This is a genomic window from Marivivens aquimaris (genome assembly GCF_015220045.1).
GTDB lineage: Bacteria > Pseudomonadota > Alphaproteobacteria > Rhodobacterales > Rhodobacteraceae > Marivivens > Marivivens aquimaris.
The window spans coordinates 3,149,262-3,204,338 of record NZ_JADBGB010000001.1; the positions used below are offsets into that span (position 1 = coordinate 3,149,262).

Consider the following 55,077-nt stretch of genomic DNA (forward strand, 5'->3'; position numbering starts at 1 on the left):
CGGTCTCTTCGGGGTCGGCTTCTACTTCGCGGCCCGCCGCAAATTGGCCGCCTGACCGATGTCGCAACCCCTTTTGGCCGCCGGTAGTGAGAAGAGTACGAGCGACAGCCTTTTGTCGCGCGGCTCGCTGGCTGCGCTCGACCCGCGTATGCGGATCGTGGTCGCAGCCGTCTACGCTATCGTCGTAGTGAGCCTTTCGGACTTCGCTGCGCTGGGCCTCGCTCTTGCGTTCGCGTTCTGCCTCCTGCCGCTGTCCGGTCTGCCGACCAAGCACACGCTGAAGCGTATGATCGGCATGGACAGCTTCATTATTTTCACGCTGCTGATCTTGCCGTTCTCAGTTCCCGGCACGCCGATCTTTACCGTCTGGGGCTTCGTCGCCAGCTACGAAGGTCTCTGGCAGGCCATCGAAATCGCGCTCACTGCGAACGCTGCGATCCTCGGGCTGATGTGCCTTGTCGGCTCAATGGAGCCTGTCGCCATGGGCCATGCCCTCCATGCGCTGCGCGTGCCTGAACGGCTCGTGCAGCTGATGATGTTCACCATCCGCTATATCGAGGTGCTGCGCGAAGAATACATGCGCCTACGCGCCGCGATGAAGGTGCGCGGCTTTCGTCCGGGCACGAACTGGCATACGTACCGTAGCTTCGGTTACCTCGTCGGTATCATGCTCGTCCGCGCGCTTGAGAGGTCCGAACGCATCCTCGGCGCCATGAAGTGCCGCGGTTTCACGGGTCGGTTCGTACTGCTCGAGCAATTCAAAATGAAAAAACGCGACTGGACATTTGTCGCACTGACAGGTTTGGCGATCCTCTCCCTCATCGCCGTGGAGCTGAGACATGCCATTGCTTGAACTGAGCGATATCAAGTTCGCCTATCCCGGCCACGACCCGATCCTGAACGGTGCGTCGCTGTCGCTTGAAGCCGGTGAGCGCCTGTCGATCCTTGGCCCGAACGGCGCGGGCAAATCGACGTTGCTAAAAATGATGGTGGGTTTGCTGAAGCCCGACGCGGGGCAGGTGTCAGTCTTTGGCCAAACGCGTGACCAAGAGGCCGATTTCCACGATGTCCGCCGCCGTGTCGGCTTCGTGTTTCAGGACCCCGACGACCAGCTCTTTAGTCCGACCGTGGCCGAAGACATTGCCTTCGGTCCGCTGAACCTCGGTAAATCGCGCGATGAGGCGCTTGCGCTTGTCGATGACATCCTCGCCAAGCTCGCGCTCACCCACCTACGTGACCGCATCACGCACCGTCTTTCGGGTGGTGAAAAGCGTCTGGTAACATTGGCAACCGTTCTTGTGATGGAGCCGGAAGTGCTGCTGCTCGACGAGCCGACAAACGCGCTTGATGAAGAAAACGAGGAGCGGCTGGTCGAAATCCTCTCCGGTCTCCCGCAGGCCATGCTGCTCATCAGCCACGACCCCAAATTCCGCGCGCGCGTCGCCCCGTCGGCCTATCGCCTCCGCGCTGGGGTGCTCGCCCGCGAGGACTAAAGCGACGGTTTGTAAAGCGCCAGTTTCGCGCCGAAACCGATAAACACCGCGCCTGTCACGCCCTTGAGCCAGCGCTGGAATGTCCCGTTTTGCGCAGCTTTTGTGAGACGGGACATTAGCAGCACCATCGCAGTGAACCAGACCGCGTTGATCATCGAATGGATGAACACCAGCGTGAAAGAGGCGAGGGGTGTCGTCTCTCCGATATGGATGAACTGAGGAAAGGCCGCGAGGTAGAACATCGACACTTTGGGGTTCAGCGCGTTCGTCAAAAGGCCCTCGATGTAGGCTTTGCGCAAGGTGCGTTTGCGCTCTGCGGGTTTGACCGAAGCGACGTTCACACCTTGCCATGCGGCGATCAGCGCCTTGATGCCGACCCAGCACAGATAAGCCGCGCCGATGTATTTCACGGCGGCAAATGCGGTGGCCGACTGCACCAGAACCATGGAAAGGCCGAAGATCGCCATCGCGCCATGGATGTAGAAACCCGTCACGAAACCGGCGACATTCGCAAATCCCGCCGCACGTCCCGAGGTCGGCACCGTCTTGGCGATCAGCACCCCGTTCGGGCCGGGTGACATGACCAGCAGGCTGGCAACGAATGCGAAAGTCACAACTTCAGACAGAGCCATTTTCCACTCCTGCAGGATAAGACATCTTTAGGGGTAAACTATGCTGCGCAGTAGGCCAATATGCTGGCCGCTCCCCGTGCCACCTTGAATTCCATCTGTTTTCTGTGCCCCATTGGCGCAACATCAGACATTACCGAGGAGGGGCGGCAATGACGCATATTCTGGCCATCGATCAGGGCACGACATCCACGCGAGCCATTGTTTTCGATAGCGCGATGAAGGCCGTTGCCTCGGCTCAGGAAGAATTCCAGCAGTATTTCCCCGATAGCGGTTGGGTCGAGCACGATCCCGCAGACCTCTGGGCTAGCACCGCCGCAACTTGCCGCTCTGCGATTGAAAAGTCCGGCGGGGCAGAGATCGCTGCCATCGGCATTACCAACCAGCGCGAAACGACGCTTGTCTGGGATCGCAAGACCGGCGCGCCAGTCTACAAAGCCATCGTCTGGCAGGACCGCCGCACGTCCGAAATGTGCAAGACGCTCAAGAGCGAAGTTTTCGAGGAGGTCATCACCGACCGGACCGGCCTTCTGCTCGACCCCTATTTCAGCGCGACCAAACTGGCTTGGATCCTCGACAATGTCGAAGGCGCCCGTGCCCGCGCCGAGGCTGGCCGGCTGGTTTTCGGCACCGTCGACACTTGGCTGGTGTGGAACCTCACCGGCGGCGCGGTGCATGTGACGGACGCGACGAATGCCGCGCGGACGATGCTCTACGACATTCGTAAGGGGCGTTGGTCCAAGACAATCTGTGACCGCCTGAACATCCCGATGTCGATGCTGCCCGAAGTGCGCGACTGCGCCGCCGATTTCGGTGAGACGCGTGCCGACCTCTTTGGCCGCCCAATTCCGATCCTCGGCATCGCTGGCGACCAACAGGCCGCGACCATCGGGCAGGCGTGCTTTGAACCCGGCATGATGAAGTCCACCTACGGCACCGGATGTTTCGCGCTGATCAACACGGGCGATACGCCCGTCCGTTCGCAAAACCGCCTGCTGACGACGATTGCTTACCAGCTGGACGGAAAGCCGACATACGCGCTCGAAGGGTCGATCTTTATCGCGGGCGCGGTGGTGCAATGGCTGCGCGACGGGCTGAAGATCATCCGCAACGCGTCCGAGACCCAACCGCTCGCAGAACGCGCCGACCCCATGCAGAATGTCGTCCTCGTTCCCGCGTTCACGGGCCTTGGCGCACCCTATTGGAACGCGGAATGTCGCGGCGCTGTCTTTGGCCTCACCCGCAATTCCGGCCCCGAGGAGTTCGCTCGCGCGGCCCTTGAGAGTGTCGGCTACCAGACCCGCGATCTGCTCGCCGCGATGCATGCCGATATCGGCGAGGTCAGCGATGCCATGCTCCGCGTTGATGGCGGGATGAGCGCCTCGGACTATGCGATGCAGTTCCTGTCGGACATCATCGGCGCGCAGGTGGACCGTCCCAAAGTGCTGGAAACCACGGCGCTGGGCGCGGCGTGGCTGGCGGGACAACGGGCGGGCATCTATCCGGGCCAAGCGGAATTCGCCGCGCATTGGGCGCTGGATCGCAGCTTCATGCCCGAAATGGACGAAGATACTCGTGCCGAGAAATACGGCGCATGGCAGCGGGCCGTTGATGCGACCCTGAGGTTCTGAGGCGATTCCAGAAACAGAAAAGGCGCCCGATGGGCGCCTTTCGGACGGTCGGGCGAGGCCCGGCTTGAATATCAGTGCGTCCAGACCTGACGGCGCGAAGTCGCGAAGTTTTCGCCGTAGCCGCCGGTGCGGATGTTGGCTTTGCGGCCATGGGGTTCCTGAACAACAACGTCGAGCTTCTTCTCGGCCGCGTATTCCAGAGCGGCTTCTTTGGTGTCGAAATACATCTTCACCTGGCTCTGGGTGTCGGTCGAGGAAGTCCAGCCCATCAGCGGGTCGACTTCACGTGCGGACGATGCGGCGTATTCCAGAATCCAGCGTTTGGTTTTGGCAGTGCCCGAAGACATGGCGGTCTTGGCCGGACGGTAGATTCGTGCGCGCATCGGAAGTCTCCTTCTAGGTGGGCCCCTTATCCCGAAAAACGGACGATTGTTCAAGCTAGGAACGCTGTTTGCGTGCCTGAACAAAGGCATATGTCCGAACGGCCCTTGAACAAGAACAAATAGCGCACATTATTAGGACGACAAAGGAGCCTCCCCGATGCACAACAACCGTCCCGACGATATGCCGATGATGCACCGCTCTCCGCAGCAGCGCGAGAAGCTGGAAGGCGGCAAGAAGTTCGTGATGAAGACAGACTTTGCGCCCGCCGGTGACCAGCCGACGGCGATCAAGGAACTGTCGGGCGGGGTGCTGGACGGCGACCGCGATCAGGTTCTTCTGGGTGCCACGGGTACGGGTAAGACGTTTACGATGGCCAAGGTTATCGAGGAAACGCAGCGCCCCGCGATTATCCTCGCGCCGAATAAGACGCTTGCGGCCCAGCTCTATGGCGAGTTCAAAGGGTTTTTCCCCGATAACTCGGTCGAATATTTCGTGTCGTACTACGACTACTACCAGCCCGAAGCCTACGTGCCGCGTAGCGATACCTACATCGAAAAGGAATCGCAGATTAACGAACAGATTGACCGGATGCGCCACTCGGCCACCCGTTCGCTGCTCGAACGTGATGACGTGATTATCGTGGCGTCTGTGTCGTGCATCTACGGTATCGGTTCGGTCGAAACCTATTCGGCCATGTCGCAGGATCTGCACGTCGGGAAAATTTACGATCAGCGTCAGGTGATGGCCGACCTCGTGGCGCAGCAGTACCGTCGCAATGATGCTGCCTTCCAGCGCGGCTGTTTCCGTGTGCGTGGCGATAGCTTGGAGATCTGGCCTGCCCACCTTGAGGACCGCGCGTGGCGACTTTCGTTCTTTGGCGAGGAGCTGGAGGCGATCAACGAATTCGACCCGCTGACGGGCGAGCGCACCGATAGTTTCGACAAAATCCGTATTTACGCGAACAGCCACTACGTCACGCCGCGCCCGACGATGAATCAGGCGATCAAAGGCATCAAGGAAGAGCTGCAGGTCCGTCTGAAGCAACTCGTGGACGAGGGCAAACTGCTCGAAGCGCAGCGTCTTGAGCAGCGCACGAACTTCGACCTTGAGATGCTGGAGGCGACCGGCGTCTGCAACGGCATCGAGAACTATTCGCGCTATCTGACGGGCCGCGCTCCGGGTGAGCCGCCGCCCACGCTGTTCGAATTCATCCCCGACAACGCCATTGTTTTCGCTGACGAATCCCACGTGTCTGTCCCGCAGATCGGCGCAATGTACAAAGGCGACTACCGTCGTAAATTCACGCTGGCCGAACACGGTTTCCGCCTGCCGTCGTGCATGGATAACCGCCCGCTCAAATTCGAGGAATGGGACGCCATGCGCCCGCAGTCGGTGTTCGTCTCCGCAACGCCCGCCCCGTGGGAGCTGGAGCAGACCGGCGGCGTGTTCACCGAACAGATCATCCGTCCGACGGGCCTCTTGGACCCCGTGGTGGAAATCCGCCCTGTCGATATGCAGGTCGACGATCTGCTCGACGAGGTTCGCAAGGTTTCGGCGGAAGGCTTCCGCACGCTCGTCACCACGCTGACTAAGCGGATGGCCGAGGACCTCACCGAATACATGCACGAGCAGGGCATCAAGGTCCGCTACATGCACTCCGATATCGACACGATCGAGCGGATTGAAATCCTGCGCGACCTTCGCCTTGGGGCATTCGACGTACTGATCGGCATCAACCTTCTGCGCGAGGGTCTCGATATTCCTGAATGTGGATTGGTCGCGATCCTCGACGCGGACAAAGAAGGCTTCCTGCGCTCCGAGACCTCGCTGGTGCAGACTATCGGCCGCGCGGCGCGTAACGCCGAAGGCCGCGTGATTATGTACGCCGACCGGATCACGGGTTCGATGGACCGTGCGCTCAAGGAAACCGAGCGCCGCCGCGCCCGCCAGATGGCCTATAACGAAGAGCACGGCATCACGCCTGCGACCGTCAAAAAGAACGTCGAGGACATCCTTGCCGGTCTTTATAACGGTGATACCGACCAAAGCCGCATCACCGCCAAGGTCGACAAGCCGATGCACGGTGCCAACCTCGAAGCGGTCCTTGACGGGCTGCGCGACCAGATGCGCAAGGCTGCCGAAAACCTCGAATTCGAGGAAGCTGCCCGCTTGCGGGACGAGGTCAAACGCCTTGAAGCTGTCGATCTGGTGATTTCCGATGATCCGCTGGCCCGTCAATCGGCCGTGGATTCGGCGGTAGAGGAGAGCCGCAAGGCCTCCGGTCGTTCATCCGCGGGCCGTGCAGGCCAGCGCGGTGGCAACAAACGAAGCCGCAAGTCCCGCTAAGGGGCGCGGCAACGCATTCACATTACAGCAGCGGCGATCACGCCTGCTTTGACAGCGGTCTTAGCGACTTTGCCGACGCAACCGCTCAGTCCAGTAAGCAGGGCAACGGCCAGTAACAGGCGTTTCATATCGGGCTCCAATTTTGATCGGGGCGTTCTACAAACAAAATAGCCCCCTGCACAGGGCAGGGGGCTAGAAAACTCTTAAACTTTACCGTGATTACTGCTGTTCGGTAACTTCGTCGGCAGCTTCATCAGCGGCTTCTGCAGTTGCGTCAGCAGCTTCTTCGGTTGCATCGGCTGCGTCTTCAGCTGCGTCGCCCAGTACCGGCTCGCCTTCAGCGTCTTCCGGCGGATTTACTTCGATGGTCGGGACTTCGACTTCAACAGTCTCGGTGCCGGTTTCAACCGAACCAACGGTTGCATCGAATTCAGGCATCTGGCCGCCTTCAACGGAAACTTCCGGCAGGACGGTTTCTTGGGTCTGGTCGACGTCGACCATATAGATGCCGACTGCGATAAGAAGAACGACTACGATTGCGCCTACAATGGCCCACACACTTTTCATGACTTAAACCTTTCGTGGTTCTATGCACTTGTTGCAGATCAAACTCACGACTTGGCGATTCCGTTCCGCGAAAAGTTGGAGCTTTTGTGAATAATTAGCGCATGACGTGAACAGCACACTGTGCATGACGGACGACTCGCGCTGCGGTCGAGCCCAGCAGATAGTCTCCAAGGCCCGGATGGTGCGATGCCATCACGATCAGATCGACGCCGTGTTCTTCCGCCCAGTCAAGGATCGAACGACCGGCGTGGCCGTCAATCACGTAGGCCTGACAGTTGGGCGTGCTGGCCGCGCGCGCGCCGAGCTCTTTGCGAATAGCTTCACGCGTTTCCGCCATCATGTCCATCGGCATGTAGGACAGCGCGTAGGACGGGATCTCTTCGATGACGTGGATCAGCGTGATCTGCGCATCGGGAGCCGCCAGACGTTTCGCGACTTCGACAGGATCAAAGCCGTCGTAGGCATGATCGAAGGCAATCGGGACGAGGATATGTTTGTACATGACCGAACTCCTTTGTTCTTGAAGCCAACATGCCATCGCGCAAAGTTGCGCGCTTTGATCCATGTCACCTTGGCGCGGGTGTGCTAAGTCGTAGCTCATGACAACTGCTCTGATCCTCGGCGCCGCGATGCGCCAAGACGGCCCGTCGCCCGCGCTGGCGAGGCGGGCCGAACACGCAGCAGGTCTGTATCTGGCGGGGCAGGTCGATCATCTCGTTGCCTGCGGTGGCTGTGTGACCTTTCCCCCGACCGAAGCCGAGGCGATCAGGACCATCCTGCTGGCGAAAGGCGTGCCGGACACCGCGATCACGCTTGAGGACAAGTCGGTCGATACCGTCCAGAACTTCCGGTTCGCCAAGCCGCTCGTCAGTGGTCCGGTTATCGTCGTGACCGACCGTCTGCATATGCCCCGCGCGATGCGCACCGCGCGGGCTGTGGGGATCAAAGCGCGCCCCGCGCCGGTGCCGCACCGCTTAAAGCCGCGGCTCGTCCTGCGCGAGGTCGGTGCGAATATCCTCTATCTATGGAAGCTCAGAGGAATCCGTTAAAGCGGGCGGTCCATCCGCACCCGCAGCCAGACCTTGCCCTTGCACGCCGTCGGCCAGTTCAGTTCCACCTTCGTGCCGTCGGAACCTTGTTCGGTCAGCGACCACGGCAGCGCTGTCACTGCATTGCCCTGCGCGTCCGTGACCTTACCCGACATCGTCACCCCTTCGACCACGCGGGCGCGGCCACCGAAGGGCAGGCTCGGCTTCGTCGCCACGGTCCACTTGTCCGACCGCGTGCCTTGGTCGTGCTCGATCATCGACGGGTTCACGATCTCTTCGTTCACGCCGTTGAAGGTGTTGCCGTAGAACAGGACATTGCGCATCCGCGTGTAGTCGAGGTCGGCAAAGGTCGTGTCCACTTTCTCTACACGGTCGATATTGCCGTTGAGTGACCGGAACGTGTTCCCCGTCACCGATAGCCCGTGAATATAGTGGCTCGGGCCGTAGGGCTTCACCACGATAAAGCTGAACCAGTCGCCGGTATCGTTGACGTGGAAGATGTTACCCGTAACCGTCAGCCCGCCGAACGAGTACTGCTGCCCGAGTGCGGGTGTCGCGTCGTGCTCGTTGGTCAGTTCGATGAAGTTGTTGTCGATGTAGTTGCCGGTAATGACCGACTTGGTGTTCGGCGTCGTGAAGATGATCCCGCCTTTGCGTACGCCGAGGTCTTCGCCGTCACCGTGGAACCAGTGGTTGCCCGTAATCAGGTTGCCCGCGCCGCCGAGGATGCAGAAATGCTTGAACCGCACCACGCGGGTATCGCGAATTTTGACGTCGTTGTGGTTGGCGTTGAACCCGATGGAGACGCGCTGCGACACGGGCAGGGACATCTCGTCCGACAGGAACTGGCAACGGTCGATGGTGAGGCCCTGACAACCACTTCCGATCGAGGTCAGACCACGGTCCTTGGGGCGGTTAATAAAGCAGTCACGCACATGGAAAATGCCGCCACCCTTGGCCAGCATGATGCACGACGCGCGGCCCATGCCGTTCATCTCGATATCGTCGAGGATAAAGTTCGTCAGCGCTTCGAAGCCCGAAAAGTCCAGCATGTACTGGAAGCGCTGGAAGGTGAATGTCTGCGTACCTTCGGCGTCATAGAGCGCCTTGTTCAGCGTCACGGTTTTCGCGGCCACGTTGACGTCACGCACGTAAATCTCGCGGCCCACGCCGTTGCCCGTCACCAGCGAGCCGACGCGGATATTCGCCGCATTGGTCACTTCGGTCAGTGTGCGGTCGTTCGACGCCGAGTAGGTGCCCTTTGAGGTCACGGTCTGCGTATCCCACTTCGGGCTATCGACGGCCTCCAGCTGGCCATTGCGGATCACGCGGCGGGTGGCAAAGCTGTTGCGGCTCCCCTCGGCGGCCTGCATGTCGACCGGCTCGGTCAGCTGCACACGGCGCCCGCCCATATCGAGAGACTCGTGGCCGGAGTTATTCAGCAGCGCCTGAAACGCCTTCTTGAACGCGATTTGCTCGTCCCCGAACGCATCGATATAGGTCGGCAGGTCAAAGTTCTTTTGCAGCACCAGACGGTGCCCCGCCGCCATCGACAGGGTGCCTTCAAACCGGATGTGGTTCTCGATCGTGACGTGATTGTTCAGGCGATAGGTGCCCGCAGGTACGAACACGGTGCGCCCGTCCGCTGCGGCATCGGCAGCCTCGAACGCCGCGCTATCGTCGGTCGTGCCATCGCCCACGGCGCCGTAGTCGCGCACATCGACCAGCCCAAGCATGTCGCGCAGAAAGACAGAGGTCACATCCTCGATCACCAGATCCTCGACGCGCACGATCCCGCCCGTCGGGCCGGTGAAGTCGAGGCCAAAGTGCCCGTAGATCACGTCCTTCCAGACCATATCCACGCCGCCACGCGGGCCGGTGCCGATGATGACCGACACCTCGACCACTTCGCCGTAGCTGGTCAGCGTGACCTCAGGCCCGACCTCTGTCAGGCCGCCCACATGGTTGCCGCCAGCGCCGCCCGCCCAAGCGGCCACGCGCACGGAAGGGAAGGGGCCGGAGAGTGCCTTTACCTTCGCCGACACGCGCAGATAGCACCCCGGAATGATCGGGGTCTCGCCCATGTAGCGCAGTTTCTGCGTGGAAGCCGTTTTCAGGATTTCCAGACAACCGGCAAAGTTCTGGTCCGACTGCACATAGACCCCGTTGCCGGAGCCCGCATAGGTGTCTGATCCCGGTGTGCCGTCGCCGCTCGACCAGACCGAAAGACCATCCGCAAACGCGGGCGGCATCAGTTGCAGCCCGTCAGTTATCGCCTTGTTCATGTTCACCCCTTCGTATCCCGTGGCCGGAGGTCATCCGGCGGTTCGGGAAACGGTGTAACAAGGCGCGGTAAATATCCGCTCAGCGCACCGTACGGTGCTCAGGCCATCCCTTGCGGCATGATGACGGGCTGCACCGCGTCGATGCGCCAGACGCCGTCCGTTTCGATCATGAAGTAGTCGAACACCATCACCGAGCCTTGGCCATCGCTGACCATGACACGCTGGACCCAATGTTCTGCATCCTGCCGCAGGTCGAGGTAGCGGACGTCCTCGTTGTTCCAGATCGTCTCGTAGCCGTATTCGACCATGTGGCCGAAGTTCTGCGGGGTCTGGAACATCTGTTGAAGACCGGGGCTGGCAAAGCCGAACGCCGTCGGGATGTCGCGCGCAATGAACGCGTCCATCTGCTGGTCGATGATGCCTTGAATGCCGTCGGTATCCTGCGCGGCCAGCGGGCTGGCAACGAGCGCGAGTAGGAGACTTGTCGTTCTGATCATGTCTGTATCCTCCGATACCAAAGGATACGCCGGAAATCCGGTTTTGGTTCAGGCACGGGCCCGAAAGTGGCGCTGCGGGCGATTTTCCGCCCGCAGCCGCTGTTTTATCAGGCCGAAACCAGTTTGCCTGCGAGGCCGTCCTCGATCAGGCGGATCGAGTTTTCGATGCCGTAGAGCGCAATGAAGCCGCCGAAGCGCGGGCCTTGGCTGTCGCCGAGAAGCACCTCGTAGAGCGCCTTGAACCATTCGCGCAGGTTCTCGAAGCCGTGCTCCTTGCCGACGGCAAATACCATCGACTGAAGCTCTTCGCCGTCCGCCGCGCTGTCCCATGCTTTGAGGCGGGCCAGCATGTCTTCCATCGCAGCACGTTCCTGATCGGTCGGCGCGCGGAAGGTTTTCGTCGGCTTAACGAAATCGTGGTAGTAACGGACGGCAAATCCGGCGGCTTGATCGAGGTCCGGATGGGTGTCCGCAGCGGCCTCGGGCGCATAGCGCTTGATGAAGCCCCACATGGTTTCCTTGTCTTCGGCACCCGAAACAGACGCGAGGTTCAGCAGCATGGCGAACGGCACGACCATCTTCGACTCCGGTACGTCGCCGTTGTGAATGTGGTAAACGGGGTTCGCGAGCTGGCCCTTTTCGTCTTGCGTCGGATAGGCCTTCAGCTGCTGGTGGTACTCGTCCACCATGCGCGGGATCACATCGAAATGCAGGCGCTTGGCGGTCTTCGGCTTGAGGAACATGAAGTACGACAGCGACTCGGTCGAGGCGTAGGTCAGCCACTCGTCGATCGAGATGCCGTTGCCCTTGGACTTGGAGATTTTCTCGCCGTTTGCATCAAGGAACAGCTCGTACACCATGTGGTTCGGCTTCTTTGCGCCGAGGATCTCCGAAATGCGGTCGTAGATCGCGGTGTTGGTGGAGTGGTCCTTGCCGTACATCTCGAAATCGACGTTCAGCGCAGCCCAGCGCGCACCGAAGTCCGGCTTCCACTGGAACTTCACGTTGCCGCCGGTGACGGGCAGGGTCCATTCCTTGCCGTCCTCGTCGTCGAACGTGATGGTATAGTTCTCTTTATTCACTTCCTTCATCGGCACGTACAGAACGCGGCCGGTTTCGGGATGGATCGGCAGGAAGATCGAGTAGGTCGCCTGACGCTCTTCGCGCAGGGACTTAAGCATGACCTTCATGATGTCATCGTACTTGTCTACGGCACGCTTCAGCACTTCGTCGAACTGGCCCGACTTGTAGAACTCGGTCGCCGAATAGAATTCGTAATCGAACCCGAAGGTATCGAGGAAGCGGCGCAGCATTGCGTTGTTGTGCTCGCCGAACGACGGGAATTCCTCGAACGGGTCGGGAACCGAGGTGAGCGGCTTCTGCTCGTGCTCTTTCAACATGTCCTGGTTCGGCACGTTGCCTGGCACCTTGCGCATACCGTCAAGGTCGTCCGAGAAGCAGATCAGGCGGGTCGGGATGTCCGAAATCTTGTGGAAAGCATTGCGGATCATGGTGGTGCGCAGCACTTCGCCGAAGGTGCCGATGTGCGGCAGACCCGACGGGCCGTAGCCGGTTTCAAACAGAACGTATCCCTTTTCGGGCGGTGCTTTCTCATAGCGTTTCAGCAGGGCGCGGGCTTCTTCGAACGGCCAGGCCTTACTTTCCATCGCTACTTCGCGCACGTCGGTCATCTGTTTCACTCCATCGGTCTACTGCCACCACGGCAGGCTCAAGCGCTCTCCCTATTGCGGGAGTGCTCCGGCGTCAATAAATGAAGGGTGTAACACAACGGAGAAGACCATGACCGCCGACAGTTCACTGACCGCCCAGGATGCACTCGTCGCCCTGATGATCGCCGTTTCCGCCAGCGACGAGGATATCCGCACCGCCGAACTCGTCCGGATCAACAACATGATTAACCACCTGCCGGTGTTCCACGACTACGACGAAGAGCGTCTGCCCGCCGTATCGCGCACCGTGTTCGATCTGCTGGGCGAAGAGGACGGCCTCGACGCGCTGTTCGGCCTCATCCGCGATGCGCTACCTGAACGTATGAGCGAAACCGCCTACGCGCTGGCCTGTGACGTGGCCGCCGCAGATGGCCGTATCGAAGGCGCAGAGGCGCGTATGCTCGAAGAAATCCGCCACGAGATGGCCGTCGACCGCCTGCATGCCGCCGCGATCGAACGCGGCGCCCGTGCGCGTCACATGACTCTGTAAGTCCTAGAAATCGGCCCAGCGCTGGAGCAGCACCTGCTGTAGCCGCTTGGCCTTACCGTTGTAGCTGGCCGCTCCCTGTGGGCGACCTGCTTCCGTTTCGGCGAATGCTTCGCGCCGCGGGAGATCTCCGCTGAAGATCGCAAACGACAGCTCTCGCCCGTCCTTGGTGTGCACATACCCCGCCAGCGCAGACACGAAGTTCAGCGTGCCGGTCTTCGCTTCTACATGGGCAGCGGTGTTTATCGGTGTTCCTTCGGCATCCCGCAGGACGATATTTTTCAGCAACGGACGCAGCAGGTTCTGCACATCAGGCGCATTCAGCAGTCCGACAAGCGACGCAGGCGTAATCCGCGAGTCAGGGTTGAGTCCGCAGTGATCCATGAGCCGCACCGTCGCGCCGGTCCGCTCGAAAATCCACTGCCGCATCTCGGCGGCGGAGGATTTCAGATCAGCCGGAATCCCCGTGCGCTGGGCAGTCGCGGTGAGACCAAGCACTTCGGCAGTCAGATTGGTCGAATACTTCAGGCAATCCTTCACCACGACATCCAGCGGCTCGCTGAGGTATTGCAAGAACGGTTCGCTCGTCGGTGCCGCATCGGCCTTCACCGGCTCGGACAGCTTGATGCCTTTGCTGCGTGCGATGCTGTGGAACACATCACCCGCATAGAGGTCGGGATGCCTCACCGGCAGCCAGTAGCCGCCGCCGTCGCCGAGCGCCGCCTTGGATACGGTCCACTCGTCGTGATCGTCGTCGTTTTCATAGGTGTAGATCGGGGTGGTGCGGTCGATGACCTCCATCCGTGCGACCTCGACCGACGGGCTGTATTTTTCGGACCGCGCATCCATCGTCACATCGTAGCTGCTGCCCGTCCGCGCCCATTCGAAGAACACGCGGTTGAAGTTCAGGTTCAGCCCCGAAACGGCGGGGTTATAGCCAAGGTGGTCCAGCTGCTCCGGCTCGATCTCTTCGACGTAGGGCAGGGCGCCGCCCCAGACCTGAAACGCACCGGTCACTTCTTTGACGCCTGCATCCACCAGCATCTGCGCCAGCTCGCCCAGATTATCCGTCGTCAGCGTCGGATCGCCGCCGCCGACGAGCACCAGATCACCGTCAAGCACGCCTTCGTCGCTGATTGGACCCGTCGCCACGAGCTGCGTGGTGAACCGGTATTCTGATCCTAGCGTCTCGAGCGCATAAAGGCTCGTCACGACCTTCGCCACGCTGGCAGGCGGCATAGCGGTGAGCGGCTGGTACTGTTCGAGTATCTCGCCCGTCGCGGTGTCCGTCACGATGACACCTGTCAGTCCCGTCAGCCCCGCCTCGAAGATATACTGGTCGAGGTTCGGCCTCAGACGCGGGCGTTCGGGAACCTCCGGCGCGCGCGCCAGCGGCGGCAGCGAAGTCAAAGGAGCATTGGCCAGCGCCGCAGTTGCGGACAGGCTCAGAAGCCCGCCAAGGGCCGCGCGTCGGGACAATTGTGTTTTCATGGCCTGAAGCTAGCTCGCACCCCATAGCCAATCAATGACCGGTTACGTCCATTCTCCTCGCGCACGGATCGCGGACGATGACGCTTCCGAGAGCGGGAGGTTCACATAGCACCATTTGGGCGCTTCCGAGCGGCCAAGCTGCCACGAACGGCGCGCCGAAAGCCGTGCATCGGAGTAGACACGCGCAGCCTTGGACGTCTTCGCGGCTAGCAGATACCCCGGACGTGCGATCACACCGACAGGCACGCTGTCCATGATCGTTTTCCAGTCCTGCCACTTGTCAAACTGCACGAGGTTATCGGCCCCCATCAGCCAGACGAACTTCACCCCCGGATACCGCCTACGCAGCGCCGCGATGGTTTCGGCGGTGTAGCGGGTGCCCAGCCTCTGCTCGATCCCCGTCACAGTCACCCGCGGGTGATCCATAATGCCCTTCGCAGCCGCGATACGCCGCTCGATAGCGGCAGGCCCGTGTTCTTTGAGCGGATTGCCCGGTGATACCATCCACCACACGCGGTCCAGCCCGAAACGGCGGAGCGCCGCGAGCGTGATCGCAACGTGCCCTTCGTGCGCTGGATCGAACGATCCGCCAAGCAGGCCAATAACCTGTCCCGGCTTTGCTATGGGGTATCCTAGAACCATTCCGCCTCATTATCGCGCCTACGTGATAGCGCAAGAGGGCAAAACAAACCCGTCAGCCGCTGTCGCCCGAACGCGGCACATAATCAAAGCGGGTAAAACGCGCCTCGCGGGCCTGTCCGGTGATGTCCATACAGACCATCCCGACAAATGCGCCGGTGAACGAGCCATGCTCGCCGCGCCCGCCTTCGTCCGACACTAGCGTCGCATCCAGCTCCGGCCCGACCTTTTCCCAGTCGCTCCGTTTGATCCAGAACTGCTGGGTGGTGCCATCAACCGTGACCCGCAGATCGACTGGCCCGTCACCGATCGCAATCGGGTCGCCGTGCCACGTCAGCGCCCCGTCCGGATCGCCAAGGCAGGAATAGATGTGCAGCACCCGCCCGATGCCCTCTTCATGGCTGACGAGGCAAGCGTGGAACTTGAAACGGTTGTAGTAGGTCGTGAGGCCCGCGGACTGCTGATAGGTCTCGGGCGCGAACTCCACCGTGGTCTCGGCAGTGTAGACATGATCCTCCTGCCGCCGCGCGACCAGCGATTGCTCGAACCAAGAGCCGATGCTTTCCCGCCCGATCAGGGTCAACGCATGTTCGTCCTCACGGAAAATGCGCTCCGTCTCGGGCGTCCGCAGCCATTGGAACTCGGGCGGCAATGCCCCGCCCAGCGTCCGCTTCACCGCCTCACGCGCACGCGGCTCCACATCCACAGGTGAGGGGACCACTTCACGCGCCAGCATTCCGCCCTGTTCGAGCCATAGCCAGCCGTCCTTCCAGACAACTTTCTCAAGACCTGTCTCCCGCCCAAGCGGGCAATACGGTTTTCCGTCTTTCCACAACGGCCGCCCCATGAGGAACGAGTGATAATGCTCGCCCCAATGCGTCTCCACATATTGTCCATGGCCTGTCCGCTGGATACGATGGTCACTGCCCTTCGCCGAAATCACATGCTTTGCCGGATGATCCTCGTATGGCCCGCGAATATCCCGCGCCCGCGACATCGTGACGGCGTGGTCATACCCCGTGCCACCCTCCGCCGTGGTCAGGTAATAGTACCCATCCCGCTTGAACAAATGCGGTGCCTCTGTCAGCCCGCGGTCTGTCCCTGCATAGATATTCGTCACCTCACCGATCAGCCCGCGCTCCGGCGACCACTCCTGCAAGAGTATCCCGTCAAACGCCGCATGAGCCGGATTGTACCCCTTGGGGCGGTGGTTCCAACGCATGTTGACGAACCACTTGCGCCCATCATCATCGTGAAACAGTGACGGATCGAAACCCGAGCTGTTCACATACCACGGATCGCTCCATTCGCCGTCCACGCTCTCGCAGCAGGTGATGTAGCTATGCGCATCCTTGAAACTGCCGTCGAAGCGCTTCACGTCCGTATAAACCAGCCAGAACTTCTCGCCGTCATGGCTCAAACAGGGCGCCCAGATCCCGCAGCTATCGGGATTGCCGCGCATATCCAGTAGCGCCGCACGGTTCAGCGGACGCGCCACCAGATCCCAGTTCACCAGATCGCGCGAGTGATAAATGCAAACGCCCGGATACCACTCGAAGGTGGAGGTCGCGAGGTAATAATCTTCGCCCACGCGCAGGAATGAAGGATCGGGGTTGAACCCCGGCAAGACCGGATTGCGGATCATGAAATCAGGGCCTCCCCGCCCCTTCATTCTGATAAAAATACCTCGGGGGTGCGGGGGCAGAGCCCCCGCTGTCCGTCAGGACATCAATCCTCAAGTTCGGCCGACTTGGCCCAGAGGTTGATCTTCTCTTCGTCGGCGTATTCGTCGATCTGGGCGAGTTCCTCTGCAGTGAACTCCAGATTTCCGATCGCGCCGCAGCAGTCGGTGACCTGCTCGGGGCGGGATGCACCAATGAGGGCGGTGGTAATGCCGCCTTCGCGCAGTACCCACGCAATCGCCATCTGGGCCAGAGTCTGGCCGCGCTTTGCCGCGATGTCGTTCAGCGCGCGGATGTTCTCGATCGCTTGGTCCGACAGCATGTTCGGGTCGAGCGATTTGTCCTGCGCCGCGCGGCTGTCCTTGGGAATTCCGCCGAGGTACTTCTTGGTCAGCATCCCCTGCGCGAGCGGCGTGAAGGCAATCGAGCCGACGCCGAGTTCTTTCAGCGTGTCCTTCAGCCCGTCAGTTTCCACCCAGCGGTTCAGCATGTTGTAGCTGGGCTGGTGGATGAGGCAGGGCGTGCCAAGGTCCTTGAGGATCGCGACCGCTTCGCGGGTACGTTCCGAATTATAGGACGAGATACCGGCGTAGAGCGCGCGGCCGGAACGCACGATGTAATCGAGCGCCATCATCGTCTCTTCGAGCGGTGTGTCGGGATCGAAGCGGTGCGAATAGAAGATGTCGACGTAATCGAGACCCATGCGCTTGAGCGACTGGTCGCAGGACGACACGAGGTACTTGCGGCTGCCCCACTCTCCGTAGGGGCCATCCCACATGTGGTAGCCCGCTTTGGACGAGATGATCAGCTCGTCGCGGTAGCCTGCGAAGTCATTGGCAAGAATATCGCCGAACGCTTCTTCGGCACTGCCCGGAGGCGGGCCATAGTTGTTCGCGAGGTCGAAGTGCGTGATGCCGTTGTCGAATGCGGTCTGGCAAATCGCGCGCTTGGTCTGGTGCGGTGTGTCGTGGCCAAAGTTGTGCCACAGGCCGATGGACACGGCGGGCAGCTTCACGCCCGAGTTGCCACAGCGGCGGTAGACCATCTTTTCATAGCGGTCTTCGGCGGGTGTATATTTCGTCATCTGGAATCCTCCCCGTGGCCACTAAAACGATTTAGGCCACTTCAGGCAAGACTACCCATCTCGGCTGGCAAGAAAACGGCCGAAATTGTGCCACTCCTCTATATTTGCGCACAGAACACGCACAACAACCAGGAATGGAACGGCAAGGAACGCGCCCGCAAAGCCCCAGAGCCAGATCCAGAACATCACCATGAGGAATACGGCGATGGTGTTCAGCTCCAACCGCTTGCCGACAAACAGCGGCGTGACGAAGTTAGCCTCGATGGCGTTGAGAACGAAGTAGGCGAAAGGCGGCAGGAACGCTTCGCCGACGGTTTCAAAAGACACGAGCGCGACCATGCCTACGCCGATCATGCCCATGATTGGGCCCACGAATGGCAGGTAGTTCAGGAGCGCCGCAGCAACGCCCCAGACTGCAGGCATCGGCAGGCCGAGATACCAGCAGGCCACGCCTACGAAGAAACCGAGCAGCATGTTGATGAGGGTGATGGAGGCAAGGTAGCGCGAAATCTGATGCTCTACATCCCGCGCCACAGCCAGCGCGCGGCGCTTGTCCGAGAAACGGGGCATCACTTCGACGATTCGCCTTTGAACAAGGTCGTCGGAGGCGAGGATGAACAGGGCCAGCAGCATTGCGCCGCCAAAGGTGGAGACAATCGTCACCATCTGGTTCGTGACCATCGCCAGAATGTCGATGCGTTCATCGGCAACAGGCGCAGGCTCGTCAGATGCGCCGTCACCAGAGGCCATGTCCGCAATGTTTTCGCCCATCTCGCGGACTTCGGCGATCTTCTCGATGATTTCCCGCCCTTTGATCTTCACGTCCAATGCTATCTGCGGCGCATTGGCGAGGAGGTCGGTCACGGGCTGCCTCAACGCAAGAGCGCCCGCCACCGTCAGTGAGGTCACCACGAACACGATCAGCATCGCGGCGATGGGAGCGGAAAAGCCGAGCCGCTTCATGCCGCGTACCAGCGGGCTAAGAAGCAGCGCGATCAGAATGCCCAGCATGACAGGCAGAATAATGCCCCGCGCAAAGTAGGCGGTCGTCAGCAAGACGATGATGGTGAGTCCGAAAAGGAGGCGGCGAATGGAGCCCAGATAGAAAATCGCGGTTTCGAATTCGTCTTCTTGTCGTTCGTTCATCGCGATCCCAAGGGCAAGCACACTACCCATCGGCAACGCGCGTCCTGCGGCACATGTTCCGTCCCTTGAAAAATAAGGCTGGCCGGACGGATTGCCCCTTTTGGGCGGCATCGCTATTTAGGGGCCAAGCAATCAAAGGATCAGCAATGGCCAATTATCAGTTCGTCTATTTCATGGACGGCGTGTCAAAGACCTATCCTGGTGGGAAGAAAGTCTTTGAGAACATCCGTCTGAACTTCCTTCCGGGCGTGAAGATCGGTGTCGTCGGTGTTAACGGCGCCGGTAAATCGTCGCTGCTCAAGATCATGGCCGGCATGGACAAGGACTTCCAAGGTGAAGCCTGGGCCGCCGAAGGCGCGCGCGTCGGCTATCTCCCGCAGGAGCCGCAGCTCGACGAAGGTCTGACCGTCCGCGAAAACGTCATGCTCGGCGTGGCCGAGAAGAAGGGCAAGCTGGATCGTTACAACGAACTGGCGATGAACTACTCGGACGAAACCGCAGACGAGATGGCTTCGCTTCAGGACGAGATCGACAGCCAGAACCTGTGGGACCTCGACAGCCAGGTCGACGTCGCGATGGAAGCCCTGCGCTGTCCGCCGGATGATGCCAACGTCTCCAGCCTTTCGGGTGGTGAACGTCGCCGCGTAGCCCTGTGTAAGCTGCTTCTCGAAGCGCCCGACATGCTGCTGCTCGACGAACCGACCAACCACCTCGACGCTGAAACCATCGCGTGGCTCCAGCAGCACCTGATCGACTACAAGGGCACGATCCTCTGCGTTACACACGACCGTTACTTCCTTGACGACATCACCGGCTGGATCCTCGAACTCGACCGCGGTCAGGGCATCCCCTACGAAGGTAACTACTCCAGCTGGCTTGAGCAAAAAGCCAAGCGTCTGGCGCAGGAAGCCCGCGAGGACAAGTCCAAGCAAAAGACCCTCGAGCGCGAACTTGAGTGGATGCGTCAGGGCACCAAAGCCCGTCAGGCTAAGCAGAAGGCGCGTATCAACGCCTATAACGAACTGGCTGAAACGTCCGAACGCGAAAAGATCACCCGCGCCCAGATCGTCATTCCGAACGGTCCGCGTCTGGGTGGCAAGGTCATCGAGGTCAACGGCCTGAAGAAGGCTATGGGCGACAAGCTCCTGATCGAAGACCTGTCGTTCGACTTGCCGCCGGGCGGTATCGTCGGCGTCATCGGTCCGAACGGCGCCGGTAAATCGACCCTGTTCAAGATGCTCACCGGTCAGGAAACGCCGGACGAGGGCACCGTGTCTTATGGTGACACCGTAGAGCTGTCGTATGTCGACCAGTCGCGCGATGACCTGAACGCCAACGACACCGTTTGGGAAGCCATCTCGGGCGGCGCCGAACTTATTCAGCTTGGCGATGCCGAAGTGAACAGCCGCGCATACTGCTCGTCGTTCAACTTCAAAGGCGGCGACCAGCAGAAGAAAGTCGGCCTGCTTTCGGGTGGTGAACGTAACCGCGTCCACATGGCCAAGCTGCTCAAGTCGGGCGGTAACGTGCTGCTCCTCGACGAACCGACCAACGACCTCGACGTTGAAACCCTCCGTGCTCTCGAAGACGCGCTGACCGAATTCGCCGGTTGCGCTGTCGTCATCTCGCACGACCGTTTCTTCCTCGACCGTATCTGCACGCACATCCTTGCCTTCGAAGGCGACGCGCATGTGGAGTGGTTCCAAGGCAACTTCGAAGATTACGAAGAAGACAAGAAACGCCGCCTCGGTCCGGATGCACTGGAGCCGAAGCGACTCAAGCACAAGAAATTCACCCGCTGATTCAATCAGATACGGTGAACGGAAACCGCGTCCCATCGGGGCGCGGTTTTGCGTTCAGGGGAATCGCGTCGTCCGCAAGTTCACAAAAGTTGAAAAAATCGGGCAAATCGGCGGAACTTTTCCGGCCGTAGGCGAGTTTCCACTCATTAATATGCAAACTGTTTGATTAATGTCACGTCCATGTGGCTAACTCCGTCCCAACAAGAACAAGACTTGGGATGGAATAAATGGGACTCTGCTTCATGGTAAGCGCCGCTGTACTCGTCGGTGCACTTAGCCTGAACATGGTTGGCCTGGTTGGCCTCTGGGGCGTTATCGGCCTCTTCATGGTCACGACCCTGATCACTGCAACGATGTCGGTCCTCCGCAGCTTCCGCGAAGAAGGCGAAGTGATCCGCATCACTGCGCAGCCGGCAATCCGCCGCTCTTTCTGATTTTACAGATTTCCGAAGGCGCTCAGACGAGCGCCTTGGCCCGTGCAGCAAACGCGCGGGCATCTTGGGGCGCGAGGCCCAGCTGACTTGACGGTGCAAAGATCGCATCGGCGTTCAGGTCCGTCCACTCGGCCTTGGCCAACTCTTTCAGCGTCCCTTCGCCAGCGATCACTCGCTTGCACATGTCCTTGACCGCTGCCTGTGCGTCGGGGCGGGGCATCGATTTTGCCAGTTCGAACGAAAGCGCCTCGGCATAGATCAGGCCGCTGCCATCGTCGATATTCCCCACCATCGAATCCACGTCGGGCTTCATGCCCTCCGCCAGATCGCCGCCGATCTGCAGCGCGCGGCCGGTCGCGAGGCAAAGCTGCGGCAGCGTCATCCATTCCGCAATCCACGCAGCACCATCGCGCTGTTGGCGATGCACCGGCGCGTACTGCAGCGTGGCGTTCAGGCCGACCGCGACCCGCGCAAGGGCGGACAGCACAGACGGCATCACGGGGTTCTGTTTCTGCGGCATGGTGGAGGAGCCACCGGCGGCGGGCAGGCGCACCTCTCCGATGCCGCTCTGTGTCATCAGGGTCAGATCATCGCCCATTTTGGCCAGTTGCGTGATGACCTGTGTCATCCACGCAGCCATTGCGGCGATGCCATTGCGCTCCGCGTGCCAGCTATGTTCGGGATCGGTGAGGCCGAGGCCCTTGGCCAGTTCAGCGCGAACCTCCGCACCTTTGTCGCCCATCGCCGAAAGCGTACCCGCAGCGCCCGACAGGCTGACCCGCAGCACTTGAGCGCGGATCGTTGGCAGTTGCTCCAGCAGGTCAGCGAGCGGGTTGCCCCAGCTTGCCGCCATCGCGCCGAACGTAGTCGGCGTGGCGACCTGACCATAGGTGCGACCAGCCATCGGGGTGTCAGCATGTTCGTCGGCCAATGCCGCGAGGCCGCGCACAACCCGCTTCAGGCGCGTTTCGGTCAGCGCCAGCATCTGGCGCAGGCGCAGTGCCAGTCCGGTGTCCATGATGTCCTGCGAGGTCGCGCCAAAGTGGACGTACTGCGCGTATTCGGGCGCTTGCATCAGCGTACGGAACGACGACACCAGCGCAGGCACGACAACTGCGTTTTTCCCCGTCTCTGGCGATAGGCCCGCAGGGTCGATCTGAAGCTCGAGCGAGGCGCGGTGGATCGCTTTCGCCGCGATCTCTGGGATCACGCCAACGGTGCCTTGCGCTTTGGCCAGCGCGCCTTCGACGATCATCATCGCGCGAACCTCGGCGCTATCGGTGAAAAGCGCACCGAATTCGCGGTCGAGGATCAGGTCACGGTAGATCGTGCTGTCGAAAAGCGTAGCGGCCATGGGTCAGCTCCGGTGTCTGGTTTGCGCCTTACTAACGGCGGGACGCGGGTGGGGCCAGCCTCAGATGTGGCCGGTGTCTTTGATGAACTGGTTCAGCAGATCCGCGTATTCTTGCGGCTTCTCTACGTTGGGCAGGTGGCCGGTTTTGCGGATGATGTGAAAAGTGGAGCCGGGGATCAGCTCGACCGTTTCGCGCACCAGATCGGGCGGGGTCGAGCCGTCTTCAGAGCCCACGATACCCATCGTCGGCAAGCGCAGACCGCTGGTTGGCGTGTAGAAATCGGTGCCCGAGATCGCGGCGCAGCAGCCAGTATAGCCTTCGACCGGCGTCGCGCAGAGCAGATCGCGCCACTTCTTAACTGCGGGCGAGTTGGCAAATTCCTTCGCGAACCAGCGCTCCATGACGCCATCGGCAATCGCTTCGAGGCCCTTGGTGCGGACCGCGTTGATGCGTTCGTCCCAGAGTTTCTGGATGCCGATCTTGGCGGCGGTGTTCGACAAAACCAGCGTGCGGATGATGTCGAGCCGTTTGACCGCAAGGCCCTGCGCGATCATGCCGCCGATCGACAGGCCGACGAACATCGCGTCACGGACATTCAGGTGATCGCAAACCGCCTCGGCATCCTTCACCAGCGCACCCATCGCGTAGGGCGCATCAGGGCAGGAGGATTTGCCGTGGCCGCGTTTGTCCATGCGTACGATGCGCAGACCTTCGGGCAGGAGCGGCAGCAGGTCGTCCCACAGGCTCATATCCGTGCCGAGCGAGTTGGCGAACACAATCGTCGGAGCGCTGTCGTCCAGTACGCCATCTTCGCGGGCGTAAAGGGTCACATCATCGCATTGGATATAATGTTCGCGCATCGGTCGTCCTCGCCATTTGTCTGGTGGCCGAGGATTAGACTTTGGCCCGCAGGATGCAAGCGGGCCAAAGGTGAATTTCGCGGTGGAAAAGTTGAATTCTCAGACGAGGTCGAGAACGGCGCGCAGGTCGGGGGCGATCTGCTGCGGCTGTGCGTAAAGACGGTCGACCGGCTCGTTCTGGCGGTTCACCCAAAGCGTCTGGTAGCCGAAGTTCGACGCACCTGCGGCGTCCCAGCCGTTCGACGACACGAACAGAACTTCGTTCCGCTCGCAGATGAAACGGCTCTCGACCATCTCGTAAACGAGGTCATGCGGTTTGAAGACCTTCACGGTTTCGACCGACATCACCGCATCAAGCAGATGACCGACGCCAGCGCGTTTCACTGCGCCGTTCAGCATCTCGGGCGTGCCGTTCGACAGGATACCTGTCTGGACGCCGCGCTCTTTGAGGTAAGTGAGAACCTCGACCACCTCGGGGTAGGGCGACAGTTCCCAGTACAGGTTCAGCAGACGCTCGCGCAGCCGCGGATCATCCAGCTTGGCCGCTTCGAGCGCCCAGTCGAGCGCGTCTTTGGTCAGTTGCCAGAAGTCTTCGTGTTTGCGGGCAACGGCGCGCAGCCAGCTGTATTGGAGTTGCTTGAAGCGCCAATCGGCAGCGAGTTGCGGCCAAATTTCTGCGAGTGCCTCGTTCCCCGGTTCGGCAGCGGCTTCGCGAGCGGCGGCGCTGACATCGAAAAGGGTGCCATAGGCATCGAAAATGCAAGTATTGATCAAACGGATTCCTCCCATCCTGCCGTGCAGGATGCACGTTAAGGGCCGCTGTTACAATTGAGCGAAACGCAAGGCAGCCATGCAAGATATGGAAGGTGTGACCTTTAAAGTGGCCGGATCATCGCCATCAACAACGGAGAGCCGAGCACGCCCAAAACTCCGATCGTAGCAAGATAACATACAAACATCAGCCAGCCTGCGGGCTTGGTCAGGCGGGTGGGATCGGGCGGCATTGATGGGCCGTAGACCGCAGTTTTCACGCCATAAAGCGCCAGAAAACCAAGGCCGAGCGATTTCAGCCCGATCGCGCCGACCATCACGATCGCCGAGGCGAAGCCGGTCAGGAACAAGCCCATGATGGGCCAAACGGCTTCCGACGCGGTGTTGAGGATTACGTCGCCGCCCAGCTTGTCGAAGGGCAGGAGCCGCAGCAGCCCGTACATTGGGGCGATGATGCTGAGGAGGGCGAGGAAGTTCGCGAGGTGGATGCTATAAGGCGTGACCCACATCGACAGGAGGCTGGCAGATACCGAGCCGAGGATGAGGAAGAACGGACCGATGAGCAGGGCGTATGCGGTGTGGGCGCGGACTTCTCGGCCGGTGACCGCGGGCGGCTCGCCAAAGACGGGGATCACTCTGAATTCCGCGTTTTGCCCCATCGCGCGGCGGGCCGTCACGGTGCCTAGTTCGTAAAGGTAGAAGCAGAACACCAGCGGCCCCGCGACCAGCGCGCCGAAGATGTAGATCAGCACGGCGAAGCCCAGAACGCCCGTTGCTAAGTAGCGAGGGGCCGGAAACTGCGGTTGCAGTCCGGCCCATCCGCCCTTTGTCGCCCACCAGAGCGCGGCGGCGAGAGCTATCGCAAACGCCGTCAGCAGCATCCGGTCAGAGGTGGTCTTGCTGCGGCATACCCAGCACGTGGAAGCCGCCGTCGACGTGGATGATCTCGCCCGAAGTGAAGGCGCCAGCGTCCGAAGCGAGGTAAACGGCAGTGCCGCCGACAGCTTCGAGCGTCGCGTTGGAGCGCAGCGGGGCGTTCTCTTCGGTGTGACGGTAGGTCTTGCGCGCACCGCCGATGGCCGCACCGGCAAGAGTCTTCATCGGGCCAGGGGAGATCGCGTTCACGCGGATACCTTGAGGGCCGAGGTCGTTCGCCAGATAGCGGACAGAGCTTTCCAGCGCGGCCTTCGCAACGCCCATCACGTTGTAATTCGGGGTCACGCGGTTGGATCCGCCGTAAGTCAGCGTAATCAGCGAGCCGCCGTTCGGCATCAGTTCGGACGCGCGCTTGGCCACGTCGATGAACGAATAGCAGCTGATCCCCAGCGAGTGGCCGAAGTTGGCGCGGGTGGTGTTGATGAAACGGCCCGTCAGTTCATTCTTGTCCGAGTAGGCGATGGCGTGGACGACGAAGTCGAGCGAGCCCCACTTGTCCTTCACGGTGTTAAAGGCGAGGTCCATGCTCTCGTCATTGGTGACGTCGACGTCGATCAGCGTGTCAGAGCCGACCGAAGCGGCGAGCGGTTCGACGCGCTTGCCGAAGGCGTCGCCCTGATAGGTGAAAGCCAGTTCCGCGCCTGCGTCTGCCAGCGCTTTCGCGATGCCCCAAGCGATGGAGCGTTCGTTCGCGACGCCCATAATCAAGCCGCGCTTGCCTGTCATTGATTGCATGGTGTTCCCTCGTTTCTTCCGGATGTTCGCGCAGTCAGATGTTGGTCTGCGGTCTATCATCCATAAGTTGTATTACCTTTTTAAGGTACTCGCTAAAATTGGCCAAGTCCTCGGATTTCCATTCGGAAAAAAAGCCGCCTAGCGTCGGAAAAATACTCTGCTGGACTTCCGCGAGGAGCTTGCGCCCGTTGTCTGTTGCCACGACTGCTTTGCTCCGGCGGTCTTCGGCGCTGGTGATGAAACCAACCCATCCGGCGTTTTCGAATTTCGTCAGCATCTTGGTTACGGCGGGCTGGCCAACCTCGACCGCGCGGGCGATTTCGGTCACGCGCAGCGGTTTGGCCAATGCCACAAGATGCGAAAGGACGGACATTTGCGGAATGGTCAGCCCGTAAGGTGCGAGGCCTGCTTCGAGCCTTGTTTGAAAAAGCTGCGCAGCCATCCCGAAGCGGGTCATCAGTTCGCCTACGCTGGGGGAGGCCATTTTCAACGTCCTAACGTCAATTCCGTGGGGTGTGTGTACCATTCCACGGAATGTTAATGAAGTAGGTTAATGTGAGGTTAATGCCTCTCGAAAAAGGTAAATGACCGAGGGCGAAACGAAAACGGGCGCCGCAATGGGCGCCCGCTTCGTTAGATGTCGTTCGGATCAGTCGCGGTACTTCGACAGGATCATCGAGCCGTTGGTGCCGCCGAAGCCGAAGCTGTTGGTCATGACAGAGTCGAGGCCCGCGTTTTCGACCAGTGAGGTCGCGATCTCTTCGGGCTTGAGTGCCGGATCGAGGTTTTCGACGTTGATCGACGGCGCGATAAAGTCGCCCTGAAGCATCAGCAGACAGTAGATGGCTTCCGACGCGCCTGTTGCGCCCTGGCTGTGACCGGTCATCGACTTGGTCGAGGAAACAGGCGGGGTGCTGCCTTCGCCAAAGACGCGGCGGACGGCTTCGATCTCGCCCACGTCGCCGACCGGCGTCGAGGTGCCGTGCGCGTTGATATAGCTGACCTTGCGGCCTTCCGGCAGGGATTGCAGCGCAAGGCGCATCGCGCGCTCGCCGCCTTCACCCGACGGGGCAACCATGTCGTGACCGTCCGAGGTCGCGGCAAAGCCGGTGACTTCGGCGTAGATCTTCGCGCCGCGCGCTTTGGCGTGCTCAAGGTCTTCGAGAACGACGATACCGCCGCCACCCGCGATGACGAAGCCGTCGCGGTCCTTGTCGAACGCCCGCGAGGCTTTTTCGGGGGTGTCGTTGAACTTGGACGACATCGCGCCCATTGCGTCGAACAAGCAGGACAGGGTCCAGTCGAGCTCTTCGCCGCCGCCAGCGAACATCACGTCCTGCTTGCCCATCATGATCTGCTCTGCGGCGTTGCCGATGCAGTGGAGCGAGGTCGAGCAAGCCGAGGTGATCGAGTAGTTAATGCCCTTGATCTTGAACTGGGTCGACAGGTTTGCCGAGATGGTCGAGGACATGCACTTGGGCACAGCGAACGGCCCGATCCGCTTGGGTGAGCCGTTTTTGTCGACGATCTGGTGAGCGGCATACATGGCGCTTGTCGACGGACCGCCCGAACCGGCAACGAGGCCGGTGCGCACGTTCGACACCTGATCTTCGGTCAGACCGGAGTCCTCGATCGCCTGCTTCATGGAGATGTAGGCATAGGCCGCACCAGGCCCCATGAAGCGCAGCGCGCGCTTGTCCACGTGTTCGGTGACATCGATTTTGACGGTGCCCGCAATCTGGCTGCGGAACCCGCGTTCTGCCATTTCAGGGCTGGCTTCGATACCCGACTTGCCTGCACGGAGCGAGGCTTCGACTTCGGCAGCGTTGTTGCCGATAGGCGATACAATTCCGAGACCAGTGACGACGACGCGGCGCATGGTGGGCCTCCCTTAAATCTGTTGGAACTGTCGCTCTCAGGATTCCGAGAGAGCGACTTTCATGTCTTTGACCTGATAGATAACCTCACCGTCGGCCTCTACAATACCATCGGCAACGCCCATGGTCAGGCGGCGGGTCTGTACGGCTTTGGTGAAGTCGATTTTGTAGGTGAGCATTTTGCGGTCCGGACGGACCATGCCGGTCAGTTTGACCTCACCAACGCCGAGCGCGTAGCCACGACCCAGCCAGCCGCGCCAGCCGAGGTTGAAGCCGGTCAGCTGCCACAGACCATCGAGGCCAAGGCAGCCGGGCATGATCGGGTTGCCGGGGAAGTGGCAGTCGAAGAACCACAGGTCGGGCGTGATATCGAACTCGGCCAGAACGTGACCTTTGCCGTGCGCGCCGCCGTCATCCGAGATATCGGTGATGCGGTCCATCATCAGCATCGGCGGAGCCGGAAGCTGGGCATTGCCCGGACCGAAGAGTTCGCCACGGGCGCATTTCAGAAGATCTTCTTTGTCGAAGCTGTTCGGATATTGGCCCATCGGGTCTCTTTCTCTCCAGTTGGCTCACAATTAATTCGGGGTCGTCTAACACTCCGACCTTTGCAAGAGCAAGTGCGGCGGGGCTTCGGACAACAGCACGTTATCAGATTGTCATTGAAAAAACCTTAGTTGCCACGATATTCTTCCCAGAATCCAAAGGACGGTAGAATGCTCGACGACCTGACAAATCGCGGAACTGACTGGCTCGCCTCGGCGGGACTGCGCCCGACACGTCAGAGAGTCGCCCTGGCGGCCCTGCTGGTTGGCGACGGTTGCGACCGTCATGTCACTGCAGAATGGCTGTACGAAGCCGCTTCGGAAGCAGGCGCGGGCGTGTCGCTCGCCACTGTCTACAATACGCTCAAAGCATTCTGCGACGCCGGTCTGCTGCGTGAGATTACTGTGGACGGATCGCGCAGCTACTTCGACACCAACATGACCGACCACCCTCACTTCTATTGGGAAGATGACGGTACTTTGACGGATGCTCCGGCAGAGCAGCTTCGCATCGAAGGACTGCCCGCTGCACCGAACGGTGCGCGTGTGGCATCGGTCGATGTGGTGATCCGCCTCCGCCGCGACTAATCCGCGAATCGGATCAGAACCACTGGCCGGGTTCCATCAGGCCGAAATCGAGCAATTGCTGAGAGTGCCACGTAAACGGGGTCGAGTTGTACCACGTGAACGTGTTGATCTTGGACGCAGAGCCCGGATTGCGGCAGAGCGCCTTTGCCGTGCGGAACGAACAGATCGCCGCGGTCAGATTGTGGTGCCACGGGCAGGCGTAGGTGTTGTATTCGTCGATGTTGAACGTGTGATCAGGACGCAGGCGCAGACCCTTTGCCGCGCGGAAGATCGCGATACGGTCGATGCGGCGGCGTTCCTGCGGGATGTATTCCTCGTAGCGCCAGCGCAGACCGCCGAAGAAATCGAGCTGCCGTTCGAACGGGTGATTGTGGTTCGCCGCATCAAGGCGGGCGAGTGCGTAGTAGCCCGACTTGTCCAGACAGGCGTCCTCGATCGACACGGCATTCCGCGCCTTCTTGAGGTCGCTGGCATAGAGGTCGACCACATAGGTCAGCATGGAGTCGCGGCGTTCCTCGGTATGGAAGGCCAGCATCTCTCCGACAGTGCGGTTTTCGCAGAACGGATAGAAAAGGAATTCGGCGTTGTAACAGTAGTAGAGCCACTGGCCCGCCGCCACCTCGATTGTGCCGTTGACCGCGTCGGTCAGCGCATTGTCGCGGAACATGTCGTGGTCGACGCGGATGATCTTGGCCTCGACCGCCTCGGGCAGGGCGATGTCGGTCGCGCCGAACATCACGAGGTGTTTGAATCCTAGATCGAGGTGGTGCCGGATGGTGGCCACGACTTCGGTTTCGTCCTCTGCCAGCATGAGGCAGATCGGACCCTTGGCCAGAATTTCCGGCGCTTTTTGAAGGTATTGGTCGAGGCTGGCAAATCGCATCGGGCGTCCCTTGTTCCGCCGGTAAAGTCGGTCAATTTGCCTACCATTGCAAGACGAGCGGCAAAACGGTAGTTAGCGCCATTCCAGAAACTGCTGCATACCGGAAACGCGCCATGTCAGAGCCGAAGAAACTGTTTATCAAAACATACGGCTGCCAGATGAACGTCTACGACTCCGAACGGATGGTCGAGGCGCTGGGCGGAAACGGTTACGTCGAAGTGGACACGCCCGAAAAGGCCGACATGGTGCTGCTGAACACCTGCCACATCCGCGAAAAAGCAGCAGAGAAAGTCTATTCCGAACTTGGCCGCCTGAAGCTGATTAAAGACGAGCGCCCCGACCTGAAAATCGGCGTTGCGGGCTGCGTGGCGCAGGCCGAAGGGCAGGAAATCATGGCGCGTGCGCCTGTTGTCGACCTCGTTGTCGGTCCGCAGAGCTACCACCGTCTGCCCGAGATGGAGAAGGCGATCCAGCAGGGCAAGAAGCCCGTGGACACCGACTTCCCCGAAGAGGACAAGTTCGAGCATCTGAACAAGCGCGCCCGTACGCTGCGCGGCCCGACCGCCTTCCTCACGGTGCAGGAAGGCTGCGATAAGTTCTGTGCGTTCTGTGTGGTGCCCTATACCCGCGGTGCAGAGGTCAGCCGTCCCAAGGATCGCATCGTCCGCGAGGCGCAGGAACTGGTGGACGCAGGTGTCCGCGAGATCACGCTGCTCGGCCAGAACGTCAACGCCTACCACGGCCACGACAAGGGCCTCGCCGGTCTGATCTGGGAACTGGCAGAGATCGACGGCCTCGACCGTATCCGCTTCACCACTTCGCACCCGAACGACATGGACGACGCGCTTGTGGACGCCTTTGGTACCTGTGACAAGCTGATGCCGTATCTGCACCTTCCCGTGCAGTCGGGCAGCGACAAGATACTCAAGGCGATGAACCGCAAGCACACCCGCGATGAGTACTTCCGTCTGATCGACCGCATCCGTGCGGGGCGTCCGGACATTCTGCTGACCAGCGACTTCATCGTCGGCTTCCCCGGCGAGACCGATCAGGACTTCGAGGACACGATGGACCTCGTCCGCCGAGTCGAGTTCGGCGCGTCCTTCACGTTCAAATATTCGACCCGTCCCGGTACGCCCGCCGCTGAAAAGCCGCAGCTGCCCGACGACGTGGCGAACGAGCGCCTCTACGCGCTCCAGGCCCTCATTACCAAGCAGCAGCGCGCCGCGCAGGACAGCATGGTTGGCCGCGAGGTCGAGGTGCTGTTCGAGAAGAAAGGCCGCCTTCCGGGTCAGATCGTGGGCAAGTCCAGTTACCTGCACGCTGTCCACGCGGTCGGCCCTGAGTCTGATATCGGTCAGATCCGCCGCGTGAAGATCGTTGAAAGCGGTCCGAATTCGCTGGCTGGCGTGCTGGTCTGAAGTCCAATTAATTCGCAGATCGGAACCAATCCCCTGACCTTGGGGGATTGTGTTTATTTTGCTGATAATTGGTGCCACATTTCTGCCTTAAAGCAGCTTCCCTTGTTGACAACTCGCCCTAACATCACAAGAGCTTAATTATATTGTGGGGGTTAACTGCCTAACCCCTGCCCAGGATGAAGGGCTTATTTGTGATGACTAAATGGGGATCGCTGGTTGCTAAAGCGTTTGGGGGCGTTGGTGCAGCCATCTTGATTATCTCGACGGCAATGGGCGGCGCGGCGATGGCGCAGGGCATCGGTGCAGTCGATTCCGAACGATATATTCCGACCATCTGGATCGACCCCGATGGTTGCGAGCACTGGGTCATGGACGACGGTGCCGAAGGTTACATGGACGCCAACCGTCGCCGCGACGGCTCGGCTGTCTGCCACCGCAGCGAAATCTGCGGCGTTGTGCCGACCGACCAGTACTTCGACACCGACAAATACTCGATCAACGCGCAAGGCCGTCAGCGCCTTGAAGGCTTCTTCGCCGACAGCATGGCGAACGGTGTCTTCGGCTTCCTGATCTACGGTCACACCGATAGCCGCGCTTCGGACGAATACAACATGACGCTTTCGCAGAACCGTGCGACCGCTGTTGCGAACATCGGCGGCACCGTCGGTGCCCGCGTCGTTGACGTACGCGGCTTTGGCGAGCGTAACCCGAAAGCATCGAACGCGACCGCTGCCGGCATGGCAGAGAACCGCCGCGTCGACATTTACTGCCTGCGCTAAGGAGAGATGGATATGAACATCGTTAAAGTCGCCGTCCTCCTCGCTGGTGCTGCTACTGTTTCGGCATGTACCGAGGGCCTCGAAATGGGCTCCTACGGTCCCGACAAGAGCATTGACCGCGGCATCAACTCCCACCACCTGTCGACCCTCGTCGCGGGTGTCTGGATCGATCCGAACGGCTGCGACCACTGGATCATCGACGACGGTGTCGAAGGTTACCTGTCGCCGCGTCTGACGCCGGATGGACTTCCCGTATGTTCGGGCGTGGGCGCGCCGGAGCAGGCCGTTGGTCCGTTCAAGGCTGGCACGCCGATCCCCGACACTCTCTGAGTTCAAAGAACGTCTAAATTTGCAGCAGGCCGCGGAACTTTCCGCGGCCTGTTACGTTGCGCATATAGGGTGATGTTACGAAGCGCTTGCCAGATGGCCCGCAACTTGCCACCATCCAGTTATACCACCTCTAGTTAGGAGACGTGCTTGCCAGTCGACATCTTGACCCCGCCCTCTGAGCTGGTGATCGAATTCCCGGATAACTTCCTGCTAATCGATCTCTGCGGTGAATATGATCGCAACCTTGCGAAAATCGAGGAAATCCTGGGTATACAGATTGCGCGACGAGGGAACCACTTGATCCTGATCGGCGAGGAAGGCTCCCGCGAAAAAGCAGCAGAGGTGCTCAACGCTCTCTACGCCCGTCTCGAATCGGGCCGTCAGGTCGAACCGGCGGACGTTGATCGCGAGCTCCGCATGGGGCACTCCGAAAAGGAAACCGGCACACAAGCTGGCGACCAGATGGAGATGTTCAAAGGCGGCGCGGTCGAAATCAAGACCCGCAAGAAAATGGTCGAGCCGCGCACCGACGCGCAGAAGGAATACGTCAAGAACCTGTTCAAGAACGAACTGGCCTTCGGTATCGGCCCAGCCGGTACAGGTAAGACGTACCTCGCGGTCGCTGTTGGTGTGTCGATGTTCATCACTGGTCAGGTCGACAAGATCATCCTGTCGCGCCCCGCTGTCGAAGCGGGCGAAAAGCTCGGCTTCCTGCCGGGTGACATGAAGGACAAGGTCGATCCGTACATGCAGCCGCTATACGACGCGCTGAACGATTTCCTTCCCAGCAAGCAAGTGCAGAAGCTGATGGAAGAAAAGAAGATCGAGATCGCTCCGCTCGCCTTCATGCGTGGCCGTACGCTGTCCCGCGCGTTCATCGTGCTCGATGAGGCGCAGAACGCCACGTCCATGCAGATGAAGATGTTCCTGACCCGTCTGGGTGAAGGCTCTCGCATGGTCATCACCGGCGACCGCAGCCAGATCGACCTTCCGCGCGGCATGGACTCCGGTCTTGTCGATGCGGAGCGTCTGCTCAAGGGCATCAAGAAGATCAGCTTCAACTACTTCACGTCCAAGGACGTGGTGCGTCACCCGCTCGTCGCCGCGATTATCGAGGCATACGACGCCGACGACGTGAAAAGGTAATTCGCTGGTAGCCTGTCACGCGGCCTGTTAAGGGCCGCGCGACAATATCAGGACGGTTCCCGTGCAAATCGACATTGAAATCACCGACGATCGTTGGGTGGACCTCGGGCTTGAGGACATCACCGAAACGGCTGCTCACGCTGTTCTCGAACGGCTGGGTATCGATGCCGAGGAATGCGAGCTGTCGGTGCTGGGTTGCGATGATGCGCGCATCCGCGAACTGAACGCCGATTTCCGCGAGAAAGACAAAGCGACGAACGTCCTCTCTTGGCCCGCAGACGAGCGCGGCGCAGAAGACGACGGCGACATGCCCGAAGCGCCCGAAGCGGATGTCTTCGGCACCATCGAGCTGGGCGATATCGCGATTTCCTATGAGACATGCGAGCGCGAAGCCACCGAGGCCGGCAAACCGCTGCGCGATCACGCCATGCATCTGATGATCCACGGCATCCTTCATTTGTTGGGTTTTGATCACATCAGGGACGGCGATGCTGCGCTGATGGAAGGAATCGAGACCGAAATACTTGGCAAAATGGGTATGGCTGACCCATATTCGTAGTTGGAAAGTCCGGCAACGCTGCCTGGGCTATAGGTTTGGAGACAATGGGCGACACCAACGAGGGTCCTTCTATCGCAGCGCAGAGCGCGCAAGCGGACACCATAGACGGCAACAAGAGCGGTTTTCTCAGCCGCATATTCGACGCTTTTAACCCGTCCGAAGAGGATGAGGAAACGCATCACAACGGGAACGTCGTTCCCATGCAGCCGGTGTTGGGACTATCCAACCTGCGCAGGATGCGTGTCGAAGACGTCTCAATCCCCAAAACGGATATCGTGGCGGTTCCGATCACCAGCACCAAAGAGGAGCTGGTCCAGACGTTCCGCGATAGCGGGCTGACCCGTATCCCTGTCTACGACAATACGCTCGACAGCCCTATGGGGCTGGTGAACCTCAAGGACTTTGCCTTGAAGTTCGGTTTCGACTGCGACGAAGACACCTATGACCTCAACCAGATGCTGCGCCCGCTGATCTACGTGCCGCCGTCCATGCCGCTGCATGTGCTGCTGCAAAAGATGCAGGCAGAGCGGACCCACATGGCGCTGGTGATCGACGAATACGGCGGGACCGATGGTCTCGTGACGATCGAAGACCTCATCGAACAGGTCGTGGGCGAGATCGAGGACGAGCACGACGAAGAAGAGGCCGCATCCTTCGTGAGCGAAGGGCCGGGTGTCTACCTCGTCTATGCGAAGACCGATCTGGATGACTTCGAGCAGGAGATCGGTCTCGATCTCGGTGCACACGAAGAAATCGATGACGAGGAAATCGATACGCTCGGTGGCCTTGTGTTCATGCTGGCGGGCCACGTTCCTGCGCGCGGCGAGGTGATCAAACACCCCGACGGGCCGGAGTTCGAGGTGATCGAGGCCGATCCGCGCCGGATCAAGCGTCTGCGCGTGCGCGTCAACAAACCTGCCGAGGCCTAAGACTTCATGAGGCACCTGATGACTTTCGGAGCGCCGGTCCTCGCCGGCCTCCTGATGATGCTCGGTCAGGAGCCTCTGAACTTTGCCTATCTCATCGTGCCTGCACTGGTGCTTTGGGCGATCACGTCGTCCAGCGCGCCAAAGGTCGCCGCGTTTCAGGCGTGGCTGGCGGGCGTTGCCTATTTCGGCCCAATGCTCCGCTGGATCGAATACCCTTTCCGCGTGGAGGCCGACATCTACGGCTGGATGGCGCCCTTCGCGGCGGCTCTGCTACCTATGGGCCTTGCGCTGTTCTGGGCGGTCAGCATGTGGATCGCGGTCAGGCTCGGACGGGGCAGGGCGGCTTGGGCGCTGGGCCTGATCCTTGGTGAAATAGGGCGGGCGTATCTCTTCACGGGTTTCCCGTGGGGGCAGTTCGCGCAGTCCTACCTCGACACCTTTGCCATCCACGCGGTGCCGTTCGTTGGTGCCTACGGGCTGACGGTCCTCATCATCATGCTCACCGCTGCGCTGGCGTCGCTGATTATCCGCCACCGTTTTTCGGCGCTGCTCGCCGTATTCATCGGCGGCGCCATAGCGCTGCCTTACAGCCCCGAGCCAACCATCAGCGACGGCCCTATGGTGCGCCTCGTCCAGCCGAACGCGCGACAAGAGGACAAGTGGGATCCCGACAAGATGCAGGTGTTCTACCGCCGCTTGATCCAATCGACGATGGCGGGGGAGACGCCCGATCTGGTCGTATGGCCTGAAACCTCCGTCCCCTATCTGCTGAACTACGCTGGTGACGTGATCGAACAGGTGTCCGATGTTGCGCGCGGTGCGCCCGTGGTGGTCGGCATCAACCGCGAAGAGGACATGCTTTACTACAACAGCATGGTCGTCGTGGGGCGGGGCGGCGAGTTGCTCGACACCTACGACAAACGCCACCTCGTACCGTTCGGCGAGTATGTCCCTTTCGGCAATCTGCTGGCAGAGTTCGGCATCCACGGACTCGCCGCGAACGAAGGGTCGGGCTTCAGCGAAGGGACGGGTTCGCACCTCATTGAGTTCGCAAATATCGGCAAGGTGCGTCCGCTGATCTGTTACGAAGGCATTTTCCCGTCGCTCTCGCATTCTGACGAACGCCCCCGCGCGCTCATGCTGATTACCAACGACGGATGGTTCGGCCCTGATGCGGGTCCGATGCAGCATCTGGCGCAGGCGAGGCTCAGGGCGATCGAACAAGGTCTGCCCCTGATCCGCGTCGCGAATACAGGTGTCACGGCCATGATCGACTCGCGCGGGGTGATCACAGCGTCGATGGGCATGGGCGAAGAGGGCTATATTGACGCACCCCTGCCAGTGGCCTCCGCGCCCACTGTTTACAGCAAATTAACCAATATTCCTTTAGTTATCCTGATTGTTCTGACTGCGGGTATCGCCATTCTCGCAAGGCGAAAAACGGCGTTGACCTAACACGCCAGTAGGTTTAGCCGTTCCTCATTCGTGCCCCCACAACGGCTTCCTGGCGTGGTTGGGCCAAATCTAATGGAGCACTTCATGTCACGACTGGACTACATCTTTACTTCGGAGTCTGTTTCCGAAGGGCACCCCGATAAGGTCTGCGACCGTATCTCGGATACTATTCTAGACGCATTTCTGGCCGAAGAGCCCGAAGCCCGCGTTGCTTGCGAAACTTTCGCCACCACGAACCGTGTGGTCATCGGCGGCGAGGTTGGCCTATCGGATCAGTCCAAGCTGACCGAATATATGAACAGCGTTCCGGACCTCGTTCGCGGCGCTATCAAGGACATCGGCTACGAGCAGGACAAGTTCCACTGGGAGACGGTTGAGATCACCAACCTCCTGCACGAACAGTCCGCGCACATCGCCCAGGGCGTCGATGCGTCCGACGACAAGGACGAAGGCGCTGGCGATCAGGGCATCATGTTCGGTCACGCGACCCGCGAAACCGATGCGCTTATGCCCGCGCCGATCCATTACAGCCACGCGATCCTGCGTCGTCTGGCCGAAGTGCGTAAAAACGGTACCGAGCCCGCGCTTGGCCCCGACGCGAAATCGCAGCTTTCGATCCAGTACCGTGACGGCAAGCCGGTGGGCGTGTCTTCGCTGGTTCTGTCGACGCAGCACCTTGATGAATCGCTGACCTCGGAAGATGTCCGCGCCATCGTCGAACCCTACATCCGCGAAGTTCTGCCGGAAGGCTGGCTGTCGGACGCGACCGAATGGTGGATCAACCCCACCGGCAAGTTCGTCATCGGCGGCCCTGACGGCGACGCTGGCCTGACCGGCCGCAAGATCATCGTCGACACCTATGGCGGCGCGGCCCCTCACGGCGGCGGTGCGTTCTCGGGCAAAGATCCGACCAAGGTGGACCGCTCGGCGGCCTATGCCTCGCGCTATCTGGCCAAGAACGTCGTTGCTGCGGGTCTTGCGGACAAGTGCACGATCCAGCTGTCCTACGCCATCGGCGTGGCCAAGCCCCTGTCGATCTACGCCAACACTTACGGCACCAACACCGTAGACGAGGCCGCTATCGAACGTGCTGTTTCGCAGGCGATGGACTTGACGCCGCGGGGTATCCGTACCCATCTGGGCCTCAATAAGCCGATCTACGCTCGCACTGCCGCTTACGGTCACTTCGGTCGCGCACCGGAAGCCGACGGTGGTTTCTCGTGGGAGCGCACCGATCTGGCAGAGGCACTCAAAGGAGCCGTCTGATGGCAAATACCGATGTTTCCGGACTGACCCAGCTTGGATCGCACGTCGATCTGCCCACCTCGCCCGAGGAGGCAAAACTCGAACGTGTGCCCCATACGCACGAAGGCGAACGTTATGTGGTGCGGTTTACCTCGCCCGAGTTCACCTCGCTGTGCCCGCTGACGGGGCAGCCCGATTTTGCTCACCTTATGATCGACTATGTGCCGCGCAAGTGGCTGGTCGAGAGCAAGTCGCTCAAGCTGTTCCTCGGTTCGTTCCGTAACCACGGTGCTTTCCACGAAGACTGTTCGGTCATGATCGGCAAGCGCATTGCCGATCTGCTCGATCCCGAATGGCTGCGCATCGGTGCCTACTGGTACCCGCGCGGCGGTATCCCGATCGACGTGTTCTGGGCCACGGGTCCGGAGCCCGAGGGCATCTGGATCCCCGAACAGGGCGTTCCGCCGTATCGCGGACGCGGTTAAGATTAAGCGGTAGGTCTCGACCTGCCGCTTTTTTCTTTGTAAGGGGCGCGCCATGACCGCATCGAACAAACATCCCGACGCGCCTTGGCGCAATTTTTATGGCCGTATTCATGGCAAGACCCTGAATCAGGCGCAGAAGGACTATCTCGACGAAGATCTGGAGGCTCTGTCTCCGGGCGATGTGAGCTGGGAAACCAACCCCGATCGCAAACCGCTCGACATGGAAGCGCGTTTCAAGGGCAAGCCCGTCTGGCTCGAAATCGGTTTTGGCGGCGGTGAGCACCTTGTTCACATGGGTGAGACCTATCCCGAGATCGAGATCATCGGGTGCGAGCCGTTCATGAACGGTGTTGCGATGCTGCTGGGCAAGATCCGCAAGCTGGGCACACAGAACGTTGCCGTCCATCCGGGCGATGCGCGTGATGTGTTCGACGTGCTGCCGGACCATTCGATTTCGAAGGCGTTCCTGAACTACCCCGACCCGTGGCCGAAGAAACGCCACCACCGTCGCCGGTTTGTGACCCAAGAGCACCTCGAGCCGCTGTTCCGCGTCCTGAAGCCGGGTTCGGAATTCCGCGTGGCGACCGACATTCCCGACTACGTGCGCCAGACGCTCGAAGAAGTGCCGAAGGCCGGTTTCGTCTGGCAGGGCAAAGGCCCCGAGGACATGAGTACCCCGTGGGATGACTGGCACTCCACCCGCTACGAGCAGAAGGCACTGAAAGAGGGCCGGACGCCGCACTATCTGACGTTCATCCGGCCCTGATCGTTTACGCGATGGGCTTGCCGCCGGTCTGACCGATGGTCTCGCCCGTCATGTAGGACGACTCGTTGGTGGCGAGGAAAACAAACGCCGGCCCAATCTCTGCGGGCTGGCCCGGACGGCCAAGTGCGGCACCTTCGCCGAAATGCTGGACCTTTTCGTCGGTCTGACCGCCTGACGGCTGAAGCGCCGTCCAGAACGGACCCGGCGCGATGGCATTCACGCGGATGCCGCGTTCGATGACCTGAGCAGCGAGCGCTTGGGTGAAGCCGCGCAGCGCGAACTTGGTCGAGGCATAATCAAGGAGCTGCGGCGACGGATCGTAAGCCTGCGACGAGGTCACGTTAATAATCGCGTCACCCGCTTCCATGTACTTCAGTGCCGATTTGCAGAGCCAGAACGTGCCGAACACGTTCGTCTGGAAGGTCTTCACAAACTGATCGCTGTCGAGGTCTTCGATCTTCGGCTGCTGCTTCTGCATCCCGGCGTTATTCACCAGAACGTCGATACCGCCGAGGTCACGCACCACGTCCGCGATCAACTGGATGCACGCCTGTTCGTCGCTGTTGTCCGCGCCGTAAAGCTGCGCGTTCACGCCCTCTGATTTCAGCAGCTCTAGCGTGGATTTCGCATCTTCGCTGTCGGGGTGAAGGCAGGAAATCGCGACGTCTGCACCTTCGCGAGCGAAGGCAATCGCCGCTGCGCGTCCGATGCCGCTGTCGCCGCCTGTGACCAGCGCTTTGCGGCCCTTCATGCGGCCGAAGCCTTTGTAGCTTTCCTCGCCGTGGTCGGGCTGCGGCTTCATATCGAAGATGCTGCCGGTGCTGTCCTGCGGCTGCGAGGGAAACGGCGGGCGGGGGTAGGCGTCGCGCGGGTCGGTCGCGTCGTATTGGTTCTTGGGCATCACGCCCTCCTTTCGGGAATGTGTTGCCAGACCAAGCGTCCCCACCGCGGATGGGTTCCATCACATACAAATGTGCAAAGGGCCTCTGCGGTGATGGACGCTAACAGTGGGTTGCGCTAAGACGCTGCCGAAGCTTCAGGAGGTTTGAATGTCCGGCCACGGTACCCCTATTCCAATGACGTCCCGCAAGTGCGGCCCGCTGACGGGTGTTGCCAATGTTCCGGGCGATAAATCCATCTCGCACCGCTCGCTGATCCTCGGCGCGCTGTCTGTAGGCAAGACCGAGATTTCGGGCCTTCTGCTGGGCGAAGACGTTCTGGATACCGCCAAGGCCATGCGCGCTTTCGGCGCCACCGTCACCGACCACGGTGAAGGCAACTGGACCGTCGAAGGCGTCGGCGTCGGCGGCTTTGCAGAGCCTGAGGACGTCATCGACTGCGGCAACTCCGGCACTGGCGTGCGCCTGATTATGGGTTGCATGGCGACCTCGCCGATTTCGGCCACGTTCACCGGCGATGCCTCGCTGCGTTCGCGCCCGATGGGCCGCGTGACCGATCCGCTGGCACTGTTCGGTGCGAAATCCTACGGCCGCGAGGGTGGCCGCCTGCCGCTGACGATCGTCGGCGCTGCGAACCCCGTGCCCGTGACCTACACCACGCCGGTCCCGTCGGCTCAGGTCAAATCGGCTGTGCTGCTGGCTGGTCTGAACGCTCCGGGCCAGACCGTTGTCATCGAGAAAGAAGCCACCCGCGACCACACCGAGCGTATGCTCGCTGGTTTCGGCGCAGAGATCACTGTCGAGGACACCGAAGAGGGCCGCAAGATCACTCTCACCGGTCAGCCCGAACTGAAAGCCCAGACCATCGTCGTTCCGCGCGATCCGTCCTCGGCTGCTTTCCCCGTGTGTGCCGCGATCATCACCGAAGGCTCGGACGTGCTGGTTCCGAACATCGGCCTCAATGATACCCGCGCTGGCCTGTTCACCACGCTGCGCGAGATGGGTGCTAACCTCGAATACGAAAACATGCGCGAAGAGGGCGGCGAACCTGTAGCCGACCTGCGTGCGAAATACAGCCCGAACCTCAAGGGCATCGAAGTCCCGCCCGCCCGCGCCGCGTCGATGATCGACGAATATCCGGTGCTGTCGGTCGTCGCGGCATTCGCCGAGGGCGACACCGTGATGAAGGGCGTCAAGGAACTACGCGTCAAGGAATCCGACCGCATCGACGCCATGGCCAAGGGCCTGCGCGCTGCGGGCGTCGAAGTGGACGAGGGCGATGACTGGTGGATCGTCAAGGGCCTTGGTTTCGGCAACGTGCCGGGCGGTGCGACCGTTGAATCGCGCCTCGATCACCGTATCGCCATGTCTTTCATGGTGATGGGCATGGCGACCGAAAAGCCGATGTCGGTGGATGACGGCTCGCCCATCGCGACCTCGTTCCCGATCTTTGAGCCGCTGATGGCCGAACTGGGCGCTGCTGTTTCGCGGTCGAACCAGTGAGCGACGAAAAGCCGAAAAGGAACTGGCGGGCCATCCTTGTGACGGGCCTGCTGGTGCTTTTTGGCGCGATGCGTCTATTTGAAATGTGGGTGCAAGGCGGCGGCCGGTTAAACTAGGAGAGCGACATGAAATTCACCGTAGCAATCGACGGTCCCGCAGCGGCGGGTAAAGGCACGATCTCTAAAGCTGTTGCTGCCGACTTCGGTTTTGCTCACCTCGACACCGGTCTGCTCTATCGCGCTGTCGGCGCCAAAGTCACCGATGGTGCCGAGGCGATTGCCGCAGCCGAAAGCCTGACGCCCGAAGACCTTAAGCGCACCGATCTGCGCACGATGGAAGCAGGGCAGGCGGCATCGAAGGTTGCTGTGATCCCCGAAGTCCGCGCGGCTCTTGTTGATTTCCAGCGCCGTTTCGCGGCTCAGGCTGGCGGCGCTGTGCTGGATGGTCGCGACATCGGCACCGTCATTTGTCCCGATGCCGAGGTGAAGCTGTTCGTAACCGCCTCTGCCGAAGTGCGCGCCCATCGCCGCTGGCTCGAAGTGGGCGGCGACGAGGCTCAGGTGCTGGCCGAGGTCAAAGAGCGCGACGATCGCGACATGAACCGCGCCGATGCACCGCTCAAACCGGCGGATGATGCTGTTCTGGTCGACACCAGCGATTTGAGCATCGAGGAAGCCGTCGCGGCCGCTGTGGCCGCGATCAAGGCGAAGATGGCTTAAGCCTTCTCGACTTCTCTGGCGTCGAAAGCAGCGCGGGCCTGATCCACGGCAGCGACGTTTTCGACCGCCCACTCCCCCATGATTTCAGCCGCGCGTCCGAACGAGCGTCCAAGGTCCGTCAACTGGTATTCCACGGTCGGCGGAACGGTCGCGTAAGCAGTACGCAGGACCAAACCGTCACGCTCCAGCTCGCGCAGGGTGCGCGACAACATGCGCTGCGTGATTCCGAGATGCCGTTTCAACTCATTGAAGCGCATCACATCGCGACTCGCCAAAGAGATGATCACCAGAATCCTCCAGCGGTCACCCACGCGGGACAGTAACCCGTTGATTTTGCCGCATTGTGTCGGGCAGTGGCCGATGTCTTTCACGGTTCCCTCCATGATACCGGGTATCAGAAATGTGCCTTCTTGCGGCTCGTTTCCGGTTCCCAATATATACCAGTATCTTTCATATACCACTCCTTAAGGTACTATAATGTTCTACGAAAAACTGAACTGGCGCTACGCAACCAAAGCCATGGACCCCGCGAAAAAGGTTCCGGCTGAAAAGATCGACCGCATCGTCGAAGCTGCTCGTATGGCGCCGACCTCCTCGGGCCTCCAGCCGTTCGAAATCTTCGTTGTCTATAACGATGGCGTTCGCGCTCAATTGTCCGAAGCCGCATTCGGTCAGCGTCAGCTTGTCGACGGCACCGCTGTTCTGGTCTTCGCGGCTTGGGACAACTACTCCGACGCGCGCATCGACGAATTCGTCGACCTGACCGCCGAAGTTCGCGGTAGCTCGGACGGCCTGAAGGAATACTTCGACCGCCTGAAAGGCATGTATCTGCCGCGCGAAGCCGACGTGAACTTCCAGCACGCCGCTCGTCAGGCTTACATCGGTCTGGGCTTCTCGATCATGGCCGCTGCCGAGGAAGAAGTCGACGCGACCCCGATGGAAGGCTTCGACAACGCCAAGTTCGATGAGATCCTCGGTCTGACCGAAAAGGGCCTCAAGTCGGTCTGTATCCTTCCGGTCGGTTACCGCGACGAAACCGCTGACTGGCTCGCTCCGATGAAGAAGGTCCGCCGTCCGCGCGATCAATTCGTCACCGAGATCAAGTAAGCCGATCAGGCCGAAGGGACGTGCGATAGCCGTTTTAGCCTTGCAAACTTGGGTTTCATTCGCTAAACGCACGCACGTCCGCAGGCCGTTAAGAGCCGCAAGACAGATGAGCAGGGCCCGAGGCATACCTCTGGCCCTCATTGTTTTGCGAATCAAGGCGGTCATGGATGAACGAAACTAAGACCGGCGGAACCAACCGCCTGGCCCGTGAAAAGCACTTGTAAAGGAAACTGTACGCTCATGAGCGCTAACGCATCGATGGAGGAATTCGAAGCCCTCCTTAACGAAAGCTTCGAAATCGACACCCCGAGCGAAGGTTCGGTTGTCAAAGGCAAAGTCATCGCTGTTGAAGCTGGCCAAGCCATCATCGACGTAGGCTACAAAATGGAAGGCCGCGTCGATCTTAAAGAATTCGCAAACCCGGGCGAAGCTCCGAACATCAACGTCGGCGACGAAGTTGAAGTGTTCCTGCGCGCTGCCGAAAACGCACGTGGCGAAGCCGTCATCTCGCGTGAAATGGCTCGCCGCGAAGAAGCCTGGGATCGTCTGGAAAAGGCATACGCCGCAGAAGAGCGCGTCGAAGGCGCAATCTTCGGTCGCGTCAAGGGCGGCTTCACCGTGGATCTGGGCGGCGCTGTTGCGTTCCTGCCGGGTTCGCAGGTTGACGTTCGTCCGGTTCGCGATGCTGGCCCGCTCATGGGTCTCAAGCAGCCGTTCCAGATCCTCAAGATGGACCGTCGTCGTGGCAACATCGTTGTTTCGCGTCGCGCTATCCTCGAAGAATCGCGTGCCGAACAGCGCGCCGAAGTCATCGGCAACTTGGCTGAAGGCCAGACCGTCGAAGGCGTCGTCAAGAACATCACCGAATACGGTGCGTTCGTTGACCTCGGCGGTGTTGACGGCCTGCTGCACGTCACCGACATGGCATGGCGCCGTGTAAACCACCCGTCGGAAATCCTGTCGATCGGCGAGACCATCAAAGTTCAGGTCATCAAGATCAACAAGGACACCCACCGTATCTCGCTCGGCATGAAGCAGCTTCAGGCCGACCCGTGGGATTCGGTCGAAAACAAGTACCCGCTCGAGTCGGTTCACACCGGCCGCGTGACCAACATCACCGACTACGGCGCCTTCGTGGAGCTGGAGCCGGGCGTCGAAGGTCTGGTACACGTTTCGGAAATGTCCTGGACCAAGAAGAACGTCCACCCGGGCAAGATCGTTTCGACCTCGCAGGAAGTCGAAGTCATGGTTCTGGAAATCGACTCGGCCAAGCGTCGCGTTTCGCTCGGTCTCAAGCAGACCCAGCGCAACCCGTGGGAAGTCTTTGCTGAGACCCACCCGGAAGGCACCCAGGTCGAAGGCGAAGTCAAGAACATCACCGAATTCGGTCTGTTCATCGGCCTGCCGGGCGACATCGACGGCATGGTTCACCTTTCGGACCTGTCGTGGGACGAGCGCGGTGAAGACGCCATCCAGAACTACCGCAAGGGCGACGTCGTCAAAGCCGTTGTCACCGAAGTCGACGTTGAGAAAGAGCGTATCTCGCTCTCGATCAAGCAGCTGGCAGGCGACCCGTTCGCTGAAGCTATCGGCGGCGTGAAGCGTGGTTCGATCATCACCGTCAACGTCACCGCTATCGAAGATGGCGGCATCGAGGTCGAATACGAAGGCATGAAGTCGTTCATCCGTCGTTCGGACCTCTCGCGTGACCGTGCTGACCAGCGTCCTGAGCGTTTCGGCGTAGGCGACAAGGTCGACGTTCGCGTCACCAACGTCGACTCGAAGTCGCGCAAGCTGGGTCTGTCGATCAAAGCTCGCGAAATCGCCGAAGAAAAAGAAGCTGTCGAACAGTACGGTTCGTCCGACTCGGGCGCTTCGCTGGGCGACATCCTCGGCGCAGCTCTGAAGGGTGGCGACGAGTAATCGTTCCCTTCGGATCGCAAGATCAGGCCCCGCTACCAGCCGGTAGCGGGGCTTTTTCTTTGCCGAATCAAAATTCGTGAAGTTGTGGTCGCGTGTGCATCTGCGACTGGGTTGTGCAGCTCCGAACCGGCAAAAGGGTGCCAAATACCCGTAACATCTGCGAATTTCTTCATAGGCCCTGTGAGAAACCTTTGCCGCGTTGGACTGAATACGTATAGTTTTCTCTATTACAGGGATTAACTCTGAGCCGATTATTCGGGGGGAGCTACAGCATGATCAGGTCCGAACTGATCCAGAAGATCGCAGACGAGAACCCGCATCTCTATCAGCGGGACGTCGAAAAGATCGTGAATACCGTATTTGAAACCGTCACCGACGCCATGGCCGAAGGCAATCGTGTCGAACTGCGCGGTTTCGGCGCGTTTTCAGTCAAGAAGCGCGATGCAAGAATGGGACGGAACCCTCGCACCGGTGAACCCGTTGATGTAGAGGAAAAGCACGTCCCTTTCTTCAAGACAGGCAAGCTCTTGCGCGACCGCCTGAACGGTCTGGAAGGGACCGAAGACGACGAGTAAGAGAGATTTATGAAAACAATCCGTTACGCATTCTGGGGTCTGGTGGCGCTGGTTCTTGTGTTGGTTGGCCTCGCCAACCGCGATATCGTTACCCTGCGCGCCATGCCTCAGGCCATGGCCGACCTTCTTCACATTTCACCTGACATCCAGCTGCCGCTCTTCGTGGCGATCTTTGCTGGCGTCGGCATCGGCCTGCTGATCGGATTCCTGTGGGAGTGGATGCGCGAGCATCCGGTCCGCAAACAGGCGCGTCGCCAAGGCAAAGAAGCCAAAAAGCTGCGTCAGGAACTTGCCACCCGTAGCGATGGCACCGGACACAGCAAGGACGATGTTCTGGCTCTGGTCGAACGGTCCTAAGCACGATGCCTGATGTTCGCGTAAAGATTTGCGGCCTTCGGGACCGCACCAATCTCGTTGCCGCATGTGAAGCCGGAGCCGCCTATGTCGGCTTCGTTTTCTTTCCCAAAAGCCCGCGCAATGTGACCATCGATGAAGCCGCCGATCTGGCGCTCGCGACGAAGCTTGGCGTCGCAAAGGTCGCGCTGGTCGTCGATCCGACAGACGAGCTGCTGGACCAGATCACGGCCAAGGTGCCGCTCGATATGATCCAGCTTCACGGCAAGGAAACGCCCGAGCGTGTGGCCGAAGTGCGCAGCCGTTACGGTCTGCCGGTGATGAAGGCCATCGGCCTGTCTGGCCCCGAAGACACCCCGCAGATCGACATCTACGCCAAGGTCGCCGATCAGCTGCTGATCGAACCGAAGGCGCCCAAGGGTTCCGACCGTCCGGGTGGCAATGGTGTGACGCTTGATTGGTCGCTCGCCCGCCGCAAATACTGGACCCGTCCGTGGATGCTGGCCGGAGGTCTGAACGCGGGCAACGTGGCGCAGGCGGTGGACTACACGGGCGCGCGTCAGGTGGACCTGTCCTCCGGTGTCGAGAGCGCACCCGGCGTCAAAGACCCCGACATGATCCGCGCGTTCATGAAAGCCGTCCAATCATGACATTGGCCTTCCGCCCTGCGACACGGGCGGATGTGCCCGCCATTCTGGAGTTGCTGGCCGAGGACTGGATCGGGGCAACCCGCACCGAGCTCGACGGCGATGCGATGTTCGATGCTCTCCAAGGCACCGAACTGATCGTCGGAGAGATGGACGGCAAGATCATCGCCACCTACCAGATCTCCATCAATCACCTGATTTCGCTGTCCGCACCGTGCCGCGCAATCCTCGAAGGCGTGCGCGTGGCCTCCCATCTGCGCGGGCAGAAGATCGGTGAACAGCTGGTGGCCGACGCCGAAGAACGTGCGAAGCGGGCAGGGGCCACGGTGATGAACCTGACCTCGAACAGCACGCGCGTGGCGGCTCACCGTTTCTACATCCGGCTCGGCTATAAACAGAGCCACGCTGGCTTCAGGAAAGCGCTCACCTCGTAAGATAGAGGATGTCGTACTGGCTCTCGAATTGGGGCGAGGGCTGCATGAGGCGCGCGGTATCCTCGCCCGTCATTTCGAAATAACCGACAACAGAATGGGTCGAGCCGGGATCGACGAGGGTGTTGGTATCGGTCGGCAGTTCGTCATAGCTCACCGCAGGTCCGCCATCGACATAACCGACACCGAGGTAGAGCCATTTCCCGCCTTCGATCTTGCTGAACTGGCCGGATGTCCGCTGCGATCCTGTCAGCTTCTCCAGATCGTAGGTGCCGTCGTCGACCTTTGTGATGCGACAGCGGAAGTCTTGGTAAATGACGATCTCTAGGAAGCGCCCGCCGAGTTTCGCCGTGCGGCAGTTCCAGTTGCCCTCCACATTGCTCAGTTCGATTTCGGGCGGGTTCACGATCTGCTCAAGAAGCCGGAGTTCCGACTGGCTGGCGGCACCGACTGCACTCGCCAAGGCTTCGGCGTAGGTGTCGGCATTGTTCGCCAACCTCTCTTGGTCGGGGAGGCGGACGTCCGCTCCCGCAATGGTGGCGCAGAAAGTGGCAAGTGCGACGAAACCAACCGTCTTCAACATATCGGATTACCTTTGTGTCGTGACCTGCTATTTACCCTAGACCTTACGGACGCTAAGTCCGAAGGCGAATCCGTATAGGGAGGTAGGGTCATGGCAGACGATCTATTTAACAGCTTCATGAACGGACCTGACGAGCAAGGCCGCTTTGGCAATTACGGCGGACGTTTCGTTGCCGAAACGCTGATGCCGCTCGTTCTGGAACTTCAGAAAGAGTACGAAAAAGCCAAGGACGATCCCACTTTCTGGGCTGAAATGGACGACCTGTGGAAGCACTACGTCGGCCGTCCGTCGCCGCTGTATTACGCATCCCGCATGACCGAAGAGCTCGGCGGTGCGAAGATCTACCTCAAGCGTGACGAACTGAACCACACCGGCGCGCACAAGGTGAACAACGTCCTCGGCCAGATCATTCTGGCGCGCCGCATGGGCAAAACCCGCATCATCGCGGAAACCGGCGCGGGTCAGCACGGCGTTGCGACCGCGACGGTCTGTGCGAAATTCGGCCTCAAGTGCGTTGTCTACATGGGCGCCCACGACGTTGAACGTCAGGCACCGAACGTGTTCCGTATGCGCCTGCTGGGTGCAGAAGTCGTTCCGGTCACTTCGGGCCGCGGTACGCTCAAGGACGCGATGAACGATGCGCTGCGTGACTGGGTCACCAACATCGACGACACCTTCTACTGCATCGGCACCGTCGCCGGTCCGCACCCCTATCCGGCGATGGTCCGCGATTTCCAGTCGATTATCGGCAAGGAAGTCCGCTGGCAGCTACCCGAGCAGGAAGGCGAAGGCCGTTTGCCCGACACCGTGATCGCGGCGATCGGCGGCGGCTCGAATGCGATGGGCCTGTTCTACCCGTTCCTCGACGACAAGTCGGTCAACATCATCGGCGTCGAAGCTGGCGGTAAGGGCGTGAACGAAAAGATGGAGCACTGCGCGTCGCTGACCGGCGGCCGTCCGGGCGTTCTGCACGGCAACCGTACGTATCTGCTTCAGGACGAAGACGGTCAGATCCTCGAAGGTTTCTCGATCTCGGCTGGCCTCGACTATCCGGGTATCGGTCCGGAGCACGCATGGCTGCACGACATCGGCCGCGCGCAGTACGTGTCGATTACAGACAAAGAGGCGCTCGAGGCGTTCCAGTTCTCCTGCCGTACTGAAGGCATCATTCCGGCGCTCGAACCCTCGCACGCGCTGGCGCATGTGATGAAGATCGCGCCGACGCTGCCGAAGGACCACATCATCGTCATGAACATGTGTGGCCGCGGTGACAAAGACATCTTCACCGTCGCCCGCCATCTGGGCGTGGACATGTCGGACACCAAAATCGGTCGCGACGCCGACTAAAATAAAAGGCCCCGCGAGGGGCCTTTTTCATTCCGGTGCTTTCCAGTTGATCCAGCGTCCGTGGAAATCGGCGCGGCCCATTTTGAGCGACAGGTCTCCGGGCCAGAGGCGTAGCGTCAAAGCTGCGCCTTTTCCGCTTCCGTCGTTCTCCATCCGGAACCACGCGAGCGGCGCTTTCTTTGTCGCGGCCTTGCCCAGTGTCTCGATGGCAGCGCGTCCGCGTTCCTGCTGCGGCCCGCTAAGATACTGCCACGCGACGGTCGAATAGATCATCGTCATCGCGCCTTGGGTCAGCGACAGGCTGTCCAGCCATTCGACAGCATCGCCCTGAAGCACGGGCGTGTCGCAGAGCGTAATGGCGGAGCGGGTCAGCTCCATCCGGTAGTTCTGATCGGCCCAAAGGTAGGACAGCAGGCGGGTCGCATCGACAGGACTGCGCGGGTCGATGGGCATGAGGTCGATGCCTTGGCGGTCGACGACCTCGATGTCTGCGGCGGGCGGCGGGTTGCCGGTCCAATCGGGGGTGAAGACGACAGGGCTATCGGGGTTGCCAAAGACCTTGTCACCGACCTCTAGCCCGTAGCGATCAAAATGCAGGTTCAGGCCCGCACTCGACCCGATTTCGCGCAGGACCAAGGGCAGCTTGTAGCGCTCCGTGATCCACTGACCGGCGGCGATCAGCGCGGCAGAGCGGCGGACCTCGTTCGTCTGTGGTGGGCTGTCGATCCACGTCGAGATGAACGCGGCTTCATCGGTCAGCGCCCACTCGACAGCGCCCCAAAGCGTTTCGTCATCCTGCTCGTGCGGCGGAAATACGTCCTGCATTCCGCAGCGTTCCAGCAGCGCCAGCGCATGAAGCGCGGAACCTACGCGCAAGGGAAGCGATTCGCCCGACGGACCGAGGTCTCCGGGCCAATTAAACATCTTCCGCGTGACGGGACGGTCAGGTTGCAGCCTATCGGCGAGCAGATTCATCAAGCGCTGCATGAACGGAGAGCCGAGCTCGCCGCACGCTTTGGCTTGGGTTCTGAACGCTTCAGGAAGCCTGTCCGTCATTTGAATTTGTCCGCCAGTTTCTGCAAAGGCGAACGATTGTCTACGGCTTCGGGTTCCGCCTCGACCTTCGCGGGTTTGGCCGCTTTGGGTGTCGTGGTCGACGAACGGGGCGGGGCGACACGCAGTGCAACGGCGTTCATGAACTTCGGACCGTCACCACCCGCGAGGGCAGGGGCGCCGTCCGAAATGCCGCGCATCAGGTCATCGAGCCAATCCTGCTCCACCTTCGCGAAATCGGCCAAAACATAGCCCGCAACGCGATCTTTGTGCCCTGGATGGCCGATTCCGAGCCTTACGCGGTCATATTCGGCCCCGATGTGCTGGTGAATGGAGCGCAAACCATTGTGGCCTGCGTGGCCGCCGCCGGTCTTCAAACGACACTTTCCGGGGGCAAGATCGAGCTCGTCATGGAATACCACCACGTCCGCAGGATCGAGTTTGTGAAAGCGCATCGCCTCGCCGACCGACTGGCCGGAGAGGTTCATAAACGTTTCGGGTTTCAGCAGCAGCACCTTTTCGGAGCCCAGCCGCCCTTCGCTAATCTGTCCCTGAAATTTCGCGCGCCACGGGGCAAATCCGTGGTCCTCGGCAATCCGTTCAACGGCCATAAAACCGATGTTGTGACGATTCCGCGCATATTTCGCGCCAGGGTTTCCAAGTCCGACAAAAAGTTTCATAATAGCAAACTAATCGCGCACTCAGTCATGCACCATCGAAAAAGGCCATATACATGTCCTTTAAAAGAAGCTATTGGCGCGCCTTCTGCTATTCTCTTTGTGAAAGTCCCCCGACATGATCCCGACCCTTGCCGATGCTCTGGCTGCACGCGGCTATGAAAACTTGACCGCCGTCCAGAAGGCCGTGCTCGATCCCGAAGTGGACGGCCGTGACCTTCTGGTGTCGGCGCAAACCGGGTCGGGCAAAACTGTCGGCTTCGGTCTTGCTATCGCACCCCAGATCGTCAACGACGACGGCCGCGTCGGACCTGCCGGTCTGCCGCTCGCCGTTATCGTTGCGCCGACCCGCGAACTGGCGCTTCAGGTCCAGCGCGAACTGACATGGCTCTACGGCCAAACCGGTGCCGTCATCGGCTCGGCTGTCGGCGGCATGGACCCGCGCGACGAACGCCGCAAGCTCGACCGCGGTGTGCACATCGTTGTCGGCACGCCAGGCCGTCTGCGTGACCACACCCAGCGCGGCGCGCTCGACATGTCCGAAGTCAAAGCGATCGTCCTCGACGAAGCTGACGAAATGCTGGACCTCGGTTTCCGCGAAGACCTCGAATACCTGCTGGGCGAAGCGCCTGAAGAGCGCCGCACGCTGTTGTTCTCAGCCACCGTTCCCGCTGGCATTGCCAAGCTGGCGAAGAGCTACCAGCGCGACGCGATGCGTCTGCAGACCGCAGGCGAGGCGCGCCAACACACTGACATTACGTATCAGATGATGAACGTCGGCCCGCGCGATGCGGAAAACGCGATTATCAACACGCTGCTGTTCCACGATGCCGAAAACGCCATCGTATTCGCGAACACCCGCGCCGTTGTAGCACGTCTGACCGCACGTCTGTCGAACCGTGGTTTTCAGGTTGTGTCGCTCTCGGGCGAACTGAGCCAAGCTGAACGTACCCACGCGCTGCAGGCGATGCGCGACGGCCGTGCCCGCGTTTGTGTGGCGACCGACGTTGCGGCTCGCGGCATTGACCTTCCGGGTCTGGAACTGGTGATCCACGCCGAACTGCCGTCGAACTCCGAAACCCTTCTGCACCGCTCGGGCCGTACCGGCCGCGCTGGTAAGAAAGGTATCTCGGCTCTGATCGTTCCGCCGAAGGTCAAAGGCAAAGCGACCCGCCTTCTGAAAGGCGCAAAGGTCGAGGCCGAATGGACCGAAGCCCCGTCCGCTGAAGAAGTCCAGTCGCGCGAAGAAGAGCGTCTGCTGAACGACGAGTCGTGGAACGAGACCCCCACCGATACCCAAGCCGCATTTGCCGAGCGTCTGCTCGAGCGTTACAGCGCCGAAACCATCGCTGCCGCTTACCTGCGCCTCTATCAGGCGCGCCGTTCGGCTCCGGAAGACCTTGGCGCACCGTCGCCGCGTGATGATGACCGTGACCAAGCGAAGGCCAAGCGCCGCGAAGAGTTCGGCCCGGCTGTCTGGTTCTCGCTGTCAATCGGCCGCGAAGGCCGTGCCGACCCGCGTTGGATGCTCCCGATGCTCGCTAAGAGCGGCGGCATCAGCAAGGACGAGATCGGTGCGATCCGCATTCAGGACGATGTCACCTACGTCGAGATCGCCGAGAAGAGCGCCGATGGTTTCGCGACCATGACCGCTGACGGTCTGGAGCAGGGCATCACCGCCGAGCGCATGGCTTCTGCGCCTGATTTCTCGTTCCGTGGCGGCCCGAAGGGCGGCGGCAAGAAGTCGTTCGACCGTGGTGACCGCAAGCCGCGCGAAAATCGCGGCGACTGGAAACCGCGTGAGGACCGTGGCGATTTCAAGCCGCGCGAAGACCGTAAGCCCAAAGGCGACTGGAAGCCCCGCGAAGACCGCGGCGATTTCAAACCGCGCGAAGACCGCAAGCCCAAGGGTGACTGGAAACCGCGCGAAGACAAGCCGAAGGGTGACTGGAAGCCCCGCGACAACGACAAGCCGAAAGGCGATTGGAAGCCGCGCGAGGATCGCAAACCCAAGGGCGATTTCAAGGACCGCAAGCCGAAGGGCGACTGGAAGCCGCGTGAAGATCGCGCTGGCAAGCCGGCCGCCAAATCCGACGGCGAAGGTAAAAAACGCTGGAACGGTGACGACAAGAAGCGTCGCAACGCGATGGATACCAGCAAGCGTATGGATCGCGGCGCAGATGCCCGTCCGCAGCGCAAGGGGCCGCCCGCTGGCGGAAAGCCCAAGCGCGGCAAGTAATTCAGGAAGGGGCCTTCGGGCCCCTTTTTCTTTGGCTTGTCTACAGACGATCGGCCAATAAAAAACGGAGCCCGAAGGCTCCGTTTCATTCAGTCCCGAAAAGGGGCAAAGATTACTCTTCGCCGCCCTCTTCAGCAGCGTCTTCTTCAGCGTTGTCAGCCGACACGAGGCCCGACGGAGCCTGGATGTTGGCGATGACGAAGTCGCGGTCGATGACAGGCTTAACGCCTTCCGGAAGGGTGACTTCCGAAATGTGGATGGTGTCACCGATTTGCTTGCCGGTCAGGTCGACAACGATCTGTTCCGGGATCTCGCCGGCAACAACGTTGAGTTCGACTTCCGGACGTACGACGGTCAGAACGCCGCCACGCTTGAGGCCCGGAGCAGCTTTTGCGTTCTCGAATTCGACGTGAACGAACAGGTTCACACGCGAGGTACGCTTCAGACGCATCAGGTCGATGTGGGTCGGAAGGTCCTTGACCACGTCGCGCTGAACGCCGCGGCAGATGACGCGGACGTCTTCCTGACCTTCAACCTTGAGGTTGAAGAGGGTCGACATGAAGCGGCCAGCTTTCAGCTTTTGCAGCAGCTTGTTGAAGTCGAGGTTGATTGCGAGGGGCTCTGCGCCACCACCGTAAACGATACCCGGAACTTTGCCTTCACGGCGAGCTTGACGAGCGGCCCCCTTGCCTGTCCCCGTACGTTCCGTGGCGATAAGATCAGGAATCTCACGTGCCATCTTGATAATCTCCAATATAGATGGGGCCGCCCTCCAAGGGTGTGCGGCCCGATGAAGCCGCGCACATACACGCGAATCCCTATTTTGGAAAGACCAAAACGGCCCGTGGCCCTGTTTATATGGCGTTAGACCCAGCGCCCCTCAAAGTCGTCGGGCACCAGCACCATATCGCGGTCGAAGGTGTTGATATCACGGCGACCGCAGAGCGCCATGGAGATGTCGAGCTCCTTATGGATGACCTCCAGCGCCTTGGTGACCCCCGCTTCGCCCATCGCGCCGAGCCCGTGGATATAGGCCCGCCCGATCATCACGCCCTTGGCTCCGAGGCAGAGAGCCTTCAGCACGTCCTGACCCGAACGGATGCCACTATCGAGCCAGACTTCGGTCTGATCGCCTACGGCTGCGACAATCGACGGCAGCACGCGGATCGACGACAGCGCGCCATCCAGCTGGCGACCGCCGTGGTTCGACACCACGATGGCATCGCAGCCGACCTCGACTGCCTTTTTGGCGTCTTCGACGTCCAGAACGCCCTTGAGGATGACCTTGCCGCCCCACTTTTCTTTCAGCCGTGCGATCATCGACCAATCGAGCCGCGGCTCGAACTGTTCCGCCGTCCATGCCGACAGGCTCGACATATCCGAAGCGCTCTTTGCGTGGCCGACAATATTTCGAAACGTGCGCCGCTTGGTCTGGAGCATCTCCAGCCCCCACTGCACACGCCACCCCATATCGAGGATCGACTTCGCCGTCAGCTTCGGCGGAGCCGACAGGCCGTTCTTCAGATCCTTGTGACGCTGCCCGAGGATCTGCAAATCGAGCGTAATCACAAGCGCATCGACGCCTGCATTCTTGGCGCGCTGGATGATGTTATCGACGAAGTCCTCGTCCCGCATGACGTACAGCTGGAACCAGAACGGCGCCTTGGTGTTCTCGCGCACATCTTCGATCGAACAGATCGACATGGTGGAAAGCGTGAACGGCACGCCGAACTTCTCCGCCGCGCGCGCCGCTTTGATCTCGCCATCCGCGCGCTGCATCCCTGTCAGACCTACAGGCGCCAGCGCCACAGGCATCGCCACATCCCGGCCGATCATCGTCGTCTTGGTCGTGCGGTTCGACATGTCGACGGCTACGCGCTGACGCAGACGGATCTTGTCAAAGTCGCTGGTGTTCTCGCGGAACGTCTGTTCCGTCCACGAACCGGACTCGCAGTAATCATAGAACATCTTGGGCGTCC

Annotated in this window: 58 protein-coding genes and 1 riboswitch (2 of these 59 running past the window's edge); of the genes, 30 read left to right on the forward strand and 28 right to left on the reverse strand. The window is 60.5% G+C overall.

Annotation, left to right across the window (positions count from 1 at the left end):
* The 3 genes in view from IF204_RS15645 to IF204_RS15655 are tightly spaced (at most 3 nt apart) and all read left to right on the forward strand, a layout consistent with a single transcriptional unit that may run on beyond the window.
* A protein-coding gene (locus IF204_RS15645) for a cobalt ABC transporter permease (RefSeq protein ID WP_194097962.1) crosses the window boundary here: on the forward strand, nt 1-55 show its 3' portion. The gene continues 530 nt to the left of window position 1, outside the view; only the last 55 of its 585 coding nucleotides appear in the window; its start codon lies off the left edge, out of view; it ends in the stop codon at nt 53-55.
* A 3-nt stretch (nt 56-58) separates the two neighbouring features.
* Nucleotides 59-853 carry a cobalt ECF transporter T component CbiQ gene (gene cbiQ, locus IF204_RS15650; RefSeq protein WP_194097963.1) on the forward strand — a complete coding sequence of 265 codons (795 nt, stop codon included), beginning with the start codon at nt 59-61 and terminating at the stop codon, nt 851-853.
* Nucleotides 840-1,493 carry an energy-coupling factor ABC transporter ATP-binding protein gene (locus IF204_RS15655; RefSeq protein ID WP_194097964.1) on the forward strand — a complete coding sequence of 218 codons (654 nt, stop codon included), beginning with the start codon at nt 840-842 and terminating at the stop codon, nt 1,491-1,493. The genes cbiQ and IF204_RS15655 overlap by 14 nt, the downstream gene beginning before the upstream one ends.
* Here the strand turns inward: IF204_RS15655 and IF204_RS15660 are convergent.
* Nucleotides 1,490-2,125, reverse strand: coding sequence for a LysE family translocator (locus tag IF204_RS15660; RefSeq protein ID WP_194097965.1), 636 nt, complete (start codon nt 2,123-2,125; stop codon nt 1,490-1,492). The genes IF204_RS15655 and IF204_RS15660 overlap by 4 nt on opposite strands.
* 149 nt (nt 2,126-2,274) lie before the next feature.
* Here IF204_RS15660 and glpK point away from each other — a divergent pair, with 149 nt between their 5' ends.
* The gene (gene glpK, locus IF204_RS15665) at nt 2,275-3,753 is read left to right on the forward strand and encodes a glycerol kinase GlpK (protein WP_194097966.1); all 1,479 of its coding nucleotides are present in this window, start codon (nt 2,275-2,277) and stop codon (nt 3,751-3,753) included.
* A gap of 71 nt (nt 3,754-3,824) precedes the next feature.
* On the opposite strand, the gene IF204_RS15670 is transcribed toward glpK, so the two are convergent.
* Nucleotides 3,825-4,136, reverse strand: coding sequence for an ETC complex I subunit (locus IF204_RS15670; protein WP_167637121.1), 312 nt, complete (start codon nt 4,134-4,136; stop codon nt 3,825-3,827).
* A 157-nt stretch (nt 4,137-4,293) separates the two neighbouring features.
* On the opposite strand from IF204_RS15670, the gene uvrB reads away from it, so the two are divergent.
* A complete protein-coding gene (uvrB, locus tag IF204_RS15675; protein WP_194097967.1) occupies nt 4,294-6,483 on the forward strand; it encodes an excinuclease ABC subunit UvrB in 2,190 nt (729 codons plus the stop codon).
* A 219-nt stretch (nt 6,484-6,702) separates the two neighbouring features.
* Here the strand turns inward: uvrB and IF204_RS20270 are convergent, their stop codons facing one another.
* Nucleotides 6,703-7,050, reverse strand: a complete 348-nt coding sequence (locus IF204_RS20270; protein WP_194097968.1) for a hypothetical protein — start codon at nt 7,048-7,050, stop codon at nt 6,703-6,705.
* Nucleotides 7,051-7,144: 94 nt separating this feature from the next.
* Nucleotides 7,145-7,552 (reverse strand): universal stress protein, encoded by a 408-nt coding sequence (locus IF204_RS15685; RefSeq protein ID WP_194097969.1) that lies wholly within the window; start codon nt 7,550-7,552, stop codon nt 7,145-7,147.
* 97 nt (nt 7,553-7,649) lie between these two features.
* Between IF204_RS15685 and IF204_RS15690 the strand changes: the two genes are divergently transcribed.
* Nucleotides 7,650-8,099, forward strand: coding sequence for a YdcF family protein (locus tag IF204_RS15690; RefSeq protein ID WP_194097970.1), 450 nt, complete (start codon nt 7,650-7,652; stop codon nt 8,097-8,099).
* Here the strand turns inward: IF204_RS15690 and IF204_RS15695 are convergent.
* From IF204_RS15695 to IF204_RS15705, 3 genes are all read right to left on the reverse strand, one after another.
* Complete coding sequence (locus IF204_RS15695; RefSeq protein WP_194097971.1) at nt 8,096-10,384, reverse strand: glycosyl hydrolase family 28-related protein; 2,289 nt, start codon at nt 10,382-10,384, stop codon at nt 8,096-8,098. The genes IF204_RS15690 and IF204_RS15695 overlap by 4 nt on opposite strands.
* A 98-nt stretch (nt 10,385-10,482) precedes the next feature.
* The gene (locus tag IF204_RS15700; RefSeq protein WP_194097972.1) at nt 10,483-10,881 is read right to left on the reverse strand and encodes a DUF4864 domain-containing protein; all 399 of its coding nucleotides are present in this window, start codon (nt 10,879-10,881) and stop codon (nt 10,483-10,485) included.
* A 107-nt stretch (nt 10,882-10,988) separates the two neighbouring features.
* A complete protein-coding gene (locus IF204_RS15705) occupies nt 10,989-12,572 on the reverse strand; it encodes a lysine--tRNA ligase (protein WP_194097973.1) in 1,584 nt (527 codons plus the stop codon).
* A 109-nt stretch (nt 12,573-12,681) separates the two neighbouring features.
* Between IF204_RS15705 and IF204_RS15710 the strand changes: the two genes are divergently transcribed.
* Nucleotides 12,682-13,101, forward strand: a complete 420-nt coding sequence (locus IF204_RS15710) for a tellurite resistance TerB family protein (protein WP_194097974.1) — start codon at nt 12,682-12,684, stop codon at nt 13,099-13,101.
* Nucleotides 13,102-13,104: 3 nt separating this feature from the next.
* On the opposite strand, the gene dacB is transcribed toward IF204_RS15710, so the two are convergent.
* The 5 genes from dacB to IF204_RS15735 form a co-directional block, all read right to left on the reverse strand.
* Nucleotides 13,105-14,577, reverse strand: coding sequence for a D-alanyl-D-alanine carboxypeptidase/D-alanyl-D-alanine endopeptidase (gene dacB, locus IF204_RS15715; RefSeq protein WP_322743297.1), 1,473 nt, complete (start codon nt 14,575-14,577; stop codon nt 13,105-13,107).
* A 54-nt stretch (nt 14,578-14,631) separates the two neighbouring features.
* Nucleotides 14,632-15,231, reverse strand: coding sequence for a nicotinate-nucleotide adenylyltransferase (locus tag IF204_RS15720; RefSeq protein WP_194097976.1), 600 nt, complete (start codon nt 15,229-15,231; stop codon nt 14,632-14,634).
* A gap of 52 nt (nt 15,232-15,283) precedes the next feature.
* The gene (locus IF204_RS15725; RefSeq protein WP_194097977.1) at nt 15,284-16,873 is read right to left on the reverse strand and encodes a glycoside hydrolase family 43 protein; all 1,590 of its coding nucleotides are present in this window, start codon (nt 16,871-16,873) and stop codon (nt 15,284-15,286) included.
* Between the two features lie 83 nt (nt 16,874-16,956).
* Nucleotides 16,957-17,994, reverse strand: a complete 1,038-nt coding sequence (mgrA, locus tag IF204_RS15730) for an L-glyceraldehyde 3-phosphate reductase (protein ID WP_194097978.1) — start codon at nt 17,992-17,994, stop codon at nt 16,957-16,959.
* 51 nt (nt 17,995-18,045) lie between these two features.
* Complete coding sequence (locus IF204_RS15735) at nt 18,046-19,170, reverse strand: AI-2E family transporter (RefSeq protein ID WP_194097979.1); 1,125 nt, start codon at nt 19,168-19,170, stop codon at nt 18,046-18,048.
* A 116-nt stretch (nt 19,171-19,286) separates the two neighbouring features.
* Between IF204_RS15735 and ettA the strand changes: the two genes are divergently transcribed.
* Together ettA and IF204_RS15745 are read left to right on the forward strand one after the other, a co-directional pair.
* Nucleotides 19,287-20,942, forward strand: coding sequence for an energy-dependent translational throttle protein EttA (gene ettA / locus IF204_RS15740; RefSeq protein ID WP_194097980.1), 1,656 nt, complete (start codon nt 19,287-19,289; stop codon nt 20,940-20,942).
* Between the two features lie 227 nt (nt 20,943-21,169).
* Complete coding sequence (locus IF204_RS15745) at nt 21,170-21,376, forward strand: hypothetical protein (protein ID WP_194097981.1); 207 nt, start codon at nt 21,170-21,172, stop codon at nt 21,374-21,376.
* 22 nt (nt 21,377-21,398) lie between these two features.
* On the opposite strand, the gene IF204_RS15750 is transcribed toward IF204_RS15745, so the two are convergent.
* From IF204_RS15750 to fabA, 8 genes are all read right to left on the reverse strand, one after another.
* Complete coding sequence (locus IF204_RS15750; protein WP_194097982.1) at nt 21,399-22,730, reverse strand: class-II fumarase/aspartase family protein; 1,332 nt, start codon at nt 22,728-22,730, stop codon at nt 21,399-21,401.
* Between the two features lie 60 nt (nt 22,731-22,790).
* Nucleotides 22,791-23,591, reverse strand: a complete 801-nt coding sequence (pcaD, locus tag IF204_RS15755; protein ID WP_194097983.1) for a 3-oxoadipate enol-lactonase — start codon at nt 23,589-23,591, stop codon at nt 22,791-22,793.
* Between the two features lie 99 nt (nt 23,592-23,690).
* Entirely contained in the window at nt 23,691-24,380 is a 690-nt protein-coding gene (locus IF204_RS15760; protein WP_194097984.1) for a haloacid dehalogenase type II, read from the reverse strand.
* Nucleotides 24,381-24,466: 86 nt separating this feature from the next.
* Nucleotides 24,467-25,243, reverse strand: a complete 777-nt coding sequence (locus IF204_RS15765) for a hypothetical protein (protein ID WP_194097985.1) — start codon at nt 25,241-25,243, stop codon at nt 24,467-24,469.
* A 4-nt stretch (nt 25,244-25,247) separates the two neighbouring features.
* Nucleotides 25,248-26,033, reverse strand: coding sequence for an enoyl-ACP reductase FabI (locus IF204_RS15770; protein ID WP_194097986.1), 786 nt, complete (start codon nt 26,031-26,033; stop codon nt 25,248-25,250).
* A 34-nt stretch (nt 26,034-26,067) separates the two neighbouring features.
* Nucleotides 26,068-26,517 carry a MarR family winged helix-turn-helix transcriptional regulator gene (locus tag IF204_RS15775; RefSeq protein ID WP_194097987.1) on the reverse strand — a complete coding sequence of 150 codons (450 nt, stop codon included), beginning with the start codon at nt 26,515-26,517 and terminating at the stop codon, nt 26,068-26,070.
* A gap of 165 nt (nt 26,518-26,682) precedes the next feature.
* Nucleotides 26,683-27,912 carry a beta-ketoacyl-ACP synthase I gene (fabB, locus tag IF204_RS15780; protein ID WP_194097988.1) on the reverse strand — a complete coding sequence of 410 codons (1,230 nt, stop codon included), beginning with the start codon at nt 27,910-27,912 and terminating at the stop codon, nt 26,683-26,685.
* A gap of 36 nt (nt 27,913-27,948) precedes the next feature.
* A complete protein-coding gene (gene fabA, locus IF204_RS15785) occupies nt 27,949-28,458 on the reverse strand; it encodes a bifunctional 3-hydroxydecanoyl-ACP dehydratase/trans-2-decenoyl-ACP isomerase (RefSeq protein WP_194097989.1) in 510 nt (169 codons plus the stop codon).
* Nucleotides 28,459-28,626: 168 nt separating this feature from the next.
* On the opposite strand from fabA, the gene irrA reads away from it, so the two are divergent.
* The gene (gene irrA / locus IF204_RS15790) at nt 28,627-29,043 is read left to right on the forward strand and encodes an iron response transcriptional regulator IrrA (RefSeq protein WP_194097990.1); all 417 of its coding nucleotides are present in this window, start codon (nt 28,627-28,629) and stop codon (nt 29,041-29,043) included.
* Nucleotides 29,044-29,056: 13 nt separating this feature from the next.
* Here the strand turns inward: irrA and IF204_RS15795 are convergent, their stop codons facing one another.
* Nucleotides 29,057-29,926, reverse strand: coding sequence for a glycosyltransferase family 2 protein (locus IF204_RS15795; protein ID WP_194097991.1), 870 nt, complete (start codon nt 29,924-29,926; stop codon nt 29,057-29,059).
* A gap of 113 nt (nt 29,927-30,039) precedes the next feature.
* Here IF204_RS15795 and miaB point away from each other — a divergent pair, with 113 nt between their 5' ends.
* From miaB to trmB, 10 genes are all read left to right on the forward strand, one after another.
* Entirely contained in the window at nt 30,040-31,347 is a 1,308-nt protein-coding gene (gene miaB / locus IF204_RS15800) for a tRNA (N6-isopentenyl adenosine(37)-C2)-methylthiotransferase MiaB (protein WP_194097992.1), read from the forward strand.
* A gap of 194 nt (nt 31,348-31,541) precedes the next feature.
* On the forward strand, nt 31,542-32,126 hold the full coding sequence (locus tag IF204_RS15805) for an OmpA family protein (protein ID WP_407658935.1): 585 nt from the start codon (nt 31,542-31,544) through the stop codon (nt 32,124-32,126).
* Nucleotides 32,127-32,138: 12 nt separating this feature from the next.
* Nucleotides 32,139-32,456, forward strand: coding sequence for a hypothetical protein (locus IF204_RS15810; protein WP_167637185.1), 318 nt, complete (start codon nt 32,139-32,141; stop codon nt 32,454-32,456).
* Between the two features lie 147 nt (nt 32,457-32,603).
* The gene (locus IF204_RS15815) at nt 32,604-33,602 is read left to right on the forward strand and encodes a PhoH family protein (RefSeq protein WP_167637187.1); all 999 of its coding nucleotides are present in this window, start codon (nt 32,604-32,606) and stop codon (nt 33,600-33,602) included.
* 61 nt (nt 33,603-33,663) lie between these two features.
* Nucleotides 33,664-34,161 (forward strand): rRNA maturation RNase YbeY, encoded by a 498-nt coding sequence (gene ybeY / locus IF204_RS15820; protein ID WP_194097993.1) that lies wholly within the window; start codon nt 33,664-33,666, stop codon nt 34,159-34,161.
* A 44-nt stretch (nt 34,162-34,205) separates the two neighbouring features.
* A complete protein-coding gene (locus IF204_RS15825) occupies nt 34,206-35,090 on the forward strand; it encodes a transporter associated domain-containing protein (protein ID WP_194097994.1) in 885 nt (294 codons plus the stop codon).
* An 18-nt stretch (nt 35,091-35,108) separates the two neighbouring features.
* The gene (gene lnt, locus IF204_RS15830; protein WP_194097995.1) at nt 35,109-36,545 is read left to right on the forward strand and encodes an apolipoprotein N-acyltransferase; all 1,437 of its coding nucleotides are present in this window, start codon (nt 35,109-35,111) and stop codon (nt 36,543-36,545) included.
* A gap of 30 nt (nt 36,546-36,575) precedes the next feature.
* Nucleotides 36,576-36,625: riboswitch (SAM-SAH riboswitch) on the forward strand.
* Nucleotides 36,626-36,629: 4 nt separating this feature from the next.
* Entirely contained in the window at nt 36,630-37,811 is a 1,182-nt protein-coding gene (gene metK / locus IF204_RS15835) for a methionine adenosyltransferase (protein ID WP_194097996.1), read from the forward strand.
* The gene (queF, locus tag IF204_RS15840; protein WP_167637206.1) at nt 37,811-38,275 is read left to right on the forward strand and encodes a preQ(1) synthase; all 465 of its coding nucleotides are present in this window, start codon (nt 37,811-37,813) and stop codon (nt 38,273-38,275) included. The genes metK and queF overlap by 1 nt, the downstream gene beginning before the upstream one ends.
* 52 nt (nt 38,276-38,327) lie before the next feature.
* Nucleotides 38,328-39,041, forward strand: a complete 714-nt coding sequence (gene trmB, locus IF204_RS15845; protein ID WP_167637208.1) for a tRNA (guanosine(46)-N7)-methyltransferase TrmB — start codon at nt 38,328-38,330, stop codon at nt 39,039-39,041.
* Between the two features lie 4 nt (nt 39,042-39,045).
* Here the strand turns inward: trmB and IF204_RS15850 are convergent, their stop codons facing one another.
* Nucleotides 39,046-39,942: an SDR family oxidoreductase gene (locus IF204_RS15850; protein ID WP_194097997.1), complete on the reverse strand. Its 897-nt coding sequence runs from the start codon at nt 39,940-39,942 to the stop codon at nt 39,046-39,048.
* 148 nt (nt 39,943-40,090) lie between these two features.
* On the opposite strand from IF204_RS15850, the gene aroA reads away from it, so the two are divergent.
* Complete coding sequence (gene aroA / locus IF204_RS15855; RefSeq protein WP_194097998.1) at nt 40,091-41,443, forward strand: 3-phosphoshikimate 1-carboxyvinyltransferase; 1,353 nt, start codon at nt 40,091-40,093, stop codon at nt 41,441-41,443.
* 125 nt (nt 41,444-41,568) lie between these two features.
* Complete coding sequence (locus tag IF204_RS15860; RefSeq protein ID WP_194097999.1) at nt 41,569-42,162, forward strand: (d)CMP kinase; 594 nt, start codon at nt 41,569-41,571, stop codon at nt 42,160-42,162.
* On the opposite strand, the gene IF204_RS15865 is transcribed toward IF204_RS15860, so the two are convergent.
* Entirely contained in the window at nt 42,159-42,533 is a 375-nt protein-coding gene (locus IF204_RS15865; protein WP_322743298.1) for a winged helix-turn-helix transcriptional regulator, read from the reverse strand. The two genes, IF204_RS15860 and IF204_RS15865, sit on opposite strands and share 4 nt — an antisense overlap.
* A gap of 106 nt (nt 42,534-42,639) precedes the next feature.
* Here IF204_RS15865 and IF204_RS15870 point away from each other — a divergent pair, with 106 nt between their 5' ends.
* From IF204_RS15870 to IF204_RS15895, 6 genes are all read left to right on the forward strand, one after another.
* Nucleotides 42,640-43,269 (forward strand): NAD(P)H-dependent oxidoreductase, encoded by a 630-nt coding sequence (locus IF204_RS15870; RefSeq protein WP_194098001.1) that lies wholly within the window; start codon nt 42,640-42,642, stop codon nt 43,267-43,269.
* Nucleotides 43,270-43,509: 240 nt separating this feature from the next.
* Nucleotides 43,510-45,192, forward strand: coding sequence for a 30S ribosomal protein S1 (gene rpsA / locus IF204_RS15875; protein WP_194098002.1), 1,683 nt, complete (start codon nt 43,510-43,512; stop codon nt 45,190-45,192).
* A gap of 272 nt (nt 45,193-45,464) precedes the next feature.
* The gene (gene ihfB / locus IF204_RS15880) at nt 45,465-45,767 is read left to right on the forward strand and encodes an integration host factor subunit beta (RefSeq protein WP_167637222.1); all 303 of its coding nucleotides are present in this window, start codon (nt 45,465-45,467) and stop codon (nt 45,765-45,767) included.
* Nucleotides 45,768-45,776: 9 nt separating this feature from the next.
* Nucleotides 45,777-46,124: a LapA family protein gene (locus tag IF204_RS15885; RefSeq protein WP_167637224.1), complete on the forward strand. Its 348-nt coding sequence runs from the start codon at nt 45,777-45,779 to the stop codon at nt 46,122-46,124.
* Nucleotides 46,125-46,129: 5 nt separating this feature from the next.
* Nucleotides 46,130-46,771: a phosphoribosylanthranilate isomerase gene (locus IF204_RS15890; RefSeq protein WP_194098003.1), complete on the forward strand. Its 642-nt coding sequence runs from the start codon at nt 46,130-46,132 to the stop codon at nt 46,769-46,771.
* On the forward strand, nt 46,768-47,202 hold the full coding sequence (locus tag IF204_RS15895) for a GNAT family N-acetyltransferase (RefSeq protein WP_194098004.1): 435 nt from the start codon (nt 46,768-46,770) through the stop codon (nt 47,200-47,202). The genes IF204_RS15890 and IF204_RS15895 overlap by 4 nt, the downstream gene beginning before the upstream one ends.
* Here the strand turns inward: IF204_RS15895 and IF204_RS15900 are convergent.
* Nucleotides 47,192-47,782 carry a DUF4893 domain-containing protein gene (locus IF204_RS15900; RefSeq protein ID WP_194098005.1) on the reverse strand — a complete coding sequence of 197 codons (591 nt, stop codon included), beginning with the start codon at nt 47,780-47,782 and terminating at the stop codon, nt 47,192-47,194. The genes IF204_RS15895 and IF204_RS15900 overlap by 11 nt on opposite strands.
* 90 nt (nt 47,783-47,872) lie before the next feature.
* On the opposite strand from IF204_RS15900, the gene trpB reads away from it, so the two are divergent.
* Nucleotides 47,873-49,129 carry a tryptophan synthase subunit beta gene (gene trpB, locus IF204_RS15905; protein ID WP_194098006.1) on the forward strand — a complete coding sequence of 419 codons (1,257 nt, stop codon included), beginning with the start codon at nt 47,873-47,875 and terminating at the stop codon, nt 49,127-49,129.
* 27 nt (nt 49,130-49,156) lie between these two features.
* On the opposite strand, the gene IF204_RS15910 is transcribed toward trpB, so the two are convergent.
* On the reverse strand, nt 49,157-50,185 hold the full coding sequence (locus IF204_RS15910; RefSeq protein ID WP_194098007.1) for a DUF2332 domain-containing protein: 1,029 nt from the start codon (nt 50,183-50,185) through the stop codon (nt 49,157-49,159).
* Nucleotides 50,182-50,862, reverse strand: coding sequence for an aminoacyl-tRNA hydrolase (gene pth, locus IF204_RS15915; RefSeq protein WP_194098008.1), 681 nt, complete (start codon nt 50,860-50,862; stop codon nt 50,182-50,184). The genes IF204_RS15910 and pth overlap by 4 nt, the downstream gene beginning before the upstream one ends.
* Nucleotides 50,863-50,977: 115 nt before the next feature.
* Between pth and IF204_RS15920 the strand changes: the two genes are divergently transcribed.
* Nucleotides 50,978-53,098, forward strand: coding sequence for a DEAD/DEAH box helicase (locus tag IF204_RS15920; protein WP_194098009.1), 2,121 nt, complete (start codon nt 50,978-50,980; stop codon nt 53,096-53,098).
* A 112-nt stretch (nt 53,099-53,210) separates the two neighbouring features.
* Here the strand turns inward: IF204_RS15920 and IF204_RS15925 are convergent, their stop codons facing one another.
* Both IF204_RS15925 and IF204_RS15930 read right to left on the reverse strand, forming a co-directional pair.
* Nucleotides 53,211-53,837, reverse strand: coding sequence for a 50S ribosomal protein L25/general stress protein Ctc (locus tag IF204_RS15925; protein WP_194098010.1), 627 nt, complete (start codon nt 53,835-53,837; stop codon nt 53,211-53,213).
* Between the two features lie 125 nt (nt 53,838-53,962).
* Nucleotides 53,963-55,077, reverse strand: the 3' portion of a protein-coding gene (locus IF204_RS15930) for an alpha-hydroxy acid oxidase (protein WP_194098011.1). The gene runs 49 nt beyond the window's last position; 1,115 of the gene's 1,164 nt are visible here — the last part of the coding sequence; its start codon lies off the right edge, out of view; the stop codon is at nt 53,963-53,965.

Excerpts from the sequence above, each read along its gene's own strand:
- cbiQ (WP_194097963.1), top strand. The coding sequence starts at position 59 with ATGTCGCAACCCCTTTTGGCCGCCGGTAGTGAGAAGAGTACGAGCGAC.
- IF204_RS15655 (WP_194097964.1), top strand. The coding sequence starts at position 840 with ATGCCATTGCTTGAACTGAGCGATATCAAGTTCGCCTATCCCGGCCAC.
- IF204_RS15660 (WP_194097965.1), bottom strand. The coding sequence starts at position 2,125 with ATGGCTCTGTCTGAAGTTGTGACTTTCGCATTCGTTGCCAGCCTGCTG.
- glpK (WP_194097966.1), top strand. The coding sequence starts at position 2,275 with ATGACGCATATTCTGGCCATCGATCAGGGCACGACATCCACGCGAGCC.
- IF204_RS15670 (WP_167637121.1), bottom strand. The coding sequence starts at position 4,136 with ATGCGCGCACGAATCTACCGTCCGGCCAAGACCGCCATGTCTTCGGGC.
- uvrB (WP_194097967.1), top strand. The coding sequence starts at position 4,294 with ATGCACAACAACCGTCCCGACGATATGCCGATGATGCACCGCTCTCCG.
- IF204_RS20270 (WP_194097968.1), bottom strand. The coding sequence starts at position 7,050 with ATGAAAAGTGTGTGGGCCATTGTAGGCGCAATCGTAGTCGTTCTTCTT.
- IF204_RS15685 (WP_194097969.1), bottom strand. The coding sequence starts at position 7,552 with ATGTACAAACATATCCTCGTCCCGATTGCCTTCGATCATGCCTACGAC.
- IF204_RS15690 (WP_194097970.1), top strand. The coding sequence starts at position 7,650 with ATGACAACTGCTCTGATCCTCGGCGCCGCGATGCGCCAAGACGGCCCG.
- IF204_RS15695 (WP_194097971.1), bottom strand. The coding sequence starts at position 10,384 with ATGAACAAGGCGATAACTGACGGGCTGCAACTGATGCCGCCCGCGTTT.
- IF204_RS15700 (WP_194097972.1), bottom strand. The coding sequence starts at position 10,881 with ATGATCAGAACGACAAGTCTCCTACTCGCGCTCGTTGCCAGCCCGCTG.
- IF204_RS15705 (WP_194097973.1), bottom strand. The coding sequence starts at position 12,572 with ATGACCGACGTGCGCGAAGTAGCGATGGAAAGTAAGGCCTGGCCGTTC.
- IF204_RS15710 (WP_194097974.1), top strand. The coding sequence starts at position 12,682 with ATGACCGCCGACAGTTCACTGACCGCCCAGGATGCACTCGTCGCCCTG.
- IF204_RS15720 (WP_194097976.1), bottom strand. The coding sequence starts at position 15,231 with ATGGTTCTAGGATACCCCATAGCAAAGCCGGGACAGGTTATTGGCCTG.
- IF204_RS15725 (WP_194097977.1), bottom strand. The coding sequence starts at position 16,873 with ATGATCCGCAATCCGGTCTTGCCGGGGTTCAACCCCGATCCTTCATTC.
- mgrA (WP_194097978.1), bottom strand. The coding sequence starts at position 17,994 with ATGACGAAATATACACCCGCCGAAGACCGCTATGAAAAGATGGTCTAC.
- IF204_RS15735 (WP_194097979.1), bottom strand. The coding sequence starts at position 19,170 with ATGGGTAGTGTGCTTGCCCTTGGGATCGCGATGAACGAACGACAAGAA.
- ettA (WP_194097980.1), top strand. The coding sequence starts at position 19,287 with ATGGCCAATTATCAGTTCGTCTATTTCATGGACGGCGTGTCAAAGACC.
- IF204_RS15745 (WP_194097981.1), top strand. The coding sequence starts at position 21,170 with ATGGGACTCTGCTTCATGGTAAGCGCCGCTGTACTCGTCGGTGCACTT.
- IF204_RS15750 (WP_194097982.1), bottom strand. The coding sequence starts at position 22,730 with ATGGCCGCTACGCTTTTCGACAGCACGATCTACCGTGACCTGATCCTC.
- pcaD (WP_194097983.1), bottom strand. The coding sequence starts at position 23,591 with ATGCGCGAACATTATATCCAATGCGATGATGTGACCCTTTACGCCCGC.
- IF204_RS15760 (WP_194097984.1), bottom strand. The coding sequence starts at position 24,380 with ATGGGAGGAATCCGTTTGATCAATACTTGCATTTTCGATGCCTATGGC.
- IF204_RS15765 (WP_194097985.1), bottom strand. The coding sequence starts at position 25,243 with ATGCTGCTGACGGCGTTTGCGATAGCTCTCGCCGCCGCGCTCTGGTGG.
- IF204_RS15770 (WP_194097986.1), bottom strand. The coding sequence starts at position 26,033 with ATGCAATCAATGACAGGCAAGCGCGGCTTGATTATGGGCGTCGCGAAC.
- IF204_RS15775 (WP_194097987.1), bottom strand. The coding sequence starts at position 26,517 with ATGGCCTCCCCCAGCGTAGGCGAACTGATGACCCGCTTCGGGATGGCT.
- fabB (WP_194097988.1), bottom strand. The coding sequence starts at position 27,912 with ATGCGCCGCGTCGTCGTCACTGGTCTCGGAATTGTATCGCCTATCGGC.
- fabA (WP_194097989.1), bottom strand. The coding sequence starts at position 28,458 with ATGGGCCAATATCCGAACAGCTTCGACAAAGAAGATCTTCTGAAATGC.
- irrA (WP_194097990.1), top strand. The coding sequence starts at position 28,627 with ATGCTCGACGACCTGACAAATCGCGGAACTGACTGGCTCGCCTCGGCG.
- IF204_RS15795 (WP_194097991.1), bottom strand. The coding sequence starts at position 29,926 with ATGCGATTTGCCAGCCTCGACCAATACCTTCAAAAAGCGCCGGAAATT.
- miaB (WP_194097992.1), top strand. The coding sequence starts at position 30,040 with ATGTCAGAGCCGAAGAAACTGTTTATCAAAACATACGGCTGCCAGATG.
- IF204_RS15805 (WP_407658935.1), top strand. The coding sequence starts at position 31,542 with ATGACTAAATGGGGATCGCTGGTTGCTAAAGCGTTTGGGGGCGTTGGT.
- IF204_RS15810 (WP_167637185.1), top strand. The coding sequence starts at position 32,139 with ATGAACATCGTTAAAGTCGCCGTCCTCCTCGCTGGTGCTGCTACTGTT.
- IF204_RS15825 (WP_194097994.1), top strand. The coding sequence starts at position 34,206 with ATGGGCGACACCAACGAGGGTCCTTCTATCGCAGCGCAGAGCGCGCAA.
- lnt (WP_194097995.1), top strand. The coding sequence starts at position 35,109 with ATGACTTTCGGAGCGCCGGTCCTCGCCGGCCTCCTGATGATGCTCGGT.
- metK (WP_194097996.1), top strand. The coding sequence starts at position 36,630 with ATGTCACGACTGGACTACATCTTTACTTCGGAGTCTGTTTCCGAAGGG.
- queF (WP_167637206.1), top strand. The coding sequence starts at position 37,811 with ATGGCAAATACCGATGTTTCCGGACTGACCCAGCTTGGATCGCACGTC.
- trmB (WP_167637208.1), top strand. The coding sequence starts at position 38,328 with ATGACCGCATCGAACAAACATCCCGACGCGCCTTGGCGCAATTTTTAT.
- IF204_RS15850 (WP_194097997.1), bottom strand. The coding sequence starts at position 39,942 with ATGCCCAAGAACCAATACGACGCGACCGACCCGCGCGACGCCTACCCC.
- aroA (WP_194097998.1), top strand. The coding sequence starts at position 40,091 with ATGTCCGGCCACGGTACCCCTATTCCAATGACGTCCCGCAAGTGCGGC.
- IF204_RS15860 (WP_194097999.1), top strand. The coding sequence starts at position 41,569 with ATGAAATTCACCGTAGCAATCGACGGTCCCGCAGCGGCGGGTAAAGGC.
- IF204_RS15870 (WP_194098001.1), top strand. The coding sequence starts at position 42,640 with ATGTTCTACGAAAAACTGAACTGGCGCTACGCAACCAAAGCCATGGAC.
- rpsA (WP_194098002.1), top strand. The coding sequence starts at position 43,510 with ATGAGCGCTAACGCATCGATGGAGGAATTCGAAGCCCTCCTTAACGAA.
- ihfB (WP_167637222.1), top strand. The coding sequence starts at position 45,465 with ATGATCAGGTCCGAACTGATCCAGAAGATCGCAGACGAGAACCCGCAT.
- IF204_RS15885 (WP_167637224.1), top strand. The coding sequence starts at position 45,777 with ATGAAAACAATCCGTTACGCATTCTGGGGTCTGGTGGCGCTGGTTCTT.
- IF204_RS15890 (WP_194098003.1), top strand. The coding sequence starts at position 46,130 with ATGCCTGATGTTCGCGTAAAGATTTGCGGCCTTCGGGACCGCACCAAT.
- IF204_RS15895 (WP_194098004.1), top strand. The coding sequence starts at position 46,768 with ATGACATTGGCCTTCCGCCCTGCGACACGGGCGGATGTGCCCGCCATT.
- IF204_RS15900 (WP_194098005.1), bottom strand. The coding sequence starts at position 47,782 with ATGTTGAAGACGGTTGGTTTCGTCGCACTTGCCACTTTCTGCGCCACC.
- trpB (WP_194098006.1), top strand. The coding sequence starts at position 47,873 with ATGGCAGACGATCTATTTAACAGCTTCATGAACGGACCTGACGAGCAA.
- IF204_RS15910 (WP_194098007.1), bottom strand. The coding sequence starts at position 50,185 with ATGACGGACAGGCTTCCTGAAGCGTTCAGAACCCAAGCCAAAGCGTGC.
- pth (WP_194098008.1), bottom strand. The coding sequence starts at position 50,862 with ATGAAACTTTTTGTCGGACTTGGAAACCCTGGCGCGAAATATGCGCGG.
- IF204_RS15920 (WP_194098009.1), top strand. The coding sequence starts at position 50,978 with ATGATCCCGACCCTTGCCGATGCTCTGGCTGCACGCGGCTATGAAAAC.
- IF204_RS15925 (WP_194098010.1), bottom strand. The coding sequence starts at position 53,837 with ATGGCACGTGAGATTCCTGATCTTATCGCCACGGAACGTACGGGGACA.